35 protein-coding genes and 3 pseudogenes are annotated in these 41,511 nt (G+C 62.0%); 11 read left to right on the top strand and 27 right to left on the bottom strand.

Going from position 1 to position 41,511, the window contains the following annotated elements:
- Positions 1-149: 149 nt before the first annotated feature.
- Together queD and M5B96_RS27245 are read right to left on the bottom strand one after the other, a co-directional pair.
- On the bottom strand, positions 150-506 hold the full coding sequence (queD, locus tag M5B96_RS27250) for a 6-carboxytetrahydropterin synthase QueD (RefSeq protein ID WP_248800065.1): 357 nt from the start codon (positions 504-506) through the stop codon (positions 150-152).
- 84 nt (positions 507-590) lie between these two features.
- Positions 591-1,670, bottom strand: coding sequence for a patatin-like phospholipase family protein (locus tag M5B96_RS27245; protein WP_248800064.1), 1,080 nt, complete (start codon positions 1,668-1,670; stop codon positions 591-593).
- 181 nt (positions 1,671-1,851) lie between these two features.
- Between M5B96_RS27245 and M5B96_RS27240 the strand changes: the two are divergent.
- From M5B96_RS27240 to M5B96_RS32875, 8 genes and pseudogenes are all read left to right on the top strand, one after another.
- Positions 1,852-1,950 (top strand): annotated as a pseudogene (locus tag M5B96_RS27240) (peptidase); the annotation flags it as partial.
- Complete coding sequence (locus tag M5B96_RS27235) at positions 1,947-2,255, top strand: PepSY domain-containing protein (protein WP_248800063.1); 309 nt, start codon at positions 1,947-1,949, stop codon at positions 2,253-2,255. The pseudogene M5B96_RS27240 and the gene M5B96_RS27235, both read left to right, overlap by 4 nt.
- Positions 2,255-2,923, top strand: a complete 669-nt coding sequence (locus M5B96_RS27230) for a response regulator transcription factor (protein ID WP_248800062.1) — start codon at positions 2,255-2,257, stop codon at positions 2,921-2,923. Before M5B96_RS27235 ends, M5B96_RS27230 begins: the two co-directional genes overlap by 1 nt.
- Positions 2,920-4,233 carry a sensor histidine kinase gene (locus M5B96_RS27225; RefSeq protein ID WP_248800061.1) on the top strand — a complete coding sequence of 438 codons (1,314 nt, stop codon included), beginning with the start codon at positions 2,920-2,922 and terminating at the stop codon, positions 4,231-4,233. The genes M5B96_RS27230 and M5B96_RS27225 overlap by 4 nt, the downstream gene beginning before the upstream one ends.
- Before the next feature lie 178 nt (positions 4,234-4,411).
- Positions 4,412-5,236: pseudogene (locus M5B96_RS32890) on the top strand (cache domain-containing protein); the annotation flags it as partial.
- Positions 5,237-5,272: 36 nt separating this feature from the next.
- Positions 5,273-6,094, top strand: a complete 822-nt coding sequence (locus M5B96_RS32885; protein WP_412548659.1) for a methyl-accepting chemotaxis protein — start codon at positions 5,273-5,275, stop codon at positions 6,092-6,094.
- Between the two features lie 336 nt (positions 6,095-6,430).
- Positions 6,431-7,207: pseudogene (locus tag M5B96_RS32880) on the top strand (cache domain-containing protein); the annotation flags it as partial.
- A gap of 84 nt (positions 7,208-7,291) precedes the next feature.
- Entirely contained in the window at positions 7,292-8,113 is an 822-nt protein-coding gene (locus M5B96_RS32875) for a methyl-accepting chemotaxis protein (protein ID WP_412548658.1), read from the top strand.
- Between the two features lie 114 nt (positions 8,114-8,227).
- On the opposite strand, the gene yegQ is transcribed toward M5B96_RS32875, so the two are convergent.
- From yegQ to M5B96_RS27100, 23 genes are all read right to left on the bottom strand, one after another.
- Positions 8,228-9,562, bottom strand: coding sequence for a tRNA 5-hydroxyuridine modification protein YegQ (gene yegQ / locus M5B96_RS27210; RefSeq protein ID WP_248800058.1), 1,335 nt, complete (start codon positions 9,560-9,562; stop codon positions 8,228-8,230).
- A 189-nt stretch (positions 9,563-9,751) separates the two neighbouring features.
- The gene (gene nuoN / locus M5B96_RS27205) at positions 9,752-11,215 is read right to left on the bottom strand and encodes an NADH-quinone oxidoreductase subunit NuoN (protein ID WP_248800057.1); all 1,464 of its coding nucleotides are present in this window, start codon (positions 11,213-11,215) and stop codon (positions 9,752-9,754) included.
- A gap of 7 nt (positions 11,216-11,222) precedes the next feature.
- Positions 11,223-12,755: an NADH-quinone oxidoreductase subunit M gene (gene nuoM, locus M5B96_RS27200; RefSeq protein WP_248800056.1), complete on the bottom strand. Its 1,533-nt coding sequence runs from the start codon at positions 12,753-12,755 to the stop codon at positions 11,223-11,225.
- A 40-nt stretch (positions 12,756-12,795) separates the two neighbouring features.
- A complete protein-coding gene (nuoL, locus tag M5B96_RS27195; protein ID WP_248800055.1) occupies positions 12,796-14,649 on the bottom strand; it encodes an NADH-quinone oxidoreductase subunit L in 1,854 nt (617 codons plus the stop codon).
- A complete protein-coding gene (gene nuoK, locus M5B96_RS27190; RefSeq protein ID WP_100940069.1) occupies positions 14,646-14,954 on the bottom strand; it encodes an NADH-quinone oxidoreductase subunit NuoK in 309 nt (102 codons plus the stop codon). Before nuoK ends, nuoL begins: the two co-directional genes overlap by 4 nt.
- Positions 14,955-14,957: 3 nt before the next feature.
- A complete protein-coding gene (gene nuoJ / locus M5B96_RS27185) occupies positions 14,958-15,458 on the bottom strand; it encodes an NADH-quinone oxidoreductase subunit J (RefSeq protein ID WP_248800054.1) in 501 nt (166 codons plus the stop codon).
- 9 nt (positions 15,459-15,467) lie between these two features.
- The gene (gene nuoI / locus M5B96_RS27180; protein ID WP_032627864.1) at positions 15,468-16,016 is read right to left on the bottom strand and encodes an NADH-quinone oxidoreductase subunit NuoI; all 549 of its coding nucleotides are present in this window, start codon (positions 16,014-16,016) and stop codon (positions 15,468-15,470) included.
- Between the two features lie 11 nt (positions 16,017-16,027).
- Positions 16,028-17,035 (bottom strand): NADH-quinone oxidoreductase subunit NuoH, encoded by a 1,008-nt coding sequence (gene nuoH, locus M5B96_RS27175; protein WP_248800053.1) that lies wholly within the window; start codon positions 17,033-17,035, stop codon positions 16,028-16,030.
- Positions 17,032-19,746 carry an NADH-quinone oxidoreductase subunit NuoG gene (gene nuoG, locus M5B96_RS27170; RefSeq protein ID WP_248800052.1) on the bottom strand — a complete coding sequence of 905 codons (2,715 nt, stop codon included), beginning with the start codon at positions 19,744-19,746 and terminating at the stop codon, positions 17,032-17,034. The genes nuoH and nuoG overlap by 4 nt, the downstream gene beginning before the upstream one ends.
- A gap of 129 nt (positions 19,747-19,875) precedes the next feature.
- The gene (gene nuoF / locus M5B96_RS27165; RefSeq protein WP_248800051.1) at positions 19,876-21,231 is read right to left on the bottom strand and encodes an NADH-quinone oxidoreductase subunit NuoF; all 1,356 of its coding nucleotides are present in this window, start codon (positions 21,229-21,231) and stop codon (positions 19,876-19,878) included.
- A complete protein-coding gene (nuoE, locus tag M5B96_RS27160) occupies positions 21,228-21,725 on the bottom strand; it encodes an NADH-quinone oxidoreductase subunit NuoE (protein ID WP_040069325.1) in 498 nt (165 codons plus the stop codon). The genes nuoF and nuoE overlap by 4 nt, the downstream gene beginning before the upstream one ends.
- A gap of 2 nt (positions 21,726-21,727) precedes the next feature.
- The gene (gene nuoC / locus M5B96_RS27155; RefSeq protein ID WP_248800050.1) at positions 21,728-23,512 is read right to left on the bottom strand and encodes an NADH-quinone oxidoreductase subunit C/D; all 1,785 of its coding nucleotides are present in this window, start codon (positions 23,510-23,512) and stop codon (positions 21,728-21,730) included.
- 73 nt (positions 23,513-23,585) lie between these two features.
- Complete coding sequence (locus tag M5B96_RS27150; protein ID WP_100940076.1) at positions 23,586-24,260, bottom strand: NuoB/complex I 20 kDa subunit family protein; 675 nt, start codon at positions 24,258-24,260, stop codon at positions 23,586-23,588.
- A gap of 10 nt (positions 24,261-24,270) precedes the next feature.
- Positions 24,271-24,684, bottom strand: coding sequence for an NADH-quinone oxidoreductase subunit A (locus M5B96_RS27145; RefSeq protein ID WP_010444610.1), 414 nt, complete (start codon positions 24,682-24,684; stop codon positions 24,271-24,273).
- A gap of 643 nt (positions 24,685-25,327) precedes the next feature.
- Positions 25,328-26,653, bottom strand: a complete 1,326-nt coding sequence (aceA, locus tag M5B96_RS27140; protein ID WP_248800049.1) for an isocitrate lyase — start codon at positions 26,651-26,653, stop codon at positions 25,328-25,330.
- Between the two features lie 504 nt (positions 26,654-27,157).
- Positions 27,158-27,958 carry a secretin N-terminal domain-containing protein gene (locus M5B96_RS27135; RefSeq protein WP_248800048.1) on the bottom strand — a complete coding sequence of 267 codons (801 nt, stop codon included), beginning with the start codon at positions 27,956-27,958 and terminating at the stop codon, positions 27,158-27,160.
- A 257-nt stretch (positions 27,959-28,215) separates the two neighbouring features.
- On the bottom strand, positions 28,216-28,641 hold the full coding sequence (locus M5B96_RS27130) for a GNAT family N-acetyltransferase (RefSeq protein WP_248800047.1): 426 nt from the start codon (positions 28,639-28,641) through the stop codon (positions 28,216-28,218).
- The gene (locus M5B96_RS27125) at positions 28,634-29,800 is read right to left on the bottom strand and encodes a cupin domain-containing protein (RefSeq protein WP_248800046.1); all 1,167 of its coding nucleotides are present in this window, start codon (positions 29,798-29,800) and stop codon (positions 28,634-28,636) included. The genes M5B96_RS27130 and M5B96_RS27125 overlap by 8 nt, the downstream gene beginning before the upstream one ends.
- 84 nt (positions 29,801-29,884) lie before the next feature.
- Complete coding sequence (gene purB, locus M5B96_RS27120) at positions 29,885-31,255, bottom strand: adenylosuccinate lyase (RefSeq protein ID WP_248800045.1); 1,371 nt, start codon at positions 31,253-31,255, stop codon at positions 29,885-29,887.
- A 112-nt stretch (positions 31,256-31,367) separates the two neighbouring features.
- Entirely contained in the window at positions 31,368-31,991 is a 624-nt protein-coding gene (gene hflD / locus M5B96_RS27115) for a high frequency lysogenization protein HflD (RefSeq protein ID WP_248800044.1), read from the bottom strand.
- Positions 31,988-33,121, bottom strand: coding sequence for a tRNA 2-thiouridine(34) synthase MnmA (mnmA, locus tag M5B96_RS27110; RefSeq protein WP_248800043.1), 1,134 nt, complete (start codon positions 33,119-33,121; stop codon positions 31,988-31,990). Before mnmA ends, hflD begins: the two co-directional genes overlap by 4 nt.
- A 60-nt stretch (positions 33,122-33,181) precedes the next feature.
- Entirely contained in the window at positions 33,182-33,628 is a 447-nt protein-coding gene (locus M5B96_RS27105; protein WP_248800042.1) for an NUDIX hydrolase, read from the bottom strand.
- 158 nt (positions 33,629-33,786) lie between these two features.
- Positions 33,787-36,012 (bottom strand): NADP-dependent isocitrate dehydrogenase, encoded by a 2,226-nt coding sequence (locus tag M5B96_RS27100; RefSeq protein WP_248800041.1) that lies wholly within the window; start codon positions 36,010-36,012, stop codon positions 33,787-33,789.
- 496 nt (positions 36,013-36,508) lie between these two features.
- On the opposite strand from M5B96_RS27100, the gene icd reads away from it, so the two are divergent.
- Positions 36,509-37,765, top strand: a complete 1,257-nt coding sequence (icd, locus tag M5B96_RS27095) for an NADP-dependent isocitrate dehydrogenase (RefSeq protein ID WP_248800040.1) — start codon at positions 36,509-36,511, stop codon at positions 37,763-37,765.
- Positions 37,766-37,841: 76 nt separating this feature from the next.
- Here the strand turns inward: icd and cspD are convergent, their stop codons facing one another.
- Positions 37,842-38,117 (bottom strand): cold shock domain-containing protein CspD, encoded by a 276-nt coding sequence (gene cspD, locus M5B96_RS27090; RefSeq protein ID WP_318654861.1) that lies wholly within the window; start codon positions 38,115-38,117, stop codon positions 37,842-37,844.
- 227 nt (positions 38,118-38,344) lie between these two features.
- Here cspD and clpS point away from each other — a divergent pair, with 227 nt between their 5' ends.
- Positions 38,345-38,707, top strand: a complete 363-nt coding sequence (gene clpS / locus M5B96_RS27085; RefSeq protein WP_040069302.1) for an ATP-dependent Clp protease adapter ClpS — start codon at positions 38,345-38,347, stop codon at positions 38,705-38,707.
- A 28-nt stretch (positions 38,708-38,735) separates the two neighbouring features.
- Positions 38,736-41,006 (top strand): ATP-dependent Clp protease ATP-binding subunit ClpA, encoded by a 2,271-nt coding sequence (gene clpA, locus M5B96_RS27080; protein ID WP_248800039.1) that lies wholly within the window; start codon positions 38,736-38,738, stop codon positions 41,004-41,006.
- Positions 41,007-41,246: 240 nt separating this feature from the next.
- Here clpA and infA read toward each other — a convergent pair whose 3' ends face one another.
- Positions 41,247-41,465, bottom strand: a complete 219-nt coding sequence (infA, locus tag M5B96_RS27075; protein ID WP_002553999.1) for a translation initiation factor IF-1 — start codon at positions 41,463-41,465, stop codon at positions 41,247-41,249.
- Between the last annotated feature and the right edge of the window lie 46 nt (positions 41,466-41,511).

Raw genomic sequence — 41,511 nt, 5'->3', positions numbered from 1 at the left:
CCTGGTGGCAGGCCCGGCCTGCTGTAGAGACTGTTCCGCCGCCATCGCCGGCAAGCCGGCTCCCACAGGTCGGTGTTCGAGTTCAAGGCAGTTGGTAAATCCCGGGCATAAAAAAACCACCGCTACAGGTGGTTTTTTACCGGTGGGATTTACTCCCCGCGATAGATACAGCCGCTGGTGCAGGTCTCATGGATACGGATGGCTGACAACTCCGGCAGCAACGGTTTCAACTCCTGCCAGATCCACTTCGCCAGGTTCTCGCTGGTAGGGTTCTCAAGGCCCGGAATATCGTTCAGGTAGTTGTGGTCCAGACGCTCATACAGCGGCTTGAAGATCGCCTTGATCTCCGAGAAGTCACGGATCCAGCCAGTGTGCGGGTCCATCTCGCCGCTCAGATGAATCGCCACCTTGAACGAGTGACCATGCAGGCGACCGCATTTATGGCCGTCCGCTACGTGGGGCAGCTTGTGGGCGGATTCGAACGTAAACTCTTTGAAGATTTCCACGGTAATGTCAGCTCTGAAGGGTGGCCAGCGCGCAGCCGATGAATGCAGGGCGGCAGTTTAACAGCTTGCGCGGCGGCAAGCGCCTCAAAGCGCCGACAAGCGCTCCCCCAGACGGCCATTGTCGACCAGTTCGAGAAACTCGTCGCCCAGGCGTCGGCTCTGCTCCATCGCCTTGCGCCAATAGGCCTGGCGTCCCTGGTCGTCGCCCATATAACGCTTGAAATCATTACGATCAGGCAACTTGCCGTGGGGCAGCCGGGCCAGGTATTCCCGCGAAGGCGCCAGCAGCAGGACGTCCTGCAAACGCTCCGGATTGCCCCGGCGCCAGGGCAAGGTCTTGTCGAACCAGCCGGGAATGACCTTGTCGGTGAAGTGCGGATACAGCACCACGTCATCACCGCTATAGGGCAGGTCCAGGTGATAGTCCAGCAACCCGCCATCGCGGTAGGTGCCGCTGCCGACCCCGACGATATCGCGCACGCCCTCCATCACCATCGGGATCGATCCGGACGCCAGCAGGCCCTGGCGCAGATTATCGGCGCCCAAGGGCAGGCAGCGTGACGGGAAGTCATTGAGCGCCTGAAGGGGAGGGGCCCGTCGTGGATCATGGAGGATGACGCGTTCGAAGTGCCGTGACAGGCGCGAGCGCTTGACCAGGTTGTTGGCGATGACCGACGACAGCCCGAGTCCCAGGCGCCCCCGATGATCGTCGGCGAGCAGGCCGTGGCTCTTCACGATCACCACGTTCAGGCGATAATGGCTGTTGGTCAGGATCGACGCGTCGCGCCCGTCGAGCAGCTCATGGAGCATGCGTCGGCAGCTCGCGCTGACCTGGGCCATGGTCACGCCCTTGGCGAAGCTCTGTTCATTGTAGAGCTGGCCCAGCCGCGTAATGCCCTCGGCGGCATCCGGCAAGCAGGCACTGGCAAAGCGCCAGGCACCGATGGAAGCGCCGATCAGCGAACGCTCCCGCGGACTGCCCGGCAACCACTCGCCGAACAGCGCCAGGTCCAGCCCCTGGATGCCCAGGGCCTTGGGGCCGCCAGCCGCACCGGGCAGGGTGCCGACGTCGGCGGCTTTCAAGCCCTGCTCGCGAATGCGCCGCAGGGCTCGTTTGCCGGCCTTGAGGGTCAAGGCGGGAAACTTGATATGGATGGCAGTCATACAGTCCTCGTTCTACCGGGACAGGGATTATAGGGGAGGTCGCGCGCTTCGACTGCGCTTGCCCGGCAAAAGCCATGCGCCGGGGGCCCTGGCCTGCGACGAAATTCAGTTTCGATTAAGTTGCGACCCTTACCTTGGTGTTGCTGATATTGAGCGGAATGGGCAAGACAGCGACTTTACTTATCAGATAGAACTGCGCGACGCTCAGGGAATTGAGTGGGAGGTTGAATCGGACGCCATCGGCGGGCGGGTTCTCAAGGATCATCAGGACAGTCAATGACGTTGAATCTGCACCTCTGCGCCGCGCTCGTGCTTGCGGCCTCCGGTTCCCTGGCTTGCGCCAATGATCTGAACCAGGACGAAGCCCTGCGCTTGCGCCGCCAGGGCGTCATCATGCCGCTGGAGCAATTGCTGCAGCAGGCCTTGAATCACTATCCCGGGGCAAAACTGCTGGAAGCCGAACTGGTGAACCGGCATGACGTCTATGTCTATGACGTTGAGCTCCTGACCCGTGCCGGTGTCGTGCGGGATATCGAGCTGGATGCCAGCAGTGGTCGTTTATTAAAAGACAAGGAAGACGATTGATGCGGTTGTTGTTGGTGGAAGACCATGTGCCCTTGGCGGACGAGCTGTTGGCCAGCCTGACCCGGCATGGCTATGCCGTCGACTGGCTGGCCGATGGCCGTGATGCGCTTTTTCAAGGCGCGGTCGAGCCCTATGACCTGATCATTCTCGATCTTGGCCTGCCGGGCTTGCCGGGGCTTGAGGTGCTGCACAAATGGCGCGCCGATGGCTTGGCGGTACCGGTGCTGATCCTTACCGCGCGAGGCTCCTGGGCTGAACGTATCGAAGGGCTCAAGGCCGGTGCCGACGATTACCTGACCAAGCCGTTCCACCCGCAGGAGCTGCAGTTGCGGGTCCAGTCGTTGCTGCGCCGGGCCCGTGGCCAGGCCAACCAGCCGACCCTGAAGGCCGCCGGCCTGCATCTGGACGAAGGTCGCCAGTGCGTCAGCCGTGAGGATGGCGATGTCCAGCTCACGGCGGCGGAATTCAGGCTGTTGCGTTACTTCATGCTGCACCCGGAGCAGATCCTCTCGAAAAATCATCTGGCCGAGCATCTCTATGATGGCGAAACTGAACGAGACTCCAATGTACTGGAGGTGCATGTCAATCACCTGCGTCGCAAGCTCGGGCGCGGCGTGATTGAAACCCGCCGGGGCCAGGGTTATCGCTTTGGTGGCGCGGCCCGGTGAAGTCGATTCAGCGCCGTCTGAGCCTGGGATTGATCAGTGTATTGCTCGTCGCCGGGCTGGTGGTGGCGCCGACCAGTCTCTGGCTGTTCGAGCTGGGCCTGCAGCGCTATCTGGAGGACGGCCTGCACGCTGACAGCGAAAGCCTGCTGGTGGCGCTGGTACGCACTCCACAGGGCCTTAAGCTGGATGAGCGACGCTTGTCCCCAGCCTATCAACGGCCGTTTTCCGGACATTACTTTCGGATCGATTTCGCCGATCAGCACTGGCGCTCGCGTTCGCTCTGGGACCAGGAACTGCCCAGTGTCGAAAAGGCCGGATTGCACGCCAACCTGCAACTGGGGCCGGAAGGGCAGATGCTGCTGGTGCTGCGTTCGGACTACCGGCGCCTGGGCCAGTCGATCAGCATCAGCGTGGCCCAGGACTACAGTCCGGTCCGTCGCAGTTTCCAGCTGATGCAACGTATCGGCCTGGGCATCGGCCTGAGCGCGCTGATCGCCATTCTGCTGTTGCAGCGGGTCACCGTGCGCCGAGCCCTGCGCCCGCTGGAAAATGCCCGCAAGCAGATTGCCCAGCTACAACAAGGGCAGCGCACCCAACTTGATACCCAGGTGCCGGTGGAACTGGAACCGCTGGTGTCACAGATCAATCGTCTGCTGGCCCACACCGAGGGCAGCCTCAAGCGTTCGCGCAACGCCCTGGGCAATCTCGGGCACGCCCTCAAGACGCCATTGGCGGTCATGCTGAGCCTGACCTCCTGCGCGGCATTGGAGGCGCACCCGCATCTGCGCCAGACCCTGCGTGAACAGTTGGAGCAGATCCAGCAACGCCTGGAGCGGGAGCTGGGACGTGCCCGGCTGGCGGGGGATACCTTGCCCGGCGCGGCCTTCGATTGCGATACGGAACTGCCGGCGCTGTTCTCGACCTTGCGCATGATCCATGGCGAGCACCTCAACCTGGAGCATGGGGTGGTTCCCGGCTTGCAGCTGCCCTGGGATCGCGAGGACCTCCTGGAACTGCTCGGCAACCTGTTGGACAACGCCTGCAAGTGGGCCGATGCGCAGGTACGCCTGAGTATCGTCGAAGTCTCGGCGGGTTATCGCCTGGGGATCGAGGATGATGGTCCGGGTATTCCGCCGCAGAGTCGGGCCGAGGTGTTCAGCCGCGGTACCCGATTGGACGAACAGACCCGCGGACATGGGCTGGGCCTGGCGATAGTGCGTGATATCGTCGAGGCCTGGGGCGGCGATCTGCGCTTGTCGAGCAGCCCGCTGGGCGGGCTGCTGGTAACGGTCGACGTGCCACGTCGCTAGACCCGGGACGGGGCCCTCGGGCGGTTGACTGAGGTGGGAGGAGCGAGAATAGAGTCAACGAGTAATTGGCTGATAGCCGTAGCACAGCATTTGCGTGTATCAATAGCCACTATGCTCAACTTCGCCCGTCCCAAGCCGTTAACCCGTTGAGCATCTATTCCTATAAGAGAGCATCATCATGGGTCTGAGCCTGAAGACGAAAGTCGTGTCCCTCGCGGTACTACCGGTATTGCTCTGTGCTCTGGTGATCAGCCTGACCACGGTCTGGATGCTGCAGAATCAGGCCAGGGATGAGGTCGAGGAAACCCATCAGCGGTTGCTCTCGGAGTCCAAGGCGACCTTGCAGAACTACGTCACCCAGGCGATCACCGCGATCAAGCCGCTCTACGATGCGTCGGCCCAGGGCGACATGGTGGCCCGGGCCCAGGCGGTGAAACTGCTGTCGAGTATCAAGTATGGCAAGGACGGTTACTTTTTCGGCTACGACTCGCAGATCGTACGGGTGTTCAAGAGCGACAACCCCGATGGCGTGGGCAAGAACTTCAAGGATGCCCGCGACCCGAATGGTGTCTACGTCAACCGTGACCTGGTCCAGGTCGCCAAGGACGGTACGCATTTCCTGAAATACAGCGCGTCGCTGGCCACCAACGAGCAAGTGTTGGTGCCCAAGATCGGTTACACCGAATTCCTGCCCAAGTGGGATATGGCCATCGGTACCTTTATCAACCTCGACGGCATCGATGCCCAGGTCGCGGAGTTGGAGACCAAGGTCCATCAGCGTATGGAGGGGGTGATCCTGAGCATCCTCGGGATCACCGCCGTGGTGCTGCTGGTGATCGCGGTCCTTGGGATATGGATGGCCAATGCCATTTTGCGTCCGTTGCAACTGATGAAGCTCAGCCTGGACGATATCGCGGCCGGGGAGGGCGACCTGACACGGCGCCTGGCGATCACCAGCCAGGACGAACTGGGGCAGTTGGCCGGTTCTTTCAATCGGTTTGTCGACAAGATCCATGGCCTGGTGCGGCAGATCACTGAAATGACCGTGCAACTGACCACCCTGGTCTCCCAGGTCAGCGACCAGGCCCAGCGTTCAGAACTGGCGATGGAACGTCAGCGCCACGAAACCGACCAGGTGGCCACGGCGATCAACCAGATGTCCTCGGCGGCCCAGGAAGTGGCGCGTAGCGCGCAAGGGGCGGCAGTCGCCGCGCAGCAGACCGATGTCGAGGGCAAGACCGCCAAGCGCGTGGTCGACGGCAGCATCGAACAGATCCATGCGCTGGTGAAGGACATCCGCCATAGCGGCACGTCCCTGGACAGCCTGCAGCAGGACGTGACTTCGATTGTCAGCGTACTCGGGGTGATTCGTTCGATTGCCGAGCAGACCAACCTGCTGGCGCTCAACGCCGCCATCGAGGCCGCGCGGGCCGGCGAGGCGGGCCGTGGTTTTGCGGTGGTGGCCGATGAGGTGCGGGCGCTGGCCAGTCGGACCCAGCAAAGCACCCAGGAAATCCAGGGCATGATCGACCGCCTGCAACAGGGCACGCAGGTGGCGGTAGAGGCCATGCGCCGTTCCAGCGAGGCCGGCGACGGCACTTCGGACCGGGCCAACGAGGCTGGTGCGTCATTGGATACCATGGCGCAGTTGATCGGCACCATCAACGCGATGAACGCGCAGATTGCCAGTGCCGCCGAGGAGCAGACCGCGGTGGCCGAAGAGATCAACCGCAGCGTGCAGCAGATCGCCACCGCGGTGGACAGCGTCGCCGATGAAACCCAACGAGGCGCCCAGACTTCCCGCAGCCTGGCGGAGCTGGGACGGAGCCTGGGCAAGCTGGTGGGGCAGTTCCGGATTTAAAAGCATCGCCGGCAAGCCGGCGCCCGCAGGTTTTTCAGTCGCACCCAAGCCTCGGGTACGACTCGCGCACTGTGGGGGCCTGCAAGCAGGCTCCCGGCGCGCACCAGGCCAGGATACTACCGGGCCCTTGTGGGAGCCGGCTTGCCGGCGATAGTGTCCGTCCAGGCGGCCGATACCTATACCTGCGCTGGATCCCGCAACAACGCGCCGAATCGCATAAATTTCCTTGGCGCTCATGATGTGCTGTTCGTCGTCCTGTCATAGCCACTATGCTCAACTTTGCTCGCCCCAAGCCGTTAACCTGTTGACTGTCTATTCCTATAAGAGAGCATCATCATGCGCCTGAGCCTGAAGACCAAAGTCGTGTCCCTCGCGGTACTGCCGGTAATGCTCTGCGCCCTGGTGATCAGCCTGACCATGGTGTGGATCTTGCAAAACCAGGCCAAGGATGAAGTGGAGGAAACCCGCCAGCGTCTGCTGTCGGAGGCCAAGGTGACCTTGCAGAATTACGTCAATCTGGCGATCACCGCGATCAAGCCGCTCTACGACGCGTCGGCCCAGGGCGACATGGTGGCCCGGGCCCAGGCGGTGAAACTGCTGTCGAGTATCAAGTTCGGCAAGGACGGTTACTTCTTTGGCACCGACTCGCAGATCGTGCGGGTGTTCAAGAGCGACAACCCCGACGGTATCGGCAAGAATTTCAACGACGCCCACGACGCGAATGGCGTCTACTTCACCCGCGAGCTGGTGCGGGTCGCCAGGGACGGTAGTCATTACCTGAGATACAGCGCGTCGCTGGCCACCAACGAGCAAGTGTTGGTGCCCAAGATCGCCTACACCGAATTCCTGCCCAAGTGGGATATGGCCATCGGTACCTTCGTCAACCTCGATGGCATCGAGGCTCAGGTCGCCGAGGTCGAGGCCAAGGTCCATCAACGTATGGAAGGGGTGGTCCTGAGCATCTTCGGGATTGCCCTGGTGGTGTTGCTGGTGATCGCGTTCGTCGGAGTGCTGATGGGCAATAGCATTTTGCGCCCGTTGCAACTGATGAAGCTCAGCCTGGACGATATCGCGGCCGGGGAGGGCGACCTGACACGGCGCCTGGAGATCACCAGCGAGGATGAACTGGGACAGTTGGCCGGCTCTTTCAACCGTTTTGTCGACAAGATCCATGGCCTGGTGCGGCAGATCAGCGACATGACCGTGCAACTGACCACCCTGGTCTCCCAGGTCAGCGACCAGACCCAGCGTTCGGAACAGGCGATGGAGCGACAACGCCACGAAACCGACCAGGTGGCCACGGCGATCAACCAGATGTCCTCGGCGGCCCAGGAAGTGGCACGTGGCGCGCAAGGGGCGGCGGTCGCCGCGCAGCAGACCGATGCCGAGGGCAAGACCGCCAAGCGCGTGGTCGACGGCAGCATCCAACAGATCCATGCACTGGTGAAGGACATCCGTCACAGCGGCACCACCCTGGACAGCCTGCAGCAGGACGTGACTTCGATTGTCAGCGTACTCGGGGTGATTCGTTCGATTGCCGAACAGACCAACCTGCTGGCGCTCAACGCCGCCATCGAGGCCGCGCGGGCCGGTGAGGCGGGGCGTGGTTTTGCGGTGGTGGCCGATGAAGTGCGGGCGCTGGCCAGTCGGACCCAGCAGAGCACCCAGGAAATCCAGGGCATGATCGACCGCCTGCAACAGGGCACGCAGGTGGCGGTGGAAGCCATGCGCCGTTCCAGCGAGGCCGGCGACGGCACTTCGGACCGGGCCAACGAGGCCGGTGCGTCGCTGGATACCATGGCGCAGTTGATCGGCACCATCAACACCATGAACGCACAGATCGCCAGTGCCGCCGACGAGCAGACCGCGGTGGCCGAAGAGATCAACCGCAGCGTGCACCAGATCGCCTCGGCGGTGGACAGCGTCGCCGATGAAACCCAGCGCAGTGCCCAGACTTCCCGCAGCCTGGCGGAGCTGGGACAGAGCCTGGGCAAGTTGGTGGGGCAGTTCCGGATCTAACAGGCCAGCCCCTACAGTTTTGTGTCTGACGCAATTCCTGCGTACGGCACAGATACTGTGGGAGCGTGTCCGGCTTTAACTGGGTGGTATCAGGGCCTGCTTGCCATCCACAGTTTATTGTTCGCCGGTCGTGACATCCCGCATCAACAACCCGAACCGCAACTCCACCTCATCCGGTACCGGCAGGTACACCGTGTGCCCATCCCCGGGCGCTACCTCGATCCGCTCGCCGCGCTCATTGTGCAGCTCATCCAGATCGAAATGCAGATTGCCCGCGGGGGTCATCAGCTCCAGATGATCGCCCAGCCCAAAGCGGTTCTTCACCTTGACCTGGGCCAGCCCTTCGCGCCGTTCCCCCGTCAGCTCCCCGACAAACTGCTGGCGTTCCGAAACCGAGCTGCCGTGCTGGTAATTCTGATACTCGTCATGCACATGGCGACGCAGGAAACCCTCTGTGTAGCCGCGCTGGGCCAATGACTCGAGGTCATGCATCAGGCTGCGATCAAACGCCCGCCCGGCCACGGCATCATCAATCGCCCGGCGATAGACCTGGGTCGTTCGCGCGCAGTAGAAATGCGATTTGGTCCGACCTTCGATCTTCAGCGAATGCACGCCCATGCCCGTCAATCGCTCGACATGCTGCACGGCGCGCAGGTCCTTGGCGTTCATGATGTAGGTGCCGTGCTCGTCCTCGAAGGCCGGCATCGACTCATCCGGTCGCTGGGCTTCCTGGAGCAGGAACACCTGCTCGGTCGGCGCCCCGAGACCGAGGGTCGGTTCGACGGGATCGAACGCCTGGACAATCTCGCCCAGCAGGTTCTCCGTGGCCGGCTGCGCCTTGTACTGCCAACGGCAGGCATTGGTGCAACTGCCCTGGTTGGCATCGCGGCGATTCATGTAGCCGGAGAGCAGGCAGCGCCCGGAATAGGCCATGCACAGCGCGCCGTGGACGAACACCTCCAGCTCCATGTCCGGTACTTGCTCGCGGATCTCGCCGATTTCCTCCAGGGACAGTTCCCGGGAGAGGATGATCCGGCTCAGCCCCAGTTGCTGCCAGAAGCGCACGCTGGCCCAGTTCACCGTATTGGCCTGCACCGACAGGTGGATCGGCATCTGCGGAAAATACTCGCGTACCAGCATGATCAGCCCGGGGTCGGACATGATCAGCGCATCCGGGGCCATGTCGATCACCGGCGCCAGGTCCTTGAGAAAGGTCTTGAGCTTGGCATTGTGCGGGGCGATGTTCACCACCACATAGAAGCGCTTGCCCTGGGCCTGGGCTTCCTGGATGCCAAGGGCCAGGTTGGCGTGGTCGAACTCGTTGTTGCGCACCCGCAGGCTGTAGCGCGGCTGGCCGGCGTAGACCGCATCGGCGCCATAGGCGAAGGCGTAGCGCATGTTCTTCAGGGTGCCGGCGGGGGCCAGCAGTTCGGGGGAGGGGAGGGCCATGGTCGGATCGTTCGCAAAAGGTCGCGAGGCTAAGGCATTTGGAGTCCGGGGTTATTGATCTGGGTCTATGGTGCATCACTCCCTGCAGGAGCCGGCAAGTCGGCTCCTGCAAGGTATTCTCGGACCTTGAAAACAAAACACCCCGCCGGAGTTGCCTCGGGCGGGGTGTCGGGTACAGCCGGCGACTGTTTAGCTCGCCAGTATCGCGTGTTGCACCAGTTCCAGCAGCGGTTGCGGGTACAGGCCGAGGAAGAAGGCCAGTACCGCGATCGCCAGCAGCATCACGCCGCCAGCCTGCTGTTCCCAGTGTAGCTGGGCATCGACACGACGCAGGTTCGGTTCGATCAGGTACAGGGTGACCATCACGCGCAGGTAGTAGAACACGCCGATGGCACTGCCCAGCACCAGCGAACCGATCAGCCACCAGTGATGGGACTCGACACCGGTCGCGATGATGTAGAACTTGCCGATAAAGCCGGCGGTCAGCGGGATACCGGCCAGCGACAGCATCATCACGGTCAGTACCGCGGTCAGGTACGGACGGCGCCAGAACAGGCCGCGGTACTCGTACAGGGCATCCGCGTCACGGCCCTTGTAAGGCGAGGACATCAGGGTGATCACGCCGAACGCGCCGAGGCTGGTGATCACGTAGGTGACCAGGTACACGCCCATGGCTTCCACGGCCATGCCCTTGCTCGCCACCAGGGCGATCAGCAGGTAGCCGAAGTGGGCGATGGAGGAATAACCGAGCAGACGCTTGAGGTTGTTCTGGGTCAGCGCCAGCAGGTTACCCACCAGGATCGAAGCGATGGCGATCACCGCCAGCACATTGCTCAGTACACCACTGCTGGCCACCGGCGAGATCTGGAACAGACGGATCATCACGGCGAACACCGCGACCTTGCTGGCAGTGGCGAGGAACGCCGCCACCGGCGCCGGCGCGCCTTCGTAGACGTCCGGGGTCCACAGGTGGAACGGCACCAGCGACAGCTTGAACGCCAGGCCGACCAGCATCATGCCCAGGCCCAGTTGGGCGATCGGGCTTGGCAGGCCGGTGGCGGCCAGGGCGTGACCGATACCGCTGAAGCTCAGGGTGCCGGCTTCGGCGTAGAGCAGGGCCATGCCGAACAGCAGGAAGGCCGAACCCGCGGCCGACAGCACCATGTACTTGATGCCGGCTTCCAGCGAGCGCTTGTTGAAGAAGGCATAAGCCACCAGGCCGTAGACCGGTACCGAGAGCAGTTCCAGGCCGATGAACAGGCTGGCCAGGTGCTGCGCGCTGACCAGGACCAGGCCGCCGGCGGCGGCCATCAGGATCAGCAGGTAGAGTTCTTCTCGGTTGCCCGGGTAGCCATCGCCGCCATCACCCAGGTAGGCATGGGCGAGGGTGACGCAGGCCAGGGTGGCGACCAGGATCAGGGCCATGTACAGGCAGGCGAAGTCATCGATCTGGATCAGCGTTGTCACCGCCAGTGGCGCGACTTTCAACGCCGGTATGATCGACAGCAGCGCCAGGTTGAGACCGGCCACCGAAAGCAGGAAGGTCTGTGAGTGGTTGCGGCGCCAGGCGATCGCCAGCATCACCACGACAACGGTGAGACTGGTGATCAGCAGCGGTGCAAGCGCAATAAAATGTTGAGTCGTCAGGTCCATAGCGCTCTTACCGGGCCGAAGCGAGTTGAGTGAAGGCGGTGCCGAGCCACTGCTGCACACCATGCATGGTGGCGGCGGAAGTATCGAGGAACGGTTGCGGGTACACGCCGATGTAGATCAGCAGCACCGCCAGTCCCAGCACCATGATCAGTTCGCGGCCATCCATGCCATGCATCACGGCATCGGATTTGGACGGGCCGAAGTAGGCACGGTGAATCATGATCAGCGAGTAGACCGAACCGAACACCAGGCCCGAAGTGGCAATCGCGGTAATCCACGGTGCCGCGACGAAGGTGCCGATCAGGATCAGGAACTCGCCGACGAAGTTGCCGGTACCTGGCAGGCCCAGCGACGCGGCCGCGAAGAACAGGCTGATGGCCGGCAGGTAGGCGATCTTCGACCACAGGCCACCCATTTCACGCATGTCGCGGGTGTGGGTGCGCTCGTAGAGTTGGCCACTGAGGATAAACAGTGCCGCCGCCGACAGGCCGTGGGCGAGCATCTGGATCACCGCGCCTTGCAGGGCCTGCTGGCTGCCGGAGTAGATCCCGATCAGCACGAAGCCCATGTGCGAAACGCTGGAGAAGGCGATCAGGCGCTTGATGTCGGTTTGCGCGAAGGCCAGGAACGCGCCGTAGAAGATCCCGATCAGACCCAGGGTCATGGCAATCGGCGCGAACTCGGCCGAGGCATTCGGGAACAGCGGCAGGGCGAAACGCAACAGACCGTAGGCAGCGGTTTTCAGCAAGATACCGGCCAGGTCCACGGAGCCGGCGGTCGGCGCCTGGGCGTGGGCGTCCGGCAGCCAGGAGTGGAACGGCACCACTGGCAGCTTCACCGCGAAGGCGATGAAGAAACCGAGCATCAGGATGTACTCGGTGGTCAACGACATCTTGGTTTTCAACAGGTCGGTGTAGTTGAACGTCATCACACCGGTGTTGTTGAAGTTGACCAGTACCAGACCGAGGATCGCCACCAACATGATCAGGCCGGAAGCCTGGGTGAAGATGAAGAACTTGGTCGCCGCGTAGATCCGGGTTTTCTTGCCGTCCGAAGAACTGTGACCCCAGAGCGCGATGAGGAAGTACATCGGCACCAGCATCATTTCCCAGAAGAAGAAGAACATGAACAGGTCGAGGGCGAGGAACACGCCGATGACACCGCCCAGGATCCACATCAGGTTCAGGTGGAAGAAGCCCACGCGATGCTGGATCTCTTTCCACGAGCAGAGTACCGAGAGGATACCCAGCAGGCCGGTCAGCAGGATCATCAGCAGCGACAGGCCGTCGAGGGCCAGGTGCACGTTGATGCCGAAGCGCTGGATCCAGACGTGCTTGAACTCAAGCGCGAAGGTCGGATCGGCGCCAGGCGCCGGGGCCAGGTGGAAATCCCCGTGGGCCCACAGCCAGAGGCCGAGGGCAAGTTCGAGGGACATGGTCAGCAGCGCGATCCAGCGCGGGAGGGTGGCGCTGAAACGCTCACCCAGCCAGCACAGCAGGCCACCGATAAAGGGGATCAGGATTAGCCAAGGCAGAATCATGACGGGCTCAATTCCTTTCGCAATGTCGCAAGGTTCATAGTCAGACCGCTACCAGCACAATGGCGCCCAGCACCACGACGGCACCGGCGGCGATCGACGCGGCATACCAGCGCAGCTGACCGGTCTCGGTGCGGCTCAGGGCGTTGTGACCGCCTTTGGCCAGACGCGGGATCAGGCCGATGGTCTGGTCGAGCGGGTCTTTGCGCAGCAGATGACTGATCGCCAGGTACGGCTTGACGAACAGCTTGTCGTAGATCCAGTCGAAGCCCCAGGCGGCGAACCACCAGGCTGAAAGGAAACGGCCGATGCCGCTGTTGGCGACCGCCGTGACGAAACGCCGCTTGCCGAGGAACAGCACCGCGGCCAGCAGGATACCGGCCAGGGCGATGGCGCCCGAGGTGATTTCCAGGCTGTGCTTGGCTTCGCCGCCGGCATGCCCGGCGCTTTCCGGCAGGACGCCGGCCAGTGGCGGATGAATCCAGGCACCGATGAAGGTCGACAGCACGATCAGCACGCCCAGTGGCAGCCAGTGGGCGATCCCGTGGCCGGCGTGGGCTTCGGTCTTGGCTTCACCGTGGAAGGTGATGAAGATCAGGCGGAAGGTGTACAGCGAGGTCATGAACGCGCCGACCAGGCCTGCATAGAGCAGATTCTGGTTACCGCTGGCGAAGGCTTCCCAGAGGATTTCATCCTTGGAGTAGAAACCGGCAGTGACGATCGGCAGGGCGGCCAGGGCGGCACCACCGACGATGAAGCTGGTGTAGGCCAACGGCAGTTTCTTCCACAGGCCGCCCATCTTGAAGATGTTCTGCTCGTGATGGCAGGCGACGATCACCGCACCGGACGCGAGGAACAGCAGGGCCTTGAAGAAGGCGTGGGTCATCAGGTGGAAGATCGCGCCTTCCCAGGCACCGACGCCCAGGGCCAGGAACATGTAGCCGATCTGGCTCATGGTCGAGTAGGCGAGGATCCGCTTGATGTCGGTCTGGACCAGGGCGGCGAAGCCGGCCAGGACCAGGGTCACGCCGCCGACGATGCCGACCAGGTGCAGGATATCCGGCGCCAGGCTGAACAGACCGTGGGTTCGGGCGATCAGGTAGACACCGGCGGTGACCATGGTCGCGGCGTGGATCAGTGCCGAAACCGGGGTCGGACCGGCCATCGCGTCCGCCAGCCAGGTCTGCAGCGGCAGTTGCGCGGATTTACCGACCGCACCACCGAGCAGCATCAGGGTCGCCAGGACGATCCAGAAGTCGCCGACCTTGAAGTGCTCCGGCGCCTTGACCAGCAGTTCCTGGATATTCAGCGTGCCCAACTGGGTGAACAGGATGAACAGGCCGATGGCCATGAACACGTCGCCGATCCGGGTGACGATAAAGGCCTTGAGGGCGGCGTTACCGTTGTTGCGGTTGCTGTAGTAGAAACCGATCAACAGGTAGGAGCACAGGCCCACGCCTTCCCAGCCGAAGTACAGGAACAACAGGTTATCGCCGAGGACCAGGAACAGCATGCTGGCGATAAACAGGTTGGTGTAGGCGAAGAAGCGCGAGTAACCGTCTTCACCGCGCATGTACCAGGAGGCGAACAGGTGGATCAGGAAACCCACGCCGACCACCACGCCGAGCATGGTGATCGACAGGCCGTCGACGTACAGGGCGAAGTTGGGGGCAAAGCCCGCCACCGACATCCACTGCCACAGCACCAGGGTGTAGTGGCCGCCCTCGGGCGGCGCGACGTTGAATTGCCAGATCACATAGGCGGCGACGATGGCCGACAGGCCGATGGAGCCGACGCCGATCAGGGCCGAGAGGTTTTCCGAGAGGCGTCCACGGGAGAACGACAGCAGCAGGAAACCGAGCAGGGGGAATACGAAAGTCAGAAAGATCATGTTCATCCGCGCATCTCACTGGCAGCGTCGATATCGAGCGTGTGGAAGCGGCGATACAGTTGCAGCAGGATCGCCAGGCCGATACTGGCCTCGGCGGCTGCCAGGCTGATCACCAGGATGAACATGATCTGTCCATCCGGCTGCGCCCAACGGGAGCCCGCGACGATGAAGGCCAGGGCGGCGGCGTTCATCATCACCTCCAGGCTCATCAGCACGAAAAGGATGTTACGGCGGACCATCAGGCCGATCAGGCCGAGGCTGAACAGGATGCCGGCGACGGCCAGGCCATGTTCAAGAGGGATAGCAGGCATGAATTACTCCTTCGCCTCGTTGCGGCCCAAGTGGAATGCCGTGATGGCTGCGGCGAGCAGCAGCATCGAGGCGAGTTCGACCGCCAGCAGGTACGGGCCGAACAGGCTGATGCCCACGGCCTTGGCGCCCACGGTGGTTTGACCGATAGCCACGCCGCTGCCGTGGCTGAACAGCACATAGAGCAGTTCGAGCAGCAGCAGGGCGGAGAGGATCACCGGACCGATCCAGATTCCCGGCTTGAGCCAGTCACGTTCTTGCAGCACCGAAGCCGGACCGAGGTTCAGCATCATCACCACGAACACGAACAGCACCATGATGGCACCGGCGTAGGCGATCACTTCCAGGGCCCCGGCAAACGGCGCACCGAGACTGAAGAAGGTCATCGCCACGGCGATCAGCGAGATAATCAGGTAGAGCAGGGCATGCACAGGGTTGGTGTTGGTGATCACGCGCAGCGTGGACAGAACAGCGACACCCGATGCGAAATAGAAAGCGAATTCCATCGTTCTTCCTTAAGGCAGCAAGCTCTTCACGTTGATCGGCTCGGCTTCGTTCTGGGCAGCGCCTTTCGGCTTCCCGGCAACGGCCATCCCTGCAACACGATAGAAGTTGTAATCAGGATTCTTGCCGGGGCCGGAGATCAGCAGATCTTCTTTCTCGTACACCAGGTCCTGACGTTTGAACTCGGCCATTTCGAAATCCGGTGTCAACTGGATCGCGGTGGTCGGGCAGGCTTCCTCGCAGAGGCCGCAGAAAATGCAGCGCGAGAAGTTGATGCGGAAGAACTCCGGGTACCAACGACCGTCGTCGGTTTCGGCTTTCTGCAGCGAGATGCAACCCACCGGGCAGGCCACGGCGCACAGGTTGCAGGCCACGCAGCGCTCTTCGCCGTCGGGGTCGCGGGTCAGCACGATGCGACCGCGATAGCGCGGCGGCAGGTATACCGCCTCTTCCGGGTATTGCAGGGTGTCGCGTTTGCGGAAGCCATGGCCGAAAACCATCACCAGGCTTCGCAACTGGGTACCGGTACCCTTAACGATGTCGCCAATATATTTGAACATGGGTCAAATCCTCACTGAACCGCGCCCGCAGGCGTGTTCAACAACACAATCGCAGCGGTCACCAGCATGTTGATCAGGGTCAGCGGCAGGCAGAATTTCCAGCTGAAGTCCATCACCTGGTCATAGCGTGGGCGCGGAATCGAAGCGCGCAGCAGGATGAACAGCATGATGAAGAACGCGGTCTTCAAGGCGAACCAGATGAACGACAGTTGCGGCAGGATGCCGAACGGACCGTGCCAGCCACCGAAGAACAGGGTGACCAGCAACGCCGAGATCAGGATGATGCCGATGTACTCGCCAACGAAGAACATGCCCCATTTCATGCCGGCATATTCAATGTGGTAACCGTCGGCCAGTTCCTGTTCCGCTTCCGGCTGGTCGAAGGGGTGACGGTGAGTCACGGCCACGCCGGCGATGAAGAAGGTCAGGAAGCCGAAGATCTGCGGAATCACGAACCACAGGTGTTGGGCCTGGTAGTCGACGATGTCGCGCATGTTGAACGAGCCGACCTGGATCACGATGCCCATCAGCGACAGGCCCATGAACACTTCATAGGACACGGTCTGCGCCGAGGCGCGCAAGCTGCCCAGCAGGGCGTACTTGTTGGCGCTCGACCAGCCGGCGAACAGCACCGCGTAGACCGACAGACCGGCCATGGCGAAGAAGAACAGCAGGCCGATGTTCAGGTCCGCGACACCCCAGGTCGGGGTGATCGGGATGATGGCGAAGGCGATCAGCAGGGCGCTCATGGCCACTACCGGTGCCAGGGTGAAGATCACCTTGTCGGCAAACGGTGGTGTCCAGTCTTCCTTGAAGAACATCTTCAGCATGTCGGCGGCGATCTGGAACATGCCGAACGGGCCGACGCGGTTCGGACCGTAGCGGTCCTGCCACCAGCCCAGCAGGCGCCGTTCGACGAAGCTCAGCAAGGCGCCGCAGACCACCACGGCCAGCAGCACCACGATGGCCTTGACGACCGAGAGGATCACGTCGATCACTTCAGGGGTGAACCAGGTCATTGAGCTGCCTCCTGCAGACCGTCAACGGACTTGCCAAAGATTGCCGGAGGAATGCCCGCCAGGCCGGCCGGCAAGGCCACCAGGCCAGCACCCAGCTCTTCGTTGATGCGCAGCGGCAGACGCAGGGTGGTGCCGGCAACGCTCAGGCTGAGCAGGGCGCCGTCGTTGACGCCCAGGCGATCGGCTTCGGACTTGGCCAGGGACACGTAGGCGGCCGGGATGCGCTCTTGTACCGGTGCGGCTTTCGAGGAGGTTTCCTCGCTGCCGAACAGGTGGAAGAACGGCACCACTTGCCAGGTGCCCTGGGCCGGGTTGAAGGCGCGTGGGACATTGGCGAACCAGTTCAGCGAGTCGCCCTGGCTTTCGATCAGGCGGGTGCCCGGGTCGCCAGCGCGGATATGACCACCGACTTCGTCCTGGAACTTGTTCCAGGCCTGTGGCGAGTTCCAGCCCGGCGACCAGGCGAACGGCACCTGTTGGCGCGGTTCGACGGAGCCCGAGTAACCTTCCATGGAGAAGGCGAACGCGGTGTCGTCATCCTGGGAGGTACGCGGTTCGTGCACGCTGATATTGGCGCGCATGGCGGTCCGGCCGGAGTAACGCAGCGGTTCGCGGGCCAGTTTCATGCCCTTGATGCGGAACGCGGCGGAAGGCGCGGCGTCGACGATACGCGCCAGTTGCGGCGTGCTCGCAGCGCAAGCGGCGGTGACGTGGTCCAGTTGGGTCCAGTCGATCGGCTGGTTGAGCAGGGTCGCGCGCAGGGCATGCAGCCAGCGCCAGCCTTCATGGACCAGGATGCTGGCATCAAGGTACTTCGGATCGAAGACCTGGAAGAAGCGCTGGGCGCGGCCTTCCTGGCTGACCAGGGTGCCGTCGCCTTCGGCGAAGCTGGCCGCTGGCAGGACCAGGTGGGCGCGGTCGCTGGTGGCGGTTTTCTGATGGTCGGCAACGATCACTACTTTCGCGGCGTTCAGGGCGGCGTCGACCTTGGCCTTGTCGGTGCGGGTATACAGATCGTTTTCCAGCACGACGATGGCGTCAGCCTTGCCGTCGATCACCGCTTGCAGGGCGGCGTCCAGGGACTCGCCACCGAACATGGCCAGGCCGAGGCTGTTGGCTTCCGGCACGATCAGGCTGATGGAACCGTTCTTCTCGCGCAGCTTCAAGGCCTTGGCGATGTTCGCCGCGGCTTCGATCAGCGCCTTGGAACCCAGGGAGGTGCCGGCGATGATCAGTGGGCGCTTGGCCGCCAGCAGGGCGTCGGCAATGCGTTGGGCCAGGGCCAGGGCTTCGGCGTCCAGGCCGGCGACGGCCGGGGCGCTGGCATCGAGGGCGTGGGCCACGGCGAAACCGATGCGGGCCAGGTCGTCGGGCGCGGCGTGCACGCACTCTTCGGCGATGTCGTCGAGCTTGGTTTCAGCCAGGCTGGCGATAAACAGTGGGTTCAGCGCGTGCTGGCCGATGTTCTTCACCGCGGCGTCGAGCCAAGGCTGGACGCGCATGGCCTCGGCCATGTCCTCGGCCTTGCCCTTGACCGACTGGCGCAGGGCCAGGGCCATGCGCGCGGCGGTCTGGGTCAGGTCTTCACCGAGGACGAACACGGCGTCGTGGTCTTCGATGTCGCGCATGTTCGGCACTGGCAGCGGGCTGTCGTTCAGCACTTGCAGGACCAGGCGGATGCGTTCCAGCTCGGCGGCTTCGATACCCGAGTAGAAGTGCTCGGCACCGACCAGCTCGCGCAGGGCGAAGTTGCTTTCCAGGCTGGCGCGGGGCGAACCGATACCGACGATATTGCGTCCGCGCAGCAGCTCGGCGGCTTTATCCAGGGCTTCGTCCAGGCTCAGCTTGGCGCCGTTGGCCAGCAGTGGCTGGCGCGGGCGGTCTTCGCGGTTGACGTAGCCATAGCCGAAACGGCCACGGTCGCAGAGGAAGTACTGGTTGACCGAACCGTTGAAGCGGTTTTCGATCCGCCGCAGTTCGCCGTAGCGCTCGCCCGGGCTGATGTTGCAACCGCTGGAGCAGCCATGGCAGATGCTCGGCGAGAACTGCATGTCCCACTTGCGGTTGTAGCGCTCGGAGTGGGTCTTGTCGGTGAACACACCGGTCGGGCAGACCTCGGTGAGGTTGCCGGAGAATTCGCTTTCCAGGGTGCCGTCTTCGACGCGACCGAAGTACACGTTGTCGTGGGCACCGAACACACCGAGGTCGGTACCGCCGGCGTAGTCCTTGTAGAAGCGTACACAGCGATAGCAGGCGATGCAGCGGTTCATCTCGTGGGCGATGAACGGGCCGAGCTCCTGGTTCTGGTGGGTGCGCTTGGTGAAGCGATAACGGCGCTCGTTGTGGCCGGTCATCACGGTCATGTCTTGCAGGTGGCAGTGACCGCCTTCCTCGCAGACCGGGCAGTCGTGCGGGTGGTTGGTCATCAGCCATTCGACGACGCTGGCGCGGAAGACTTTGGCTTCCTCGTCGTCGATGGAGATCCAGCTGCCGTCGGAAGCCGGGGTCATGCAGGACATGACGATACGACCACGCTTGTCGTTCTCGTCGTTGAACTGCTTGACCGCGCACTGGCGACAGGCACCGACGCTACCGAGCGCGGGGTGCCAGCAGAAATAAGGGATGTCGAGGCCTAGCGACAGACACGCCTGTAACAGGTTGTCTGCCCCATCGACTTCGAGCGCTTTGCCGTCTACGTGGATAGTGGCCATGGTTCAAAGTTCTTCGTTGGCCCGCGTCTGCGGGCGTGGCTAATGGAATCCTGGTCCTCGCCTGGCGCATCACAAGTGCGTCTTCAGGCGAGCAAGAGGGCGGCACGGGCCGCCCTCCCTTTCGATACGTTATGCGCCGACTACGATCGGCCGCGCCAAAGGCGGGACGGCTGCACTCTTGTGTGCGATGCCAGCCTCGAACTCCGGACGGAAATACTTGATGGCGCTGCCCAATGGCTCGACGGCACCCGGTGCGTGGGCACAGAAGGTCTTGCCCGGGCCGAGGAAACCGACCAGACCCAGCAGGGTCTCGATATCGCCGGCCTGGCCTTCGCCGTTCTCCAGCGCGCGCAGCAGCTTGACGCTCCACGGCAGGCCGTCGCGGCAAGGGGTGCAGAAACCGCACGACTCGCGGGCGAAGAACTCTTCCATGTTGCGCAGCAGCGAAACCATGTTGACGCTGTCGTCCACCGCCATGGCCAGGCCGGTACCCATGCGGGTGCCGACCTTGCCGATGCCGCCGGCATACATTTGCGCGTCCAGGTGTTCGGGCAGTAGGAAACCGGTACCGGCGCCGCCTGGCTGCCAGCACTTGAGCTTGAAGCCATCGCGCATGCCACCGGCGTAGTCTTCGAACAGCTCGCGGGCGGTGATGCCGAACGGCAGTTCCCACAGGCCAGGGTTCTTCACTTTGCCGGAGAAGCCCATCAGCTTGGTGCCGTGGTCTTCGCTGCCTTCGCGGGCGAGGGATTTGTACCAGTCGATGCCGTTGCCGATGATCGCCGGCACGTTGCACAGGGTCTCGACGTTGTTCACGCAGGTCGGCTTGCCCCAGACGCCGACGGCGGCGGGGAAGGGCGGCTTGGAGCGCGGGTTGGCGCGACGGCCTTCGAGGGAGTTGATCAGCGCGGTTTCTTCACCGCAGATATAACGCCCGGCGCCGGTGTGGACGAACAGCTCGAAGTCGAAGCCGCTGCCGAGGATATTCTTGCCCAAGAGGCCGGCGGCCTTGGCTTCTTCCACCGCACGGTTGAGGTGCTTGGCGGCAGTGACGTATTCACCGCGCAGGAAGATGTAGCCACGGTAGGTTTTCAGCGCGCGGGCGCTGATCAGCATGCCTTCGATCAGCAGATGGGGCAGTTGCTCCATCAGCATGCGGTCCTTCCAGGTGTTCGGCTCCATTTCATCCGCGTTGCACAGCAGGTAGCGGATGTTCATGGATTCGTCTTTGGGCATCAGGCCCCACTTCACCCCGGTGGGGAAGCCGGCACCGCCACGCCCCTTGAGGCCGGCGTCCTTCACGGTCTGGACGATATCGTCCGTGGCCATGTCGGCGAAGGCCTTGCGCGCGGCGGCGTAGCCGTTCTTGGCCTGGTACTCGTCGAGCCACACGGGTTCTGCGTCATCACGCAGGCGCCAGGTCAACGGGTGGGTTTCCGCCGACCGCGCAATGCGGTTGGCGGGGCCGAAGGAAGTCAGGGTCATACGTAGCCCTCCAGCAGTTTGGCAACGCCGGCTGGCTGGACGTCGCCGAAGGTGTCGTCGTCGATCATCAGCGCCGGGGCCTTGTCGCAATTGCCGAGGCAGCAGACGGGCAGCAGGGTGAAGCGACCGTCGGCGGTGGTTTGACCCAGGCCGATGCCGAGCTTGCTCTGGATCTCGCCGACCACCGATTCATGGCCGCCGATGTAGCAGACCATGCTGTCGCAGACGCGAATGATGTGGCGACCGACCGGCTGGCGGAAGATCTGGCTGTAGAAGGTCGCGACGCCTTCGACGTCGCTGGCCGGAATCCCGAGGATCTCGCCGATGGCGTAGAGCGCGCCGTCAGGCACCCAGCCACGTTCCTTCTGGACGATCTTCAGGGCTTCGATGGACGCCGCGCGCGGGTCTTCGTAGTGATGCAACTCGTGCTCGATGGCCGAGCGCTCGGTTTCGCTCAAGGCGAAACGGTCTGTCTGGATAAGCGGGCTGTTCATGCTTAGCGGTCCACGTCGGCCATAACGAAGTCGATACTACCCAGGTACGCGATCAAGTCCGCGACCATGCTGCCTTTGATCACCGAAGGGATCTGTTGCAGATGCGGGAAGCTTGGAGTGCGGATCCGGGTACGGTAGCTCATGGTGCCGCCGTCGCTCGTCAGGTAATAACTGTTGATGCCCTTGGTCGCTTCGATCATCTGGAAGGATTCGTTGGCCGGCATCACCGGGCCCCACGAAACTTGCAGGAAGTGCGTGATCAGGGTCTCGATGTGCTGCAACGTGCGCTCTTTCGGCGGCGGCGTGGTCAGCGGGTGATCCGCCTTGTACGGGCCTTCCGGCATGTTGCGCATGCACTGGTCGATGATCTTGATGCTCTGGCGCATTTCTTCGACGCGCACCATGCAGCGATCGTAGGCGTCGCCGTTGGCCGCCAGCGGGACTTCGAACTCGAAGTTCTCGTAGCCGGAGTACGGACGCGCTTTACGCAGGTCGAAATCGCAACCGGTGGAGCGCAGGCCGGCACCGGTGACGCCCCATTCCAGGGCTTCCTTGGTGTTGTAGGCGGCGACACCGACGGTCCGACCCTTGAGGATGCTGTTCTGCAGGGCGGCCTTGGTGTACTCGTCGAGGCGTTTTGGCAGCCAGTCGACGAATTCCTTGACCAACCGATCCCAGCCGCGTGGCAGGTCGTGGGCAACGCCGCCGATGCGGTACCAGGCCGGGTGCAGGCGGAAACCGGTGATGGCTTCGATGACCTTGTAGGCGCGCTGGCGGTCGGTGAAGGTGAAGAACACCGGGGTCATGGCGCCGACGTCCTGGATATAGGTACCCAGGAACAGCAGGTGGCTGGTGATCCGGAAGAACTCGGCCATCATGATGCGGATGGTGTCGACCCGGTCCGGCACCTTGATGCCGGCCAGCTTCTCGACCGAGAGCACGTACGGCAGGTTGTTCATCACCCCGCCGAGGTAGTCGATCCGGTCGGTGTAGGGGATGAAGCTGTGCCAGGACTGGCGCTCGGCCATTTTCTCGGCGCCACGGTGGTGGTAGCCGATGTCCGGGACGCAGTCGACGACTTCTTCGCCGTCCAGTTGCAGGATGATCCGGAAGGCACCGTGGGCCGAAGGGTGGTTCGGACCCAGGTTGAGGAACATGTAGTCCTCGTTGGCCCCGGAACGCTTCATGCCCCAGTCTTCCGGACGGAAGCGCGCGGCCTCTTCCTCAAGCTGTTGCTTGGCCAGGGTCAGGCTGAACGGATCGAACTCGGTGGCACGGGCCGGGAAGTCCTTGCGCAGCGGGTGACCTTCCCAGGTCGGCGGCATCATGATGCGCGACAGGTGCGGGTGGCCGGGGAAATCGATGCCGAACATGTCCCAGACTTCACGCTCGTACCAGTTGGCGTTTGGCCAGATACCGGTCACGGTCGGGATGCTCAGGTCGCTCTCGGAGAGGGCGACCTTGATCATCACGTCGCTGTTACGTTCCAGCGACATCAGGTGATAGAACACGGTGAAGTCGGCGCCGCTCGGCAGGCCTTGGCGCTTGGTGCGCAGACGCTCGTCCACGCCGTGCAGGTCATAGAGCATGACGTACGGCTTGGGCAGGTTGCGCAGGAAGGTCAGGACTTCGACGAGCTTGGCCCGGGTCACCCAGAGCACCGGCATGCCGGTGCGGGTGGCCTGGGCGGTAAAGGCCTCGGGGCCGAAACGGTTGTTCAGTTCGACGACCACATCCTGGTCGTCAGCCTTGTAAGGCGGGATGTACAGAGCACTGCCTGTAGTCATGGTTTCTTATCGCTTTCGGTCAACGTAAAGAATGAAGCCAGCTTCTCGTTTCTTTTTACAGAGCGGATCTGGATCAGACTTCGTCGGGGCTGCGCAGGTTGGTGACCTGAATACGCTGTTCGCGGCGCTGTTCCTTTTGCGACGGCATCTCGGCGCGATATACGCCTTGATCACCGACGACCCAGGAAAGTGGGCGACGCTCCTGGCCAATCGACTCCTGCAACAGCATCAAGCCTTGCAGGAAAGCCTCGGGACGGGGCGGGCAGCCAGGCACGTAGACGTCCACGGGCAGGAACTTGTCCACGCCCTGGACCACGGAGTAGATGTCGTACATGCCGCCGGAGTTGGCGCACGAACCCATGGAGATGACCCACTTGGGCTCGAGCATTTGCTCGTAGAGACGCTGGATGATCGGCGCCATCTTGATGAAGCAGGTGCCGGCAATAACCATGAAATCCGCCTGGCGCGGCGATGCCCGGATAACCTCGGCGCCGAAGCGGGCGATGTCGTGGGGCGCCGTGAAGGCGGTGGTCATTTCCACATAGCAGCAGGACAAGCCGAAGTTGTACGGCCACAGGGAGTTCTTGCGCCCCCAGTTGACCGCGCCGTTCAGCACGTCTTCCAGCTTGCCCATGTAGATGTTCTTGTGGACTTGATCCTCTAACGGATCGGAAACGGTTTCCCGTTGGCCGATCGGGTACTGCTCGTTAGGCGCATCCGGGTCGATTCGAGTGAGATTGTATTGCATTGCCAAAGCCTCATTGTTTCAGCTTCGCCTGCCGCTTCTGACGAGCTTGCGGAGCCCAATCAAGCGCCCCCACTCGGTAAAGGTAGACAAGACCTGCCAACAGAATTGCTATGAAAACGAGAGCTTCGACGAATCCGGTCCAGCCGCTTTCGCGGACGGACACAGACCATGCAAAGAGAAAGAGGGCTTCGATATCGAAGATCACGAACAGCATCGCGACCAGATAGAATTTGGCGGAGAGCCGCAAGCGGGCGCTACCGGTGGGCAGCATGCCGGACTCGAACGGTTCGTTTTTGCTGCGGCCCCAGGCTTTTGACCCGAGGAGGCTGGAAAGACCGAGCATGAAGGCGCAGAGGCCGACGACGCCGAGCAGGAAAATGGCAAAGCCCCAGTTGTGGGCCATGAGTCCGGTCGCTTCGGTCATGCGGGTAATCCTTAACAGAGCGCAAAGGTCTCTGAGCGTGATAAAGAAGTAAAAACAGTGACGATATGTCGCAGTGCAATCTAGCCCGGTGATTTTATGGCTAAACACCGGGCAAGTAAATTTTCTATAGCGAAATTATTGGCTGGAATAAGGACATGTCGAGGTCTCGATGGCTCGCAGGCCATGTACTGTGGGCATTAGGGGCCTTTTTGTTAATTATGTTTTATCAGCATTGTAATGAACGAAGTGAATATTGAATGATAATTGATATCATCTAGGTTGGTCCAATGCTTGTTGCCGGCTGCGACGGGAAGTGTAGTGGCTTTAACCGAGCGCGGGATGAAAGTTGCGTCGCGCGTCGTTTTAGCGTTTTTTGTCGCAATCGATACTGGTCTGGATCAATGTTTTGCACTGTCACGGTTGAACGCATTCCTGTAGGAGCAGGGCTTGCCCGCGAAGAGGCCCCTGAGTCCCGTGCCGCTCATCCGGCTGACTTCGCGGGCAAGCCCTGCTCCTACAAAGTGCGGTGGCGAGTCTGTAGGCGACACGCAAAAAAACGCCCCGAACCAGTCGGGGCGTCAGTTTTCCAGGCATTCCAGTTAGTTCTGCTTCGCTCTGGAATGGCCGCTTGCTCGCAGCGTACTCAGTGGAACTGTTCTTCTTCGGTCGAACCGGTCAGCGCGGTCACCGAGGACGAGCCGCCCTGGATCACGGTGGTCATGTCGTCGAAGTAGCCGGTGCCGACTTCCTGCTGGTGCGCAACGAAGGTGTAACCCTTGGCGGCATCAGCGAATTCCTGCTCCTGCAGCTTCACGTAGGCGGTCATGTCGTTGCGGGCGTAGTCGTGCGCCAGGTTGAACATGCTGTGCCACATGTTGTGGATGCCCGCCAGGGTGATGAACTGGTGCTTGTAGCCCATGGCCGACAGTTCGCGCTGGAACTTGGCGATGGTCGCGTCGTCCAGGTTCTTCTTCCAGTTGAAGGAAGGCGAGCAGTTGTAGGACAGGATCTGGTCCGGGTATTCCTTCTTGATGGCCTCGGCGAAGCGACGGGCTTCGTCCAGGTCCGGCTTGGCGGTTTCGCACCAGATCAGGTCGGCATATGGCGCGTAGGCCAGGCCGCGGGCGATGGCCTGGTCGAGGCCGGCACGGACCTTGTAGAAACCTTCCTGGGTGCGGGTGCCAACGACGAATGGCTGGTCGTACGGGTCGCAGTCGGAGGTCAGCAGGTCAGCGGCGTTGGCGTCGGTACGGGCCAGGATGATGGTCGGTACGCCGGCGACGTCGGCTGCCAGACGGGCGGCGGTCAGTTTCTGCACGGCTTCCTGGGTCGGAACCAGTACCTTGCCGCCCATGTGGCCGCATTTCTTCACGGAAGCCAGCTGGTCTTCGAAGTGCACGCCGGCGGCGCCCGCTTCGATCATGCTCTTCATCAGCTCGTAGGCGTTCAGGACGCCGCCGAAACCGGCTTCGGCATCGGCCACGATCGGCGCGAAGTAGTCGATGTAGCCGTCATCGCCCGGGTTCTTGCCGGCTTTCCACTGGATCTGGTCGGCGCGACGGAACGAGTTGTTGATGCGCTTGACCACGGTCGGCACGGAGTCCACCGGGTACAGCGACTGGTCGGGGTACATGGATTCGGCGGAGTTGTTGTCCGCGGCCACTTGCCAGCCCGACAGGTAGATCGCCTGGATCCCGGCCTTGACTTGTTGCACGGCCTGGCCGCCGGTCAGGGCGCCCATGCAGTTGACGAAATCTTTATCCGGACGGAAGGACGGCTTGGCGCCCTGGGTGACCAGGTTCCACAGTTTCTCGGCGCCCATGCGGGCCAGGGTGTGCTCGGGTTGAACCGAGCCACGCAGGCGGACCACGTCAGCGGCGGAGTAAGTGCGTGTCACGCCTTTCCAGCGCGGGTTTTCAGCCCAGTCTTTTTCAAGGGCTGCAATTTGCTGTTCGCGTGTCAGTGCCATGGAGATAAACCTCGTCGCATAGGTCTTGGGTGGAAAGTTCCGTGCTCCGCCGATTGCACAAGCCGGGGGCTTGGACAAAACGGCTGCTCGCTGACCAGAAGCTTAGGCATTCAGGTACGGTCTGGCGGGGAAGGCGACGATTGAACGATGGGCTCAAGGGGGAAGTGAGCGAGGTAAGGGCGAGCCGTCGGGCGCATTGGGGCGTCGTGGGCCTTCATGCGGACTTCAGGGGTCTTGCCGATCTACCTAATTACGCTTCCGTCCCTCGGGACAACTTCGTTCCAGTCGCAACCTCGTCAAACGCGCCTTGTGGGCGGTACAGACACGAATCGGCTCGGGTGGGTAGGTCAGAGCGGCGATCCGAAGGCCCTTGCCAGGGCCCCTGATTAGCGGGAGCGAGGCCATCATGCCTTCGGTTTTTTGGCTCGTCAAACGTTTTGTAGTGCTTTTTTTATAGCACTACATCTTTAGTCTAATACGACTTGCCGGTCAGTTTCCGGTGCTTTAGTCCAAGCTGTCGACTTTCACCCGCAAAGTCATGTCGTTACGCCCGGAGGTCGAGTAGCTGCGGGTTAGCGCCTGCCTGTCGGCCTGGCTCTGGCCATTGACGCCGGCCAGGGTGATCCACTCGCCCAGGCGTCCGCTGACGGTTGTGTCGGTGCTTTGCACGTTCACTACATCCTGACGCTCCTGGCTGATCCGGTCACGATTGGTACTGATGGACAGGTGGACGATGTCGCCGGTGACGCTGGCGGTGACGTAGAAGCCCTGGGTCACGTTGCGGTACTGGCTCTGTATCTGCGTCAGGGGCTGTTGGTTGGGGTTCTGATTCTGGTTCGAGCCGTTACCGAAGGACTGGTTGGTGCTGATGGCGGTGGTCAGCGGTACGCTCTGGCCGACCTGGATCAGCGCCGGGGTGCCTTCGACGGTCTGCACCTGCTGGATGCCGCCGTCGCGACTGGCGGTGCCGTAGTTGATGATGCGGGTCTGGCTCTGGCCATTGACGCTATAGCCCTGGCTGTTCTGGTCGTTGTTTTCACTGGTGTCGACGCTGATCAGCAGGCGCCTGGCGGGGGTGTCGAGCTGCCCGAGGAAGTCGCGCAGTTCCTTGATCTTGGCCGGTTCGGCATTGACGATCAGTTGGTTCTGGTAGGCGCTGGCCTTGCCGTCCTTGCCGAGAAAGTCCTGGGCCACGGGTAGCAGGTCGGCGCTGGTGCGGTAGTTCAGGGGGATGATTTCGGTGGCGGCCTGGGCGCTGAGCGTGCAGGTCAGTAGCAGGCCGGTGAGCAGGGTACGTAGGGACATGTCCGTTATCTCCGCGTTGGACTTAAGCAATGCGTTGAGTTTGACAGTTTCTCGGCTGTTGGTGGGTCAAGTTGAATCGCGCACGGCAAAACGCCCCGGCATCGGGGGATGGCGGGGCGTCTTGAGGTGTTCTTGTTGGCGCCTTCGCGGGCAAGCTCCGCTCCCACGGGATTGAGAGCAGCCACAAGCTTTGTGCGTGACGCAAAACCTGTGGGAGCGGAGCTTGCCCGCGAATGGCTGCGCAGCAGTGCCGGCTTTTAAACCGAGCCGCGCACCATGTCCACGTGGGGAATCCCGGCTTCGAGAAACTCCTCGCTGACAATGCTGAAGCCCAGGCGCTCATAGAACCGGGTCGCCTGGACCTGGGCGCTGAGCATCTGTTGCTTGAGGCCGCGCTTCTCGGCCTCGCCGATCACCGCCTGCATCAGTGCGTCGCCGACCTTCAGCCCGCGCCAGTCCTTGAGGACCGAGACCCGACCGATATGACCGTCCGGCAACAGCCGGGCGGTGCCGATCGGGAAATCCCCCTCGAAGGCCAGGAAATGCACGGCACCGCTGTCATCGGCGTCCCACTCCAGTTCCGGCGGAACCGACTGCTCGGCGATGAACACTGACTCACGAATGCGCCGAATCTCGGCGTTATCCTTTTGCCAGTCCGCGACACGTACGTGAATTCTATTCATCGGCAAATCCCAGGCTCCCTTGTTTGACCAGCTGGCACAGCAGGCCGCGGCCATCTTCATCGGCCAACCATGGCGCCAGATTATCCGCGTGCAGGGCGTCGGCCGCACAGATCATTTTCAACAGCTCGCGCAGTTTGCCCGGCAGCAGGCGGCTCTGCCCGCTGGCGAACAGCAGCAGGTCGTCGTCGACTTCGGACCAGGCCATGCGCGCGCTCGGGTTGCGGATCAGTATCGCACCCTGTTGCAGGCCATCAAGCAGGTCTTCTTCTTCGAGTTCCGGGCCCACCACCAATTCCGGATAACGCGGTTCGGTCATGAACTGGCCGAACCAGGTCAGCAGCAGGCGCTCGTCGCTCATGTGCTCGGCCAGCAGGCTTTTCAGGCGGTCGAGGGCGTCGTGCTGGATCTGGTGCGGATCGGCCACCGGTTGCGCGTCGGCATCGGTGTAGCGGTCTTCGTCCGGGAGGAACTGGGCGAGGAAGTCGGTGAAGTGGGTCAGTACTTCAGCGGCGCTCGGCGCTCGGAAGCCCACCGAATAGGTCATGCAGTCGTCCACGGCTACGCCGCAGTGGGCCAGGCGCGGCGGCAGGTAAAGCATGTCGCCGGGTTCCAGGGTCCACTCGGCGGTTTCCTCGAAGCCGGCAAGGATGCGCAGGTCGGCATGTTCCAGTAGCGGGCTGGTGGAATCGCACATCTGGCCGATTTTCCAGTTGCGCTTGCCGTGGCCCTGGAGCAGGAACACATCGTAGTTGTCGAAGTGCGGACCGACGCTGCCACCGGGCGCGGCAAAACTGATCATCACGTCGTCGATGCGCCAGCTCGGCAGGAAGCGGAAGTGCTCCAGCAGTTCGGCGACTTCCGGGACGAACTGGTCCACGGCCTGCACCAGCAAGGTCCAGTCGCGTTCCGGCAGTTGGCTGAAGGCGTCTTCGGCGAACGGGCCGCGGCGCAGTTCCCAGGGGCGCTCGCCGTGCTCGATGATCAGTCGCGATTCGACTTCTTCTTCGAGGGCCAGGCCGGCCAGTTCATCGGCGTCGATCGGGCTTTCGAAATCCGGAATGGCCTGACGGACCAGCAGCGGTTTTTTCTGCCAGTAGTCGCGCAGGAATTCCCGGGCGGTGAGGCCGCCCAGAAGTTGCAGAGGAGTATCAGGATTCATGTGTAACCTATTGAAAAAACGTATTTTTCAGACTGGAATAAAAACGCCCGGCTCAGCCGGGCGTTCAGAGCGGGTACGGTGCGATCAGATACGCTGGGCCTGGGCCACGGCGTTGCCGATGTAGTTGGCCGGGGTAAGCTTTTTCAGCTCGGCCTTGGCCTCTGCGGGCATCTCGAGACCGTCGATGAAAGTCTGCAGCGCTTCGGGGCTGATGCCCTTGCCGCGGGTCAGTTCTTTCAGCTTTTCGTACGGGTTTTCGATGTTGTAGCGGCGCATGACGGTCTGGATCGGCTCGGCCAGGACTTCCCAGCAGGCGTCCAGGTCGGCGGCGATTTTCTGCTCGTTGAGCTCCAGCTTGCTGATGCCCTTGAGGCTGGCTTCGTAAGCGATGACGCTATGGGCGAAGCCGACACCGAGGTTGCGCAGCACGGTGGAGTCGGTCAGGTCGCGCTGCCAGCGGGAGATCGGCAGCTTGCTGGCCAGGTGCTGGAACAGTGCGTTGGCAATACCCAGGTTGCCTTCGGAATTCTCGAAGTCGATCGGGTTGACCTTGTGCGGCATGGTCGAGGAACCGATTTCGCCGGCAATGGTGCGCTGCTTGAAGTAACCCAGGGAGATGTAGCCCCAGATGTCGCGGTCGAAGTCGATCAGGATGGTGTTGAAACGCGCGATCGCATCGAACAGCTCGGCGATGTAGTCGTGCGGCTCGATCTGGGTGGTGTAGGGGTTGAAGCCCAGGCCCAGTTCGTCTTCGATGAAGGCGCGGGCGTTGGCTTCCCAGTCGATCTGCGGATAGGCCGACAGGTGCGCGTTGTAGTTGCCCACGGCGCCGTTGATCTTGCCCAGCAGCGGCACGCCGGCGACCTGGGTGATCTGGCGCTCCAGGCGGTAGACGACGTTCGCCAGTTCCTTGCCCAGGGTGGTCGGCGAGGCCGGCTGGCCGTGGGTGCGCGAGAGCATCGGCACGCTGGCGAAACGGTGGGCCAGTTCGCGGATGGCTTCGGCGATCTGGCGCATCAGCGGCAGCAGCACGTCGTCACGGCCTTCGCGCAGCATCAGGGCGTGGGACAGGTTGTTGATGTCCTCGCTGGTGCAGGCGAAGTGGATGAATTCGCTGACGTTGGCCAGCTCGGGCAGCTTGGCGGCCTGTTCCTTGAGCAGGTACTCAATGGCCTTGACGTCGTGGTTGGTGGTGCGCTCGATCTCCTTCACACGCTCGGCGTGTTCCAGGGAGAAGTTTTCGGCGAGGCTGTTCAGTACCGCGTTGGCTTCGGCGGAAAACGCCGGAACTTCGCTGATCTGGGCGTGGGCGGCCAGGCGCTGGAGCCAGCGCACTTCCACCAGCACGCGTGCACGGATCAGCCCGTATTCACTGAAAATAGGGCGCAGGGCCTGGGTTTTGCCGGCGTAGCGGCCGTCAACAGGGGAAACCGCAGTGAGCGAAGAAAGCTGCATGGGGTGTTCTCGGACAGTCGGGCAACGAAATGGGGCGCGTATCATACATGAAAATAACCGCCGGGCTGTTGCCAACCGACCGGCGTCTTGCGCTTTTCGCGGATAACAGTGCCTAGGCGCTGTGCATCAACGGATAGAGTTCTTTGAGCAGCTTGCGCCGGCTGACCACCAGTTGCCAGCGATGGCCGCCCAGTTGCCGCCACAGGCGTGCCGAGCGGATACCGGCCAGCAGCAGGGCGCGGATCTTCGAGGCGTTGCTCGGTTGCTGTAGGTTGCGCATGTCGCCGTGCACCTGGATGCGCTGGCGCAGGGTGCTCAGGGTGTCCTGGTAAAGGGCGCCGCAGGCGGCCACGACGTTTTCGTGGGCGGGGCCGAAATGCTCGACCTGCGCCTGGATCTGCGGCAGGCGCTTGCCGATGATCTCGAGCAAGTCGTCACGCTTGGCCAGCTGGCGTTCGAGGCCGAGCATCGACAGGGCATAACGCAGCGGCTCGCGTTGCAGGGCACTGGGATCGCGCTCGAGGGCGCCGATCAGGGCGCGGTAGCCGTCGCGCAGCTGGATATCGTCGCCACCGTAGACTTCCAGGGTGTCCTTGGGGTCGCGCACCAGCAGGCTGCCGAGCATGCAACTCAGGCCGGCCTCGCTGGACTGGCCGCTCTTGGCGATCTTGTCCACCAGCACCGCGGCGAGAAATACACCGCCCAGTGCCGTCAGTTGCTCCTGGGTCGGGCTCATGGGCGCTGGTCCTTGAAGGTCCAGGGCTCGGCGACTTCGATCACGCCGCCGCCGAGGCAGACCTCTCCGTCGTAGAACACCACCGATTGCCCGGGGGTCACCGCGCGCTGCGGCTCGTCGAACACGGCGCGATAGCCGTTTTCGGTCTGTTCCAGGCTGCAGGACTGGTCGCTTTGGCGATAACGCACCTTGGCCGTCAGCTTGCGCGGCACGCTCAGGTCCACCGGGTTGACCCAGTAGATCTCGGAGGCGAGCAGGGCGCGGGAAAACAGCCATGGGTGCTCGTTGCCCTGGCCGACGATCAGTTCGTTGTGTTCCAGGTCCTTGAGCAGCACGTACCACGGCTCGTCACCGGCGTCCTTCAGGCCGCCGATGCCGAGGCCCTGGCGCTGGCCGATGGTGTGGTACATCAGGCCGTGGTGACGGCCGATGACTTCGCCTTCGGTGGTCTTGATCTCGCCCGGCTGGGCCGGCAGGTACTGCTTGAGGAAGTCGCTGAAGCGCCGTTCACCGATAAAGCAGATACCGGTGGAGTCTTTTTTCTTCGCCGTGGCCAGTTCGTGTTTCTCGGCAATGGCGCGCACGGCGGGCTTTTCCAGTTCGCCGACGGGGAACAGGGTCTTGGCGATCTGCTCGCCGCCGACGGCGTGGAGGAAGTAACTCTGGTCCTTGTTCGGGTCCAGGCCCTTGAGCAGTTCGGTGCGGCCGTCGATGTCGCGGCGGCGCACGTAGTGGCCGGTGGCGATCAGGTCGGCACCGAGCATCAGGGCGTAGTCGAGGAACGCCTTGAACTTGATTTCGCGGTTGCAGAGGATGTCCGGGTTCGGTGTGCGTCCGGCCTTGTATTCGGCCAGGAAATGCTCGAACACGTTGTCCCAGTATTCGGCGGCGAAGTTGGCGGTGTGCAGCTTGATACCGATCTTGTCGCACACGGCCTGGGCGTCCGCCAGGTCGTCCATGGCGGTGCAGTACTCCGTTCCGTCGTCTTCTTCCCAGTTCTTCATGAACAGGCCTTCCACCTGGTAACCCTGCTCCATCAGCAGGACAGCGGAAACGGAAGAGTCTACGCCGCCGGACATGCCGACGATGACGCGCAGGTTTTCTGGGGCGGTGGCAGCTGGATCACGCATAGGGATTCAATGAGTGTCTTCGAAAAAGGACGCGATTCTAACAGGCCCGGGCCCGCAAGGCTAAAGAGAAGGGCGGATCAGCTCGAGACTGTGCAGTGGGCCGGCCAAATAATCGTCCAGGCAGCGGATGATCAGCTCGCTGCGCCATTGCGGGCGCAGGGCCAGCAATTCGTCGCGGGTCAGCCAGCGCGGACCGATGATGCCGTGGTCGAGTGGGTAGTCCGGGCGCTGTTGCAGCGCTTTGCCGGCAAAGCAGACGCGCTGGTAGGTCACGCCGTTGCTCGGGGCGGTATACAGGTAGATGCCGACGACGCCGGTTAGTTCGACGTCCCAGCCGGTTTCCTCGAGGGTTTCACGGATGGCGGCTTGGATCAGGGTTTCATCGGGGTCCAGATGGCCGGCGGGCTGGTTGAAGACCGTCTGTCCGTCTTGCAGCTCTTCGACCAGCAGGAAACGACCGTTGTCTTCGACGACGGTGGCGACGGTGATATGGGGTTGCCATTTCATAGGGTGGGGCTCTCTTTGACCATGAGGGCATCATAGGGCTAGCGCGGTCCCGTGTGGGAGCCGGCTCCCACGGGATTTGTATTCACGGGGCGATGAATGCTTGGGCCACAAACACAAACCCCGGCACTGGGCCGGGGTTTGTGATGTTTCCTGAGCGCTTACACCAGCGCGGCAATCGCCGCGTTGAAGGTCGCGCTCGGACGCATGGCCTTGCTGATCAGCTTGGCGTCGGCGTGGTAGTAGCCGCCGATGTCCACTGGCTTGCCTTGTACGGCGTTGAGCTCGGCAACGATGGTCGCCTCGTTCTCGGCCAGGGTCTTGGCCAGCTGGGTGAACTGGCCTTGCAGCGCAGTGTCTTCGTTCTGGGCGGCCAGGGCCTGGGCCCAGTACAGCGCCAGGTAGAAGTGGCTGCCGCGGTTGTCGATATTGCCGACTTTACGCGATGGCGACTTGTTGTTGTCGAGGAACTGGCCGGTGGCCTGGTCCAGGGTCTTCGACAGCACCAGGGCTTTCGGGTTGTTGTAGGTCACGCCCAGGTGCTCAAGGGAGGCGGCCAGGGCCAGGAACTCACCCAGGGAATCCCAGCGCAGGAAGTTCTCTTCCACCAGTTGCTGCACGTGCTTCGGTGCCGAGCCGCCGGCGCCGGTTTCGAACAGGCCACCGCCGTTCATCAGCGGCACGATCGACAGCATCTTGGCGCTGGTACCCAGTTCCATGATCGGGAACAGGTCGGTCAGGTAGTCGCGCAGCACGTTACCGGTGACCGAGATGGTGTCCTTGCCGGCGCGGGTGCGGGCCAGGGTGACTTTCATCGCCTCGACCGGCGACATGATCTGGATGTCCAGGCCGGTGGTGTCGTGGTCCTTGAGGTAGGTCTGGACCTTCTCGATCACCACGCCATCATGGGCGCGCATCGGGTCGAGCCAGAAGATCGCCGGAGTATTGCTGGCGCGGGCACGGTTGACGGCCAGTTTGACCCAGTCCTGGATCGGTGCGTCCTTGGCCTGGCACATACGGAAAATGTCGCCGGCTTCCACGGTTTGTTCCAGCAGGGTACGACCGCTGTTGTCGGAAACCCGAACCACGCCGTCGGTCTTGATCTGGAAGGTCTTGTCGTGGGAACCGTACTCTTCGGCTTTCTTCGCCATCAGGCCGACGTTCGGCACGCTGCCCATGGTGGTCGGATCGAAGGCACCGTGTTGCTTGCAGTCTTCGATCACCGCCTGGTAGATGGTGGCGTAGCAGCGATCCGGGATCACCGCCTTGGTGTCGTGCAGTTGGCCGTCGGCGCCCCACATCTTGCCGGAGTCACGGATCATGGCTGGCATCGAGGCGTCGACGATGACGTCGCTCGGCACGTGCAGGTTGGTGATGCCCTTGTCGGAGTTGACCATGGCCAGCGCTGGACGAACGGCGTAGACCGCCTGGATGTCCGCTTCGATCTGCGCCTGCTGCTCGGCCGGCAGGGCCTTGATGCGGGCGTACAGGTCGCCGATGCCGTTGTTCAGGTTGAAGCCGATCTGCTCCAGCACTTGCGCGTGCTTGGCCAGGGCATCCTTGTAGAACTCGGCAACGATCTGGCCGAACATGATCGGGTCGGAGACCTTCATCATGGTGGCTTTCAGGTGCACCGAGAACAGTACGCCTTGTTTCTTGGCGTCTTCGATTTCAGCGGCGATAAAGCTGCGCAGGGCGTTCTTGCTCAGCACCGCGCAGTCGAGGATCTCACCGGCTTGTACGCTGGTTTTCTCTTTCAGCACGCTGGTAGTGCCGTCCTGGGCGATCAGTTCGATCTTGACGCTGCCGGCGGTGTCGATCAGCGCGGCTTTTTCGCTGCCGTAGAAGTCGCCGTTGCTCATGTAGGCCACGTGGGACTTGGAGTCGGCAGCCCAGGCGCCCATCTTGTGCGGGTGCTTGCGCGCATAGTTCTTGACCGACAGCGGGGCGCGGCGGTCGGAGTTGCCTTCGCGCAGGACCGGGTTCACGGCACTGCCCTTGATCTTGTCGTAACGGGCGCGGGCGTCTTTCTCGGCGTCGTTGCTGACGGTTTCCGGGTAGTCCGGGATGTTGAAGCCCTGGGCTTGCAGTTCCTTGATCGCGGCCTGCAGTTGTGGAACCGAGGCGCTGATGTTCGGCAGCTTGATGATGTTGGCTTCAGGGGTGATGGCCAGCTCGCCCAGTTCGGCGAGGTGATCCGGCACGGCCTTGGCGCCCAGTTGTTCGGGGAAGCTTGCGAGAATGCGACCGGCCAGCGAGATATCGCGGGTTTCCACGGCGATATCAGCCGAAGCGGTAAAGGCCTCTACGATAGGCAGCAGTGAATAAGTGGCGAGGGCAGGGGCTTCGTCGGTGAAGGTGTAGATGATCTTCGAACGGTTGGGCATATTCGGATTAACTCTCTTCTTTGCTAAAGCATGCGCAGAAACTCGAGATGCGCCGGGTAAGCGCGTTCGTTCAAAAGTCATCCATGAGCCGAATGTCGAGGTTTCTTCGCGCGCGGTGATGTTGGGTGCATCAGTCGAGCGTCAAGCGGTCGGATTGCGATAACAACCCGGCTTTTTCAGGCGGAAAGTCTCGTTGTAGAGAGGTCGGCCGTCGTGACTCCATGGTCAGCGGCGCGATTATACATAGGTTGCTGGCAAAACGCCGATGCTTCATAAGCGACTACACTCGTCCATTGGTCTAAAGGTCGCAGGGCGCCCTGTGGCGAGGTGTCGCAAGCAGTGCTCGACTTTGGCGCTTTTACCTTTGCTTTCAAGCTTGTAGGCCGCGAATTCACTGTTTTTCGCGGCAGATGAGTCGGGTGTGAGGTTCCCACGCGCAAGCGCCTGGGGTACGCTCGAACGCAGCCAGATGTTCAATCCATAGATGGAGTTCAACATGGGATACAAGAAGATTCAGGTTCCGGCAGTCGGCGACAAAATCACCGTCAATGCAGACCATTCTCTCAATGTTCCTGACAACCCGATCATCCCCTTCATCGAAGGCGATGGTATTGGCGTCGATATCAGCCCGGTGATGATCAAGGTCGTCGATGCCGCGGTGCACAAGGCCTACGGCGGCAAGCGCAAGATCTCCTGGATGGAAGTCTTCGCCGGCGAGAAAGCCACCCAGGTCTATGACCAGGATACCTGGCTGCCCCAGGAAACCCTGGATGCGGTCAAGGACTATGTTGTCTCCATCAAGGGCCCGCTGACCACGCCGGTGGGTGGTGGGATCCGCTCGCTGAACGTGGCCTTGCGTCAGCAGCTCGACCTGTATGTCTGCCTGCGTCCGGTGCGCTGGTTCGAAGGCGTACCGAGCCCGGTCAAGAAGCCCGGCGATGTCGACATGACCATCTTCCGCGAGAATTCCGAAGACATCTATGCCGGTATCGAGTGGAAAGCCGGCTCGCCGGAAGCGACCAAGATCATCAAGTTTCTGAAAGAAGAAATGGGCGTGACCAAGATCCGTTTCGACCAGGACTGCGGGATCGGTATCAAGCCGGTGTCGAAAGAGGGTACCCAGCGCCTGGCGCGCAAGGCCCTGCAATATGTCGTCGATAACGATCGCAAATCGCTGACCATCGTGCACAAAGGCAACATCATGAAGTTCACCGAGGGCGCCTTCAAGGAATGGGCCTACGAAGTGGCGGCCGAGGAGTTCGGCGCGACCCTGCTCGACGGCGGTCCGTGGATGCAGTTCAAGAACCCGAAGACCGGCCGCAACGTGGTGGTCAAGGACGCCATCGCCGATGCCATGCTCCAGCAGATTTTGCTGCGTCCGGCCGAGTACGACGTGATCGCGACCCTGAACCTCAATGGTGACTACTTGTCCGACGCCCTGGCCGCTGAAGTCGGTGGTATCGGTATCGCCCCGGGGGCCAACCTGTCCGACACCGTGGCAATGTTCGAGGCAACCCACGGTACCGCGCCCAAGTACGCCGGCAAGGATCAGGTCAACCCCGGTTCGCTGATCCTTTCCGCGGAAATGATGCTGCGGCACATGGGCTGGATCGAGGCGGCCGACCTGATCATCAAGGGTACCAATGGCGCCATCGGCGCGAAAACCGTGACTTACGATTTCGAGCGTCTGATGGACGGTGCGACGCTGGTGTCGTCTTCCGGCTTTGGCGATGCGCTGATCAAGCACATGTAGGTCGATCGACAGTCAACGAAAACGCCCGGGCCAAGTGATTGGCTCGGGCGTTTTCGTTAGCTGAAAGCTTCTGCTTTCAGGCTCTGGACGTTTCCGCGGGGGCTTGCGCCTCGGTGTTTTGAGGTTTTGTCGCGGGCGTCGCGGCGCTCACGAGTTGCCGGATTTTGACCGCGTGCAGCCCCTTCGGGCCCTGGATGATCTCAAAGCTTACTGCCTGGCCAGCCTTAAGGGTTTTATAGCCATCCATCTGGATGGCCGAGTAATGGGCGAACAGATCTTCAGTCTTGCCTTCTTCAATGATGAAGCCGTAGCCCTTGGCATTGTTGAACCACTTGACTTTACCACTCAGCATGCTCATATCCCTCTGCAAGCGTCCCCATCACTGGAGTATCATCCAGTTCATCCTTCACTGCGTGAACCAGAAAAACGGTTGACGGTATGGACCTTTATTGCCCAATGTGGGCTCTATTGGTTGTAACACCGTTTTGCCGATAGTCAAGGTGACCTGGCGGTCAGTATTGAAATCTGTCCTCCGCGTCCCCATCACTGCAATTGCTCAACTGACGAACCTTTCTTTCCATGCATGCAATCAGCCAGATTCGACTAACATTCAATCAGGATCGCCCGGATTCCCACGACGACGATTCCGCGGGTATTGCAGTACAGGAATCCAAGCCCGCGTTGCAGGCGCCACCGATGTACAAGGTGGTTTTGTTCAACGATGACTACACACCGATGGATTTCGTCGTCGAAGTGCTCGAGGTGTTTTTTAACCTGAATCGCGAGCTGGCGACCAAGGTCATGCTGGCCGTCCACACAGAAGGACGGGCAGTATGTGGCGTGTTTACCCGCGACATCGCTGAGACCAAGGCCATGCAGGTCAACCAGTACGCCAGGGAAAGCCAGCATCCGCTACTCTGTGAAATCGAGAAGGACGGTTAATGCCGACCACTTGGGTATGAGGTGAACTATGTTAAACCGCGAACTCGAAGTCACCCTCAATCTTGCCTTCAAGGAGGCTCGCTCGAAGCGTCATGAATTCATGACCGTCGAGCACCTGCTGCTGGCCCTTTTGGATAATGAGGCTGCCGCCACCGTCCTGCGTGCCTGTGGCGCCAATCTCGATAAACTCAAGCACGACCTGCAGGAGTTCATCGACTCCACCACGCCGCTGATCCCCGTCCACGACGAGGATCGCGAAACCCAGCCGACCCTGGGCTTCCAGCGTGTCCTGCAACGTGCGGTCTTCCATGTGCAGAGTTCCGGTAAGCGTGAAGTGACGGGCGCCAACGTGCTGGTCGCGATCTTCAGCGAGCAGGAAAGCCAGGCGGTCTTCCTGCTCAAGCAACAAAGCGTGGCACGTATCGATGTCGTCAACTACATCGCCCATGGCATCTCCAAGGTACCCGGGCACGGCGATCACTCCGAAGGCGAGCAAGATATGCAGGACGAAGAGGGCGGTGAGTCTTCATCTTCAGGCAATCCGCTGGACGCATACGCCAGCAATCTGAACGAACTGGCGCGCCAGGGTCGTATCGATCCGCTGGTCGGGCGCGAGCTGGAAGTCGAGCGCGTGGCGCAGATCCTCGCGCGTCGGCGCAAGAACAACCCGCTGCTGGTGGGTGAGGCGGGCGTGGGCAAGACGGCCATCGCCGAAGGCCTGGCCAAGCGCATCGTCGACAACCAGGTGCCGGACCTGCTGGCCAATAGCGTGGTCTATTCCCTCGACCTCGGTGCCTTGCTGGCCGGTACCAAGTACCGCGGCGATTTCGAGAAGCGCTTCAAGGCGTTGCTCGGCGAGCTGAAAAAACGTCCGCAGGCGATCCTGTTCATCGACGAAATCCACACCATCATCGGTGCCGGTGCCGCTTCCGGCGGCGTCATGGATGCCTCGAACCTGCTCAAGCCATTGCTCTCCTCGGGGGATATCCGCTGCATCGGTTCGACCACCTTCCAGGAATTTCGCGGCATCTTCGAGAAGGACCGGGCCTTGGCGCGGCGCTTCCAGAAGGTCGATGTGTCCGAGCCGTCGGTGGAAGACACCATCGGTATCCTGCGCGGCCTGAAAGGGCGTTTCGAGCAGCACCACAATATCGAGTACAGCGACGAGGCCTTGCGCGCCGCCGCCGAACTGGCGTCGCGTTATATCAATGATCGGCACATGCCGGACAAGGCCATCGACGTGATCGACGAGGCCGGGGCCTACCAGCGCCTGCAACCGATCGAGAAGCGCGTCAAGCGCATCGAGGTCGCGCAGGTCGAGGACATCGTGGCGAAGATCGCGCGGATTCCGCCAAAACACGTCACCAGCTCCGACAAGGAACTGCTGCGTAACCTGGAGCGTGACCTGAAACTGACCGTATTCGGTCAGGACGCGGCCATCGACTCGCTGTCGACCGCCATCAAGCTGTCCCGTGCCGGCTTGAAATCGCCGGACAAACCCGTCGGTTCGTTCCTGTTCGCCGGTCCTACCGGCGTCGGCAAGACCGAAGCGGCGCGGCAACTGGCCAAGGCGATGGGGATCGAGCTGGTGCGCTTCGACATGTCCGAGTACATGGAGCGGCACACCGTCTCCCGTCTGATCGGCGCGCCTCCGGGGTATGTCGGTTTCGACCAGGGCGGCCTGCTGACCGAGGCCATCACCAAGCAACCGCATTGCGTGCTGCTGCTCGATGAAATCGAGAAGGCCCACCCGGAAGTCTTCAACCTGCTGTTGCAGGTGATGGATCACGGGACCCTGACCGACAACAACGGGCGCAAGGCGGACTTCCGCAACGTGATCGTGATCATGACCACCAACGCCGGTGCCGAGACTGCGGCGCGTGCGTCGATTGGCTTCGCGCACCAGGATCACTCTTCCGATGCCATGGAAGTGATCAAGAAGAGCTTCACGCCGGAGTTCCGCAACCGTCTGGACACCATTATCCAGTTTGGTCGCCTCAGTCATGAGGTTATCAAGAGCGTGGTGGACAAGTTCCTTACCGAACTTCAGGCGCAACTGGAAGACAAGCGTGTGCAGCTGGAGGTTACCGATGCGGCCCGCAGCTGGCTGGCAGAGAGCGGTTACGACGCGGCGATGGGTGCACGCCCAATGGCGCGTCTGATCCAGGACAAGATCAAGCGGCCATTGGCCGAAGAGATCCTGTTCGGCGAGTTGTCCGACCATGGCGGTGTGGTGCACATCGACATCAAGGACGGCGAGCTGACCTTCGAGTTCGAAACCACGGCTGAAATGGCTTGATGTAGGCCTGCAAAACACAACAAAGGCGCCAGAAGGCGCCTTTGTTGTGTCTGCTGTCTTGTGTGGCGAGCGGGCTTGCCCGCGCTCGGCTGCGCAGCAGTCGCAAAACCGACCACCTCAGTCTACCTGGTGTACCGGATTAGCCGGTTTTAGGGCCGCTTCGCGGCCCAGCGCGGGCAAGCCCGCTCGCCACACAAACAAAAACGCCCGGCAGTACCGGGCGTTTTTGTATCGACTTGCTTAGCGGGCGCGGTAGGTGATGCGCCCTTTGCTCAAGTCGTAGGGCGTCAGCTCGACGCGCACTTTGTCACCGGTGAGAATACGAATGTAGTTCTTGCGCATCTTTCCGGAGATATGCGCGGTTACGACGTGCCCATTTTCCAATTCCACGCGAAACATGGTATTCGGCAGGGTGTCGACGACAGTGCCTTCCATTTCGAAGCTGTCTTCTTTCGACATGCAGTAAAGCCCTCGGTGTCCAGTGAATGGCCCGGTGCAACTGCGC

Source organism: Pseudomonas sp. MWU13-2105 (assembly GCF_023242315.1).
GTDB lineage: Bacteria > Pseudomonadota > Gammaproteobacteria > Pseudomonadales > Pseudomonadaceae > Aquipseudomonas.
This window is presented reverse-complemented; position numbering and strand designations above follow the sequence as displayed.

Coding starts and splice junctions, on each gene's coding strand:
- M5B96_RS27245 (WP_248800064.1), bottom strand. CDS start 1,670: ATGACTGCCATCCATATCAAGTTTCCCGCCTTGACCCTCAAGGCCGGC.
- M5B96_RS27235 (WP_248800063.1), top strand. CDS start 1,947: ATGACGTTGAATCTGCACCTCTGCGCCGCGCTCGTGCTTGCGGCCTCC.
- M5B96_RS27230 (WP_248800062.1), top strand. CDS start 2,255: ATGCGGTTGTTGTTGGTGGAAGACCATGTGCCCTTGGCGGACGAGCTG.
- M5B96_RS32885 (WP_412548659.1), top strand. CDS start 5,273: ATGACCGTGCAACTGACCACCCTGGTCTCCCAGGTCAGCGACCAGGCC.
- M5B96_RS32875 (WP_412548658.1), top strand. CDS start 7,292: ATGACCGTGCAACTGACCACCCTGGTCTCCCAGGTCAGCGACCAGACC.
- yegQ (WP_248800058.1), bottom strand. CDS start 9,562: ATGGCCCTCCCCTCCCCCGAACTGCTGGCCCCCGCCGGCACCCTGAAG.
- nuoN (WP_248800057.1), bottom strand. CDS start 11,215: ATGGACCTGACGACTCAACATTTTATTGCGCTTGCACCGCTGCTGATC.
- nuoM (WP_248800056.1), bottom strand. CDS start 12,755: ATGATTCTGCCTTGGCTAATCCTGATCCCCTTTATCGGTGGCCTGCTG.
- nuoL (WP_248800055.1), bottom strand. CDS start 14,649: ATGAACATGATCTTTCTGACTTTCGTATTCCCCCTGCTCGGTTTCCTG.
- nuoK (WP_100940069.1), bottom strand. CDS start 14,954: ATGCCTGCTATCCCTCTTGAACATGGCCTGGCCGTCGCCGGCATCCTG.
- nuoJ (WP_248800054.1), bottom strand. CDS start 15,458: ATGGAATTCGCTTTCTATTTCGCATCGGGTGTCGCTGTTCTGTCCACG.
- nuoI (WP_032627864.1), bottom strand. CDS start 16,016: ATGTTCAAATATATTGGCGACATCGTTAAGGGTACCGGTACCCAGTTG.
- nuoH (WP_248800053.1), bottom strand. CDS start 17,035: ATGACCTGGTTCACCCCTGAAGTGATCGACGTGATCCTCTCGGTCGTC.
- nuoG (WP_248800052.1), bottom strand. CDS start 19,746: ATGGCCACTATCCACGTAGACGGCAAAGCGCTCGAAGTCGATGGGGCA.
- nuoF (WP_248800051.1), bottom strand. CDS start 21,231: ATGACCCTGACTTCCTTCGGCCCCGCCAACCGCATTGCGCGGTCGGCG.
- nuoE (WP_040069325.1), bottom strand. CDS start 21,725: ATGAACAGCCCGCTTATCCAGACAGACCGTTTCGCCTTGAGCGAAACC.
- nuoC (WP_248800050.1), bottom strand. CDS start 23,512: ATGACTACAGGCAGTGCTCTGTACATCCCGCCTTACAAGGCTGACGAC.
- M5B96_RS27150 (WP_100940076.1), bottom strand. CDS start 24,260: ATGCAATACAATCTCACTCGAATCGACCCGGATGCGCCTAACGAGCAG.
- M5B96_RS27145 (WP_010444610.1), bottom strand. CDS start 24,684: ATGACCGAAGCGACCGGACTCATGGCCCACAACTGGGGCTTTGCCATT.
- aceA (WP_248800049.1), bottom strand. CDS start 26,653: ATGGCACTGACACGCGAACAGCAAATTGCAGCCCTTGAAAAAGACTGG.
- M5B96_RS27135 (WP_248800048.1), bottom strand. CDS start 27,958: ATGTCCCTACGTACCCTGCTCACCGGCCTGCTACTGACCTGCACGCTC.
- M5B96_RS27130 (WP_248800047.1), bottom strand. CDS start 28,641: ATGAATAGAATTCACGTACGTGTCGCGGACTGGCAAAAGGATAACGCC.
- M5B96_RS27125 (WP_248800046.1), bottom strand. CDS start 29,800: ATGAATCCTGATACTCCTCTGCAACTTCTGGGCGGCCTCACCGCCCGG.
- purB (WP_248800045.1), bottom strand. CDS start 31,255: ATGCAGCTTTCTTCGCTCACTGCGGTTTCCCCTGTTGACGGCCGCTAC.
- hflD (WP_248800044.1), bottom strand. CDS start 31,991: ATGAGCCCGACCCAGGAGCAACTGACGGCACTGGGCGGTGTATTTCTC.
- mnmA (WP_248800043.1), bottom strand. CDS start 33,121: ATGCGTGATCCAGCTGCCACCGCCCCAGAAAACCTGCGCGTCATCGTC.
- M5B96_RS27105 (WP_248800042.1), bottom strand. CDS start 33,628: ATGAAATGGCAACCCCATATCACCGTCGCCACCGTCGTCGAAGACAAC.
- M5B96_RS27100 (WP_248800041.1), bottom strand. CDS start 36,012: ATGCCCAACCGTTCGAAGATCATCTACACCTTCACCGACGAAGCCCCT.
- icd (WP_248800040.1), top strand. CDS start 36,509: ATGGGATACAAGAAGATTCAGGTTCCGGCAGTCGGCGACAAAATCACC.
- cspD (WP_318654861.1), bottom strand. CDS start 38,117: ATGCTGAGTGGTAAAGTCAAGTGGTTCAACAATGCCAAGGGCTACGGC.
- clpS (WP_040069302.1), top strand. CDS start 38,345: ATGCATGCAATCAGCCAGATTCGACTAACATTCAATCAGGATCGCCCG.
- clpA (WP_248800039.1), top strand. CDS start 38,736: ATGTTAAACCGCGAACTCGAAGTCACCCTCAATCTTGCCTTCAAGGAG.
- infA (WP_002553999.1), bottom strand. CDS start 41,465: ATGTCGAAAGAAGACAGCTTCGAAATGGAAGGCACTGTCGTCGACACC.